The sequence below is a fragment of the Corynebacterium lubricantis DSM 45231 genome (genome assembly GCF_000379425.1).
GTDB lineage: Bacteria > Actinomycetota > Actinomycetes > Mycobacteriales > Mycobacteriaceae > Corynebacterium > Corynebacterium lubricantis.
The window spans coordinates 114,799-172,469 of the sequence record NZ_KB902182.1; the positions used below are offsets into that span (position 1 = coordinate 114,799).

General features: G+C 57.4%; 49 protein-coding genes, 1 tRNA gene, 1 pseudogene and 1 other annotated feature (2 of these 52 only partly in view). Of the genes and pseudogenes, 28 read left to right on the forward strand and 23 right to left on the reverse strand.

What is annotated here, in order from left to right:
* From narH to A37O_RS14415, 6 genes are all read left to right on the forward strand, one after another.
* A protein-coding gene (gene narH / locus A37O_RS0101900; RefSeq protein WP_018295798.1) for a nitrate reductase subunit beta crosses the window boundary here: on the forward strand, positions 1 to 59 show its final stretch. It extends 1,540 nt beyond the left edge of the window; the window shows 59 of its 1,599 coding nt (coding positions 1,541-1,599); its start codon lies off the left edge, out of view; the stop codon is at positions 57 to 59.
* A 2-nt stretch (positions 60 to 61) separates the two neighbouring features.
* Positions 62 to 754 (forward strand): nitrate reductase molybdenum cofactor assembly chaperone, encoded by a 693-nt coding sequence (gene narJ, locus A37O_RS0101905; RefSeq protein WP_018295799.1) that lies wholly within the window; start codon positions 62 to 64, stop codon positions 752 to 754.
* A 9-nt stretch (positions 755 to 763) separates the two neighbouring features.
* Positions 764 to 1,546 carry a respiratory nitrate reductase subunit gamma gene (narI, locus tag A37O_RS0101910; RefSeq protein ID WP_018295800.1) on the forward strand — a complete coding sequence of 261 codons (783 nt, stop codon included), beginning with the start codon at positions 764 to 766 and terminating at the stop codon, positions 1,544 to 1,546.
* 131 nt (positions 1,547 to 1,677) lie between these two features.
* Positions 1,678 to 2,442, forward strand: coding sequence for a molybdate ABC transporter substrate-binding protein (gene modA, locus A37O_RS0101915; RefSeq protein ID WP_018295801.1), 765 nt, complete (start codon positions 1,678 to 1,680; stop codon positions 2,440 to 2,442).
* A gap of 9 nt (positions 2,443 to 2,451) precedes the next feature.
* A complete protein-coding gene (locus A37O_RS0101920) occupies positions 2,452 to 4,437 on the forward strand; it encodes an ATP-binding cassette domain-containing protein (protein WP_018295802.1) in 1,986 nt (661 codons plus the stop codon).
* A gap of 19 nt (positions 4,438 to 4,456) precedes the next feature.
* Positions 4,457 to 5,209, forward strand: coding sequence for a helix-turn-helix transcriptional regulator (locus A37O_RS14415; protein WP_018295803.1), 753 nt, complete (start codon positions 4,457 to 4,459; stop codon positions 5,207 to 5,209).
* On the opposite strand, the gene thrB is transcribed toward A37O_RS14415, so the two are convergent.
* From thrB to argS, 4 genes are all read right to left on the reverse strand, one after another.
* Positions 5,196 to 6,125, reverse strand: coding sequence for a homoserine kinase (gene thrB, locus A37O_RS0101930; protein WP_018295804.1), 930 nt, complete (start codon positions 6,123 to 6,125; stop codon positions 5,196 to 5,198). The genes A37O_RS14415 and thrB overlap by 14 nt on opposite strands.
* 20 nt (positions 6,126 to 6,145) lie before the next feature.
* A complete protein-coding gene (locus A37O_RS0101935; protein ID WP_018295805.1) occupies positions 6,146 to 7,483 on the reverse strand; it encodes a homoserine dehydrogenase in 1,338 nt (445 codons plus the stop codon).
* 125 nt (positions 7,484 to 7,608) lie between these two features.
* Positions 7,609 to 8,973 (reverse strand): diaminopimelate decarboxylase, encoded by a 1,365-nt coding sequence (gene lysA / locus A37O_RS0101940; protein ID WP_018295806.1) that lies wholly within the window; start codon positions 8,971 to 8,973, stop codon positions 7,609 to 7,611.
* Between the two features lie 9 nt (positions 8,974 to 8,982).
* Positions 8,983 to 10,635: an arginine--tRNA ligase gene (argS, locus tag A37O_RS0101945; protein WP_018295807.1), complete on the reverse strand. Its 1,653-nt coding sequence runs from the start codon at positions 10,633 to 10,635 to the stop codon at positions 8,983 to 8,985.
* A 258-nt stretch (positions 10,636 to 10,893) separates the two neighbouring features.
* On the opposite strand from argS, the gene A37O_RS0101950 reads away from it, so the two are divergent.
* Together A37O_RS0101950 and A37O_RS0101955 are read left to right on the forward strand one after the other, a co-directional pair.
* Positions 10,894 to 12,543: an alpha/beta fold hydrolase gene (locus A37O_RS0101950; RefSeq protein ID WP_018295808.1), complete on the forward strand. Its 1,650-nt coding sequence runs from the start codon at positions 10,894 to 10,896 to the stop codon at positions 12,541 to 12,543.
* Between the two features lie 127 nt (positions 12,544 to 12,670).
* Positions 12,671 to 12,744 (forward strand) — tRNA-Arg (locus tag A37O_RS0101955).
* A 231-nt stretch (positions 12,745 to 12,975) separates the two neighbouring features.
* Here A37O_RS0101955 and A37O_RS0101960 read toward each other — a convergent pair.
* Entirely contained in the window at positions 12,976 to 13,464 is a 489-nt protein-coding gene (locus A37O_RS0101960) for a VOC family protein (protein WP_018295809.1), read from the reverse strand.
* Between the two features lie 50 nt (positions 13,465 to 13,514).
* Here A37O_RS0101960 and A37O_RS0101965 point away from each other — a divergent pair, with 50 nt between their 5' ends.
* Both A37O_RS0101965 and A37O_RS0101970 read left to right on the forward strand, forming a co-directional pair.
* Positions 13,515 to 14,303 (forward strand): helix-turn-helix transcriptional regulator, encoded by a 789-nt coding sequence (locus A37O_RS0101965; protein WP_018295810.1) that lies wholly within the window; start codon positions 13,515 to 13,517, stop codon positions 14,301 to 14,303.
* Between the two features lie 23 nt (positions 14,304 to 14,326).
* Positions 14,327 to 14,617: a muconolactone Delta-isomerase gene (locus A37O_RS0101970; protein ID WP_018295811.1), complete on the forward strand. Its 291-nt coding sequence runs from the start codon at positions 14,327 to 14,329 to the stop codon at positions 14,615 to 14,617.
* A 61-nt stretch (positions 14,618 to 14,678) separates the two neighbouring features.
* Here A37O_RS0101970 and A37O_RS0101975 read toward each other — a convergent pair whose 3' ends face one another.
* Positions 14,679 to 14,888 carry a PspC domain-containing protein gene (locus A37O_RS0101975; protein WP_018295812.1) on the reverse strand — a complete coding sequence of 70 codons (210 nt, stop codon included), beginning with the start codon at positions 14,886 to 14,888 and terminating at the stop codon, positions 14,679 to 14,681.
* 106 nt (positions 14,889 to 14,994) lie between these two features.
* Entirely contained in the window at positions 14,995 to 15,495 is a 501-nt protein-coding gene (locus tag A37O_RS0101980; RefSeq protein ID WP_018295813.1) for a MarR family winged helix-turn-helix transcriptional regulator, read from the reverse strand.
* Between the two features lie 199 nt (positions 15,496 to 15,694).
* Here A37O_RS0101980 and A37O_RS0101985 point away from each other — a divergent pair, with 199 nt between their 5' ends.
* Positions 15,695 to 16,240 (forward strand): YceI family protein, encoded by a 546-nt coding sequence (locus tag A37O_RS0101985; RefSeq protein ID WP_018295814.1) that lies wholly within the window; start codon positions 15,695 to 15,697, stop codon positions 16,238 to 16,240.
* Positions 16,241 to 16,304: 64 nt separating this feature from the next.
* Here the strand turns inward: A37O_RS0101985 and A37O_RS14420 are convergent, their stop codons facing one another.
* From A37O_RS14420 to A37O_RS0102005, 4 genes are all read right to left on the reverse strand, one after another.
* A complete protein-coding gene (locus A37O_RS14420) occupies positions 16,305 to 18,926 on the reverse strand; it encodes an AAA family ATPase (protein ID WP_018295815.1) in 2,622 nt (873 codons plus the stop codon).
* Positions 18,927 to 18,930: 4 nt separating this feature from the next.
* Positions 18,931 to 20,103: a metallophosphoesterase family protein gene (locus tag A37O_RS0101995; RefSeq protein WP_018295816.1), complete on the reverse strand. Its 1,173-nt coding sequence runs from the start codon at positions 20,101 to 20,103 to the stop codon at positions 18,931 to 18,933.
* A 73-nt stretch (positions 20,104 to 20,176) separates the two neighbouring features.
* Positions 20,177 to 20,980 (reverse strand): SWIM zinc finger family protein, encoded by an 804-nt coding sequence (locus A37O_RS0102000; RefSeq protein ID WP_018295817.1) that lies wholly within the window; start codon positions 20,978 to 20,980, stop codon positions 20,177 to 20,179.
* 22 nt (positions 20,981 to 21,002) lie between these two features.
* Positions 21,003 to 24,089 (reverse strand): DEAD/DEAH box helicase, encoded by a 3,087-nt coding sequence (locus A37O_RS0102005; RefSeq protein WP_018295818.1) that lies wholly within the window; start codon positions 24,087 to 24,089, stop codon positions 21,003 to 21,005.
* Positions 24,090 to 24,216: 127 nt separating this feature from the next.
* Between A37O_RS0102005 and putP the strand changes: the two genes are divergently transcribed.
* Positions 24,217 to 25,809: a sodium/proline symporter PutP gene (putP, locus tag A37O_RS0102010; RefSeq protein WP_018295819.1), complete on the forward strand. Its 1,593-nt coding sequence runs from the start codon at positions 24,217 to 24,219 to the stop codon at positions 25,807 to 25,809.
* A gap of 6 nt (positions 25,810 to 25,815) precedes the next feature.
* Positions 25,816 to 26,460, forward strand: coding sequence for an HNH endonuclease family protein (locus A37O_RS15990; RefSeq protein ID WP_083912562.1), 645 nt, complete (start codon positions 25,816 to 25,818; stop codon positions 26,458 to 26,460).
* Here A37O_RS15990 and A37O_RS0102020 read toward each other — a convergent pair.
* A complete protein-coding gene (locus tag A37O_RS0102020; RefSeq protein WP_018295820.1) occupies positions 26,411 to 27,211 on the reverse strand; it encodes a CPBP family intramembrane glutamic endopeptidase in 801 nt (266 codons plus the stop codon). The genes A37O_RS15990 and A37O_RS0102020 overlap by 50 nt on opposite strands.
* Positions 27,212 to 27,368: 157 nt before the next feature.
* Here A37O_RS0102020 and A37O_RS0102025 point away from each other — a divergent pair, with 157 nt between their 5' ends.
* The gene (locus A37O_RS0102025; RefSeq protein ID WP_018295821.1) at positions 27,369 to 27,854 is read left to right on the forward strand and encodes a hypothetical protein; all 486 of its coding nucleotides are present in this window, start codon (positions 27,369 to 27,371) and stop codon (positions 27,852 to 27,854) included.
* 109 nt (positions 27,855 to 27,963) lie between these two features.
* On the forward strand, positions 27,964 to 28,932 hold the full coding sequence (locus A37O_RS0102030; protein ID WP_018295822.1) for an alpha/beta hydrolase: 969 nt from the start codon (positions 27,964 to 27,966) through the stop codon (positions 28,930 to 28,932).
* An 80-nt stretch (positions 28,933 to 29,012) separates the two neighbouring features.
* Here the strand turns inward: A37O_RS0102030 and A37O_RS0102035 are convergent, their stop codons facing one another.
* Positions 29,013 to 31,235: a DEAD/DEAH box helicase gene (locus tag A37O_RS0102035; RefSeq protein WP_018295823.1), complete on the reverse strand. Its 2,223-nt coding sequence runs from the start codon at positions 31,233 to 31,235 to the stop codon at positions 29,013 to 29,015.
* Between the two features lie 140 nt (positions 31,236 to 31,375).
* Between A37O_RS0102035 and A37O_RS0102040 the strand changes: the two genes are divergently transcribed.
* The 10 genes and pseudogenes from A37O_RS0102040 to A37O_RS0102090 all read left to right on the forward strand — a co-directional run bounded on the left by A37O_RS0102040 (position 31,376) and on the right by A37O_RS0102090 (position 43,557).
* Positions 31,376 to 31,729: a hypothetical protein gene (locus A37O_RS0102040; RefSeq protein WP_018295824.1), complete on the forward strand. Its 354-nt coding sequence runs from the start codon at positions 31,376 to 31,378 to the stop codon at positions 31,727 to 31,729.
* A 185-nt stretch (positions 31,730 to 31,914) separates the two neighbouring features.
* Positions 31,915 to 33,267 carry an amino acid permease gene (locus A37O_RS0102045; RefSeq protein ID WP_051077937.1) on the forward strand — a complete coding sequence of 451 codons (1,353 nt, stop codon included), beginning with the start codon at positions 31,915 to 31,917 and terminating at the stop codon, positions 33,265 to 33,267.
* Positions 33,268 to 33,472: 205 nt separating this feature from the next.
* On the forward strand, positions 33,473 to 36,193 hold the full coding sequence (locus A37O_RS14425; RefSeq protein ID WP_018295826.1) for a Z1 domain-containing protein: 2,721 nt from the start codon (positions 33,473 to 33,475) through the stop codon (positions 36,191 to 36,193).
* The gene (locus tag A37O_RS15770; RefSeq protein ID WP_018295827.1) at positions 36,177 to 37,151 is read left to right on the forward strand and encodes a PD-(D/E)XK motif protein; all 975 of its coding nucleotides are present in this window, start codon (positions 36,177 to 36,179) and stop codon (positions 37,149 to 37,151) included. The genes A37O_RS14425 and A37O_RS15770 overlap by 17 nt, the downstream gene beginning before the upstream one ends.
* Positions 37,148 to 38,137: a hypothetical protein gene (locus A37O_RS16365; protein ID WP_156802460.1), complete on the forward strand. Its 990-nt coding sequence runs from the start codon at positions 37,148 to 37,150 to the stop codon at positions 38,135 to 38,137. The genes A37O_RS15770 and A37O_RS16365 overlap by 4 nt, the downstream gene beginning before the upstream one ends.
* Positions 38,138 to 38,187: 50 nt before the next feature.
* Positions 38,188 to 39,452: pseudogene (locus A37O_RS15995) on the forward strand (IS3 family transposase).
* Positions 38,466 to 38,594 (forward strand) — a sequence feature (AL1L pseudoknot). (Overlaps the previous pseudogene by 129 nt.)
* A gap of 48 nt (positions 39,453 to 39,500) precedes the next feature.
* Positions 39,501 to 40,508: a hypothetical protein gene (locus A37O_RS0102075; protein WP_156802461.1), complete on the forward strand. Its 1,008-nt coding sequence runs from the start codon at positions 39,501 to 39,503 to the stop codon at positions 40,506 to 40,508.
* A complete protein-coding gene (locus A37O_RS16370; RefSeq protein WP_156802462.1) occupies positions 40,508 to 41,434 on the forward strand; it encodes a hypothetical protein in 927 nt (308 codons plus the stop codon). The genes A37O_RS0102075 and A37O_RS16370 overlap by 1 nt, the downstream gene beginning before the upstream one ends.
* 49 nt (positions 41,435 to 41,483) lie before the next feature.
* The gene (locus tag A37O_RS0102085; RefSeq protein ID WP_018295833.1) at positions 41,484 to 42,215 is read left to right on the forward strand and encodes a DUF6339 family protein; all 732 of its coding nucleotides are present in this window, start codon (positions 41,484 to 41,486) and stop codon (positions 42,213 to 42,215) included.
* 55 nt (positions 42,216 to 42,270) lie between these two features.
* Complete coding sequence (locus A37O_RS0102090) at positions 42,271 to 43,557, forward strand: ATP-binding protein (protein WP_018295834.1); 1,287 nt, start codon at positions 42,271 to 42,273, stop codon at positions 43,555 to 43,557.
* Here the strand turns inward: A37O_RS0102090 and A37O_RS0102095 are convergent.
* The 8 genes from A37O_RS0102095 to A37O_RS0102130 all read right to left on the reverse strand — a co-directional run bounded on the left by A37O_RS0102095 (position 43,554) and on the right by A37O_RS0102130 (position 52,501).
* Positions 43,554 to 45,524, reverse strand: coding sequence for a DNA cytosine methyltransferase (locus A37O_RS0102095; protein WP_033377678.1), 1,971 nt, complete (start codon positions 45,522 to 45,524; stop codon positions 43,554 to 43,556). The genes A37O_RS0102090 and A37O_RS0102095 overlap by 4 nt on opposite strands.
* Positions 45,525 to 45,636: 112 nt before the next feature.
* Entirely contained in the window at positions 45,637 to 46,797 is a 1,161-nt protein-coding gene (locus tag A37O_RS0102100; RefSeq protein WP_018295836.1) for an ATP-binding cassette domain-containing protein, read from the reverse strand.
* The gene (locus tag A37O_RS0102105) at positions 46,788 to 47,351 is read right to left on the reverse strand and encodes an energy-coupling factor transporter transmembrane component T family protein (RefSeq protein ID WP_342661946.1); all 564 of its coding nucleotides are present in this window, start codon (positions 47,349 to 47,351) and stop codon (positions 46,788 to 46,790) included. Before A37O_RS0102105 ends, A37O_RS0102100 begins: the two co-directional genes overlap by 10 nt.
* 114 nt (positions 47,352 to 47,465) lie before the next feature.
* Positions 47,466 to 48,215: a hypothetical protein gene (locus A37O_RS0102110; protein ID WP_026196050.1), complete on the reverse strand. Its 750-nt coding sequence runs from the start codon at positions 48,213 to 48,215 to the stop codon at positions 47,466 to 47,468.
* A gap of 105 nt (positions 48,216 to 48,320) precedes the next feature.
* Positions 48,321 to 49,286: a nucleoside hydrolase gene (locus tag A37O_RS0102115; RefSeq protein ID WP_018295839.1), complete on the reverse strand. Its 966-nt coding sequence runs from the start codon at positions 49,284 to 49,286 to the stop codon at positions 48,321 to 48,323.
* 1 nt (position 49,287) lies between these two features.
* Positions 49,288 to 49,863, reverse strand: a complete 576-nt coding sequence (locus A37O_RS0102120; RefSeq protein WP_018295840.1) for a histidine phosphatase family protein — start codon at positions 49,861 to 49,863, stop codon at positions 49,288 to 49,290.
* A 42-nt stretch (positions 49,864 to 49,905) separates the two neighbouring features.
* Positions 49,906 to 51,258: a DHA2 family efflux MFS transporter permease subunit gene (locus A37O_RS0102125; protein WP_026196051.1), complete on the reverse strand. Its 1,353-nt coding sequence runs from the start codon at positions 51,256 to 51,258 to the stop codon at positions 49,906 to 49,908.
* Complete coding sequence (locus A37O_RS0102130) at positions 51,251 to 52,501, reverse strand: MFS transporter (protein ID WP_018295842.1); 1,251 nt, start codon at positions 52,499 to 52,501, stop codon at positions 51,251 to 51,253. Before A37O_RS0102130 ends, A37O_RS0102125 begins: the two co-directional genes overlap by 8 nt.
* A 110-nt stretch (positions 52,502 to 52,611) precedes the next feature.
* Here A37O_RS0102130 and A37O_RS0102135 point away from each other — a divergent pair, with 110 nt between their 5' ends.
* Positions 52,612 to 53,139 (forward strand): hypothetical protein, encoded by a 528-nt coding sequence (locus tag A37O_RS0102135; RefSeq protein ID WP_018295843.1) that lies wholly within the window; start codon positions 52,612 to 52,614, stop codon positions 53,137 to 53,139.
* 52 nt (positions 53,140 to 53,191) lie between these two features.
* Here the strand turns inward: A37O_RS0102135 and A37O_RS0102140 are convergent, their stop codons facing one another.
* Entirely contained in the window at positions 53,192 to 54,040 is an 849-nt protein-coding gene (locus A37O_RS0102140) for a hypothetical protein (protein ID WP_018295844.1), read from the reverse strand.
* Positions 54,041 to 54,184: 144 nt separating this feature from the next.
* Positions 54,185 to 55,873: a carboxylesterase/lipase family protein gene (locus A37O_RS0102145; RefSeq protein ID WP_083912564.1), complete on the reverse strand. Its 1,689-nt coding sequence runs from the start codon at positions 55,871 to 55,873 to the stop codon at positions 54,185 to 54,187.
* 223 nt (positions 55,874 to 56,096) lie between these two features.
* Here A37O_RS0102145 and A37O_RS14435 point away from each other — a divergent pair, with 223 nt between their 5' ends.
* Positions 56,097 to 57,005, forward strand: coding sequence for a hypothetical protein (locus A37O_RS14435; RefSeq protein ID WP_018295846.1), 909 nt, complete (start codon positions 56,097 to 56,099; stop codon positions 57,003 to 57,005).
* Between the two features lie 5 nt (positions 57,006 to 57,010).
* On the forward strand, positions 57,011 to 57,671 hold the 5' portion of the coding sequence (locus tag A37O_RS0102155) for an ABC transporter ATP-binding protein (protein ID WP_018295847.1). It continues 3,020 nt past the right edge of the window; only the first 661 of its 3,681 coding nucleotides appear in the window; the start codon lies at positions 57,011 to 57,013; the stop codon falls past the right edge of the window.

Genomic DNA, 57,671 nt, shown 5'->3' on the forward strand with positions numbered 1-57,671 from the left:
TGCTGTCCTGGAGCGGTGATCGCCCGGATTCGATGTTCCCACCGAAGAAGGACGAATGAGTATGAACCGCACTCATACCGGCATCGTGCCTGAGAAACTTGTCAGCCCGGTGCGCTTAAGCGAACAGCAACGCAAGGTCGTCGCCATGATGGCCTCGCTGCTGCTGCGCTACCCGGGCGAGAACGCGGCGGAGATTATCGCCGCGGTCGAGGCCCAAGTGGACGACTTGCCGGGGCCGATCGCGGAGCAATTCCACACGTTCTTGGAGGCCGCTCGACTTATGGGGCTGCGCGGGATCGAAGAACACTATGTGGAAACCTTCGACCAGCGTCGCCGGTGCTCGCTGTTTCTGTCTTATTATGCCGTCGGTGATACCCGCCAGCGCGGGGCAGCAATCCTTGCGTTTCGCCAACAGCTCGAGGGCTTGGGCCTGGAGGAGATTTCCGACGAGCTGCCGGACCACCTGTGTGTGCTCCTCGAGGCGATGGCGATGACTGATGACGAGAGCCACCGTCACGCCGTCGAGATGGTCTCGAGCCATCGCGACGGAATCGAGGTGCTGCGCTCAGCACTGGTCAATGTCGAATCCCCATATCAGCATGTGATTACGGCGGTGTGCATGGCGTTGCCGCAGATCGATGAAGAGACCATCGACCGATATGTCGAGCTCATTCGCTCTGGCCCGCCGGCTGAGCTGGTGGGAATCGATGTCCAACAGCTTCCTTTTCCTACTGCTCAACCTGACCATCTTTAAGGATTAACAATGAACATTGAAGAATTCTTGTGGGTCGCTTTTCCGTGGCTTGCCATCGCTGCCTTTTTCATTGGTATTTTCTGGCGCTGGCGCACCGACCAGTTCGGTTGGACAACCCACTCCTCGCAGATTTATGAATCAAAACTGCTGCGCCTTTCCTCGCCGCTGTTTCACTGGGGCATGGTCTTCGTGGTTATCGGCCACCTGATGGGCTTGGCCATTCCGAAGTCCTGGACCCGCGCGATTGGCATCAGTGACACCGCGTATCACTGGATTGCCACGATCCCGGGCACGATCGCCGGAATCATGGTCGTCCTCGGCCTCGCCGGCCTGCTCTACCGCAGGATTGTCAACCGCTCCGTGTTCTTGTCCACGTCGCGCTCGGACAAGGTGATGTACCTCTTCTTGGGTCTGGCCATCGTCTCGGGCTTCTTCGCCACAGTCTCGCTGCAGCTCTTCGGCGGCGGCCATGGCTACGACTACCGCGAGACTATCTCTCCGTGGTTGCGCCAGCTGCTCATCTTCAACCCGCAGCCGGAGCTCATGCTGGATGTGCCGTGGGAGTTCAAGGTCCACGTCATCGCCGGTTTCACCTTGATTGCAATCTGGCCGTTTACCCGCCTGGTGCACGCGTTCTCCGCACCGATCGGTTACGTTGGTCGCCCGTACGTGGTCTACCGCTCCCGCGATACCCGCACCACGCCACGTCGTCGCCACGACGCATGGGAGCCAATCCGTTCCAACACGGAACAGCTCGACGGGAATAACCAAACACCGTCACGCGGCGCCTAGTTCGCGAACTCGCCCCAACGCCCCCTTTGATTCCGCTCATACGGAATTAGAGGGGGTTATCTTCAAGATTTGCCGAACGCGATTCGCTACGATGGAATTTGTCCAGAATTTTCCGAAGAAGAGGATCTTCCATGTTGCGTCGTTTCACATCGGTTCTTGCCATTGCTGCCAGCTGCGCCCTCGTCCTTGCCGGTTGCAGCTCCGAGGAGTCCACGGGGGCTTCGTCGACAAGCGACGAATCCGCCACGCTCACGGTGTTGGGGGCCGCGTCGACGCGCGTGCTTAACGACGATTTGGTGCAGAAATCGGGGATGGACCTCGAATTCGTCAACGCGGGCTCGTCGACACTTGTCCAACAACTAGCCGACGGCGCACCAGCCGATATCTTGATCACCGCCGATCAGGAAAACATGGACAAGGCGCTGGACAATGAGTCCGTCACAGACCCCGAGGTGGTGGCGACCAACTCGATGGTGATGGTCGTTCCAGCAGGAAATCCTGCCGGCATAGAGTCCGTGGAAGACCTGCAAGGCGACGTTAACCTGGTCCTGTGCGACCCGCAGGTGCCGTGTGGCACCGTGTCCGAGCGTCTCATCGAGGCTAATAATCTCGTGGTCAACCCCGTTTCGCTGGAGCATTCCGTCTCGGACACGCTCGGCAAGGTGACTTCCGGTGAAGCCGATGCTGGGTGGGTTTACCGCACGGATGCGGCCGCTGCAGGCGCCGAGGTAGAAGTCATTGAGATCCCTCAGGCAGAAGACTTCCCGAACTCTCTTGTGGTTGCCGTCACCACGAATTCTGAGAATCCTGAGCAGGCTCAAGAACTCTTCGACGTGATTATGGGCGATGAGATGGCTGGTGTGTGGGCTAATTACGGATTCACTCCTGTCGCTTAAGAACTACTGATGTCTCGCGCACCCCGTCTTGCCCCTGCACCCGCTCCCACCTTCGTGGCGATCGTGGGAGCGATCGCGTTGGTCTGGATCATCGGCCCTGTCCTAGCACTCGGGATCCGGGTGCCCTGGGCTAGCCTCGGGGAGATTCTCCGCAGCCCCGACACGCTCGAGCTGCTGCGAATCACTCTCAGCGCCGCCGTGCTCTCCACACTGGTAACTCTGGCGCTTGGCCTGCCGCTGGCAATGTGGGTGCAGCATTTGCGCCGCGGGGCCAGAGTCGTGCGGCTGCTCATCTTGTTGCCTTTGGCCATGCCTCCGGTCGTCGCCGGATTGGGGTTGACCGCCTTAATCGGCCGGCGCGGACTGCTCTCGCCTCTTCTCGACGCGCTCAACCTCCAATTCGCTTTCGCTTTTCCCGGTGTCGTCGCAGCACACGTCTTTATCGCGTTGCCCTTTGTTGTGGTCACTCTCGATTCGGCGCTACGCCAAATTGACCGGGAAATCCCCGCCTCTGCGGCGGGTATTGGGTTGACTCCCAATCAGATCGCTTGGCGGATCACCCTGCCTGCGATTGCGCCTTCCATCGCGACCGCAGCTGGCTTAGCCTTTGCCCGCTCGCTGGGCGAATTCGGCACCACGCTCACGTTCGCAGGCTCCATGCCTGGGGTGACACGCACCATGTCGCTGGGGATCTATCTCGAGCGCGAGACTGATCAGGCCGCTGCCTACGCACTCTCTGCCATTTTGATCGTCCTAGCAGTGCTCTCGCTGATTATTGCGTCCTTGCCCCCACTGTTTCGGAAGCAGCACTCCCCCGAAGCCCGCGAGATCGGAGAAATCGACACCGCAAAACTCAGAGAACTCACGCGCCCCGCTACAACCGGAGTCGGTGTCACCATCAATGGCACAGACATCCCCGCCGACCGCATCACCGCCATCATTGGACCCAACGGCTCAGGAAAGACAACACTGGTCGGCCAGATCGCCGGACGCCTCACGGGTGCAGAAGTCACGATCGGCGGTCGGGTCGTCGATAAGCATGATCAGAGGCCACTGCCTGCGCACAAGCGCGGCGTCGTGTTGCTGACCCAGCGGCCCGGTCTGCCCCGGACCACCACCGTGGTCGGTGCCATTGCCATGGTGACGCAAAACGAGAACGAGGCACGCGCGTTGCTTGGCGCGGCAGGGTTGGCAGAGCTCGCCGATACTCCCGTGGCTGCGCTGTCGGGCGGGCAGGCAGCCCAGGTCGCGTTGGTGCGGGCGCTGTCTGCGCGTCCTGCGGTACTTATTCTCGACGAGCCCCTCGCCGCGGTCGACGTTGCTTCGGCCCGAGCCTGGCGCCACGTGCTACGCGCGATCGCTCCCGACCGCACCACCATTTTGATCACGCACAATCCACTCGACATCGCCGGACTGTCCGAGCATCTCATTGTGATGGAGCGCGGACAAGTGGTCAGCGCTGGCGACACGAAACGTCAATTGGAGGTTCCTGCAACAAGTTTTGTGGCCGGAATTTCTGGTTTAAACCGCCTTATGGGTATTATCGTTTCTGTAAATGATGGCATTGTTAGCTTTAATGCGTCTGGTATCTCCATGCGTGGCAAGTTAATCGATCGAAGCGTCTCACCCGATGCCCTTGGTCAGGGAAAGCCCATCGTAGCCACCTTCCCACCATCAGCCACCACTCTTCGACTGCCCTCGGAGTTAGCTTCGGGCACTCGTGCCCCACAAGAGTCAGCGCGTAACGTCTGGCGGGGTGTCATCGAAAGTATGGACACAACTCCAGCGCAGCCAGCAGTGACTGTGTTCGTGAGTATCGGCGACTCAGATGGTCGAGATCCGCAGAAAATTTCGGTCCCTGTGACACGAGAATCAGCGCTCGAACTTGGGCTAGAGGCCGGGGTCACCGTAGAGTGCGTAACAAAAGCATTGAATATTTCGGTTCACCCTCAGCGCCTTCACACGGGTGTTGAAGTCAACCAGAGTACTTCTTAGTTGAAAGGTGCTGCCTGCCATGACGCAGCAGAGTGTTCCTCGCCCCGCGACCGAGCTCTTCCCCGAGTCGCTCCGCCTCAGCCCGAAGCAGGCTGAAGTTTTAAGCACGCTGCAGGAATTCGATAATGGCGCCCGCGCCTCCGATGTTGCCGCGGAACTGGGCATGCACGTCAACACCGCCCGCGGCCACCTCGACGAGCTCGTGCTCAAGGGCGCAGTCCAAGTCACCACCGCCCCCGCGGAGGGCCGGGGTCGCCCCTCGTTGGTGTTCCACGTCCGCGTCCCGGACAATCAGACCATCGCTGATGAATACATCAACCTCATCGAGGTGCTTGTTTCGCTTCTCGACGAAGGCACTCAGGCCAGCGACGATGCTGGTCACAGCAGCCGACAGCTCTCCGAGAAGTCGTTCGAACAGGCCCAGGCGATTGGCAAAAAGTGGGCACAGAAGATGGGATCAAGCGATCACGAGTGGGATTCGGTCTCCGATGCCTTGCCGCTGCTTTTCCACCGGTTGCGCGACATGGGCTTCGACCCGGCGGTGGAATCAGACACGAAGAAAGACTCCGCTGAGCTTTCTTTGAATGCCTGCCCCTTCGTCTCCGAGCCGGGCAAGAAACCGTCGGCGTTTGTGTGCGCCGTGCACAGCGGCTTCCTCCAGGAAACCGCGCAGGGTTCCTCAACAGGTTCTCACCGCGTCAACGTGAAGCTGCTGCCGTTTAAGAACGCGCAGCAATGCGCCGTTGAGGTTAACCAGCTTAAAGGCCAGTAACCTCAACGCGCATCGGGCCGGCCACGTCGAGTTCCAGGACGCGAAGTCCGTCTTCGCGTGCCTGGTCGAGGATCCGCGGATCAACTTCTTCGGTGCTCAGGAGCATCACGGTTGGACCCGCGCCCGACAGATACGCCGCATAACCACGGTTGCGCAGCCGGTTGACCCACTCTGCTGTCACCGGTAGTACATCCGCGCGGTACGGCTGGTGCAGGCGATCTCGGGTGCCTTCCCACAGCAGCTCGGGGTGGTGCTGCAGCGCCACCGTCATCACGGCGACGCGGGAAACATTGAAACGCGCATCAAGGTGCGTCACATGGTCGGGCAGAACACGGCGCACAGCGACAGTGGAGGCATGGAAATCAGGAACTAAAGCAATTGCTTTGATGTCCTTGTGCACGTCGATGCCCACGGCGCGGTACGTCGGTTGAGACTTACCGTCGACGGGGATATCGGTCCACGACACGACGGCATTGCCCAAGATCGAGGCAGCGGCGTTATCGGGGTGGCCCTCAAAAGCCGAGGCCAACTGCACGATCTGATCGGTATCCAAGGGGCTACCGGCAAGAGCGTTAGCCGCCACCACACCGGAGGCCGCCGCAGCCGCCGAAGAGCCCAGGCCACGGGACTGAGGAATATTATTCGTACAAGTCACTTTCAGCCCAGGCACGGTTACACCCGCAGCAGTTAATCCAGACCGGATGGCTTTGACGACCAGGTGGCTTGAATCTCGCGGGAGGTCATCTTCGCCTTCACCATGAATCTCTACGACAAGACCGGACTCAGTCACCTCTACCTCGACCGTGTCGTAGATGCCTACTGCCAGACCCAAGGTGTCAAAGCCAGGGCCCAGGTTCGCGGAGGAACCAGGCATGGTCACGGTGGCTTTTAGACCAACCTTTAGTTCATTGCTCACGGATTACCCCTTAAAAATCACTAAACATCAAGGCGAATGACGGAACGAACTTCCAGGACATCTTCGGTGCCCTCGAGCTCAGTGACAATCGCGCGCAGATCCTTCTCCAGGGCCTCGTGGGTGACCACGATCAGGCGTGCGACGGTCTCGTCCTCGGCTTCTTCCTGGCGCACCGTGCGCAGGGAGATACCGGCCTTCGCAAAGTGATCCGCGATCAAGGAAAGCACACCCAGGCGATCCACCACATTCATGTCGATGTGGTAGCGGGTGGTGACCTCACCGAAATCAGCGATTGGGTGATTTGCGTAAGGGTTCTCCCCTGGCGCACGGCCACCGTGGACCTTGTTGCGTGCAGCGCCGATAACGTCGCCGAGCACGGCAGAAGCGGTAGGAGCGCCACCGGCGCCGTTGCCATAAAACATCAGACGACCAGCTGCCTCTGCTTCGACGAAAATAGCGTTGTAGGACTTATCCACCGTGGCCAGTGGGTGCTCGTTAGGAACCAGCGTGGGGTGAACGCGCGCGTTGACCGACTTGTTGCCGTTCTCGTCGACAAGCTTCTCGCAAATGGCAAGCAACTTGATGGTGTAGCCGGCCTCGCTCGCAGCGGCGATGTCTTCCGCGGTGATATTCGTGATGCCTTCGCAGTGCACGTCATCGAAGGTGACGCGGGTGTGGAAGCCCAGGGAGGCCAAGATGGCTGCCTTGGATGCGGCATCGTGGCCCTCGACGTCCGCGGTCGGATCAGCCTCGGCGTAGCCCAAACGGGTGGCCTCTGCCAGCGCATCCTCGTAAGTAGCACCGGTGGTGGCCATCGCGTCGAGGATGAAGTTCGTGGTGCCGTTGACAATACCGGAGATGCGCTGAATTTGATCACCCGCAAGGGAGCGACGCAGCATGCCGACGACTGGGATCGCCGCTGCCACAGCAGCCTCGAAGTAGAGGTCAACACCAGCCTTGTCTGCGGCCTCGCCGAGCTCGCTTGCGTGAGCAGCTACAAGTGCCTTGTTCGCGGTGACAACGGATTTGCCTGCCTGAAGTGCCTGCAGGATGAGCTTGCGCGGGTACTCGATGCCACCGATGACCTCGACAACAATGTCGACGTCATCGCGGTTGATCAGGGCCTCAGCATCATCGGTGAGCAGTGCTGGGTCTACTCCCGGGCGTGGCTTGGACAAGTCCGAGACTGCAACACCCTTGAGCTCAATTCGGCCTCCGATTCGGTTGGCGTAGGCGTTCGGGTTCTCGGCGATAAGGCGCAGGACCTCAGTACCGACGGTACCCATGCCGAGCACGGCCACTCCGACAGATTTGTCGAACACCTTACCGTTGCTGGATGGGGCTGTAGTCGCAGTCATGATTCTCCTGTAGTTGTCTCGAGCATAAAGGTGGGCGCAAGGCACACTTGTCACAGTGTACCGAGTGCAGTATCGAGGTGTTCAGTGCGGTGTGAAATTATATTCAGTTAGGAAACTTCCGGCACTTAAGCCTCAAAAGACTCCCGCGCGAGAAAATCGTCGATAGTTTCGCGCTTCAACATCGGCGTCACCTGACCCGAACGCACGCTGACCACGGCGGGGCGACCGAACAGGTTGTAGTTGGAGCTCATGGCGTAGCAGTATGCGCCTGTTGCGGCGACACCCATAAAGTCGCCGGTGGCCACGTCCGATGGGTACTGCGCGTTGTTGATAATAATGTCACCGGACTCGCAGTGTGAACCCACAACGCGAGAGGTGATCGGCTCCTCGTCGGTAAAGCGACTGACTACTCGGGCGTCGTATTCCGAGCCGTAGAGAGCTGGGCGGATGTTATCGCTCATGCCGCCATCGACGGAGATGTAGCGGCGGGTGGTCTCGTCGTCGACATGCACGTCTTTGATGGTGCCTACCTCATAGACCGTCACGGTGGATGGGCCGGCGATTGCGCGACCGGGTTCGACCACGACGGTGGGCGCCTCGATGCCGAGTTCGGCGGCCATCTTGCCCACGGAGGTGAGCAAGTCCTGCGCCACTGCGTTCACGTCGAGGGGCTGCTCGTCTTCGGTATACGCGATGCCATAGCCGCCGCCCAAGTCTAGGTACGGCAGGCTAATGCCCAGTTCCGCATGGATGCGCGAGTAGAGCTCGAGCACGCGCTCGGCGGCGAGCTTGAAACCGTCGGCGTCGAAAACCTGCGAGCCGACGTGGCAATGCAGGCCGGAGAGCTCAAGGTTTTCCGCATTTTGGGCGGCTACTGCTGCTGCCCATGCAGAGCCGGAGGCCAGGGAGAAGCCGAACTTCTGGTCCTCGTGGCTGGTGGCAATGAACTCGTGGGTGTGCGCCTCGACACCCGGCTTAACGCGGATCCAGACTTCCTGGGTGGCGTTCTCGCTGCGCGCGATCATGTCCAGCAGTTCAAGCTCCTGGGCGGAATCGATGACAACGTGGCCCACTCCGGCAGTGACACACAGCCGCAAAAAGGACGCAGTCTTGTTGTTTCCGTGCGCGGTGATCCGCGCTGCCGGGAAGTTAGCGGCGAGCGCGAGACGCAGCTCGTTCTCGCTGGCGACGTCGAGCGAGAGGCCTTCTTCGTCCACCCAGCGGGCAATGCGACGGGTTAAAAACGCCTTCGATGCGTAGTGCACGTTGGATGGCCCACCAAAGGCTTCGGCCATGTCGCGGCAGCGGGAACGGAAGTCGTCCTCGTCGACGACGAATACAGGTGTGCCGTACTCCTCGGCGATTTCTGGCAGCGGCACGCCGGCGATAGTAACGACGCCGTCTTCCTGGCGGCACGCATTACGCGGCCACACATGCGAAGGCAGTTCGTTGAAGCCTTCGTTGGACAGTTTCGATAGAGATTCAGTCATCGGTGTCCTTTACATTCTTTCCGGAGCAGTCACGCCTACAAGACCCAGCGCGTTCGCAAGGACTTGACGGCTTGCTGCTGCCAAAGCCAGGCGAGCAGAGTGGATTGGTTGAGCTTCCTCCCCTGCCTTGGGCAGGATCTGGCATGCATCATAGAAGCGGTGGAACACACCCGCCAGTTCTTCCGCGTAACGAGCAATCCGGTGTGGCTCACGCAGCGTCGCCGCAGCCTCGACGACCTCGGGGAATTCACCCAGAGTGCGAATCAGGTCGCCCTCCTTTTCATGGGTAAGCAAGGAAAGGTCAGCGCCCTCGCGCGAGACGCCAAGCTCGTCGGCCTTGCGCTTGATCGAGCACAGGCGCGCATGGCCGTATTGCACGTAGTACACCGGGTTGTCGCTGGACTGCGATGCCCACAGGCTCAGGTCAATATCTAGGGAAGAGTCCACGCTCGAGCGCACCAGGGAGTAACGCGCAGCATCGACACCAATGGCGTCCACCAGGTCATCGAGTGTGATCACGGTACCTGCACGCTTCGACATCTTCACTGCCTTGCCGTCGCGCAGCAGGTTGACCATCTGACCAATGAGGACCTCGACCTGCTCCGGGTTATAGCCCAGTGCCGCCGCGGCAGCCTTCAGGCGCGCGATATAGCCGTGGTGATCGGCGCCGAGCATGTAGATCGCCAGATCATGGCCACGGTCAAACTTGTCAGCCACGTACGCAATATCGCCGGCGATGTAGGCGTGGTTGCCGTCCGACTTAATCACCACGCGGTCCTTGTCGTCGCCAAAGTTGCTCGAGCGCAACCACCACGCACCATCAGCTTCATAGAGATTGCCGTTATCCTTCAGGCGCTCAATCGCCTTATCCACCGCACCCGACTCGAACAGCGAGTTCTCGTGGAAGAAGACATCAAAGTCGGTCCCGAAATCATGCAAGGAGGTCTTGATGTGCTCAAACATCATCTCCACACCCTCAGCGCGGAAGGTCTCCTCAACGGTTGCGGCCTCGCCCTCAAGAGCATCAGGACGCTTTGCGACGACCGCCTCTGCAATCTCAGTGATGTAGTCCCCTCCGTAACCATCTTCTGGGGTGGGCTCCCCCTTGGCAGCTGCTACCAGGGAACGAGCGAAGCGGTTGATCTGCTCGCCGTGATCGTTGAAGTAGTACTCGCGGGTCACCTCAGCGCCCGCAGCTTCGAGGACGCGTCCGAGGGAGTCACCCACAGCTGCCCAACGGGTGCCACCGAGGTGGATCGGGCCGGTCGGGTTCGCCGAGACAAACTCCAGGTTGATCTTCTGATCAGCGTAGATCGCGGAGTTACCGAAGCTTTCTGCCTGCTCCAAGACCTCGGAGACGATCGAGCCCTGCGCGGCTGCAGCGAGGCGCAGGTTAATAAAGCCGGGTCCAGCTACTTCTGCCGAATCGATCTCAGGGGAGGAGGCGAGCTCGTCGCAAAGCCATCCCGCGAGCTCACGCGGATTCGTACCTGCCTTCTTGGCCACCTGGAGCGCAATATTGGTGGCGTAATCGCCATGCTCCGGGTTGCGTGGGCGCTCAACGGTCACGGTTTCGGGGACAACCGAGGAATCCAAGTCGTGCGACTCAAGCACGCGCACGGCAGTGTCTTTAATATGTGCAGCCAAATCAGCAGGGGTCATGAGGCATGAGTTTAATTTACTCAGGTCTCTTTTACCGAAGCAGGGTCCCTCCCGCCCGTTCAGGGGGAGGTTTCGGCCGGTGACGGGGCGGACTAAAAAGGTGTAACTAATATGATTTATACACAAAACCACCGGTTGCCGACCTATTCCACTAGGTAGGTACAACCGGTGACTTTGCTGTCATTGTTTCCCGTGCCGCGTATCACGCGCGCAGGTCCTATTATGAGGTGCGTCCCTGAATTTTCCCTGGAAGGTCCCATGCGAAATCCCGCCAAGTCAATAAGGAAACGCGCAACGCGCTCGGCCGGTGGCGCACTTGCCACTGCATTACTCGCTGTTGGGCTGATCGCGCCCGCCGCCGACGCTCAGACCGAGGCAGGAACTTCCCCGATTACGTGGGAAGCGTGTCCCGCTGAAGTCACCGATGCCTCCGCTGAATGTGGACGCATCGACGTGCCACGCGACTACGCCGATCCTGCAGGGCCGACCATTTCCGTCGGATTTGTGCGCAACCCAGCCGACAATCCCGCTGCGCGCCGAGGCAGCCTGTTCGTCAATCCTGGCGGTCCTGGTGGCAGCGTGTACCCGATGGCTGCGAGCCCCGAGGCGTACCCGTTGCCTGCCGGCATCTCAGAAGAGTGGGATGTCATCGGCGTGCAGCCTCGTGGTCTCGCCGGCTCCACCCAGATCCGCTGCGAGGGCATTGAGGGCTCCCCACAGGACATGTTGGACAACTTCGTCGCTCCAACATCGATGTTCCTGCGCGCCTGCGAGAAATCCGACCCTGGCTACGTGCGTACGCTGACCACTGCGAACACCGCAGAGGACTGGGAGATGGTGCGCCGCGCACTCGATCTTGAGTCCATCTCCATCCTGGGTCTGTCTTATGGCACGTATCTCGGCTCGGTCTACGCAACGCGCCACCCGGATCGCGTCGACCGCCTAGTCCTCGACTCGGCGATGAACCCGGAGACCAAGTGGAACGAGCTCGTGCTCAACCAGCGTCCTGCCATGCAGCGCTCGCTGTACCAATTCTTCGGCTACGCCGCGAACAACAATGACCTTTATGGCATGGGCGATACCCCGTTGAAGGTGTACAACACCTGGGGCAAGCGAGTCCTTGCCGAATCGGGCACTACTCCTACCCTGCTTCCGCCTCAGGCTCAGGTTGGCGATCTTCCTGCCGATGTCGCATGGGCTGGCGAAGCGGGCGCCGACGCGATGACCGCACTGAACGTGCCAAGTTCGCAGGCAGAGAGCCTGGCGAACACCACCATGAACGGCAGCGATGGCGAAGCCACCTCCATTACCTGGCAAGCCACCGTCCAGCTGATGGCGGCACCGAGCATGTGGCACGAGCTGGCCAATCACATCGCGGGCATCGAGTCCCTACCAGGTACTACCGAGGCTGAAATGAACGAGGCCTACGGTCAGTACAGCCAGGAAGAGCTCGATGCAATGGCCATCTCGCAGCTCAACTCCGTGGCGTTTATGTACCTGCAGACTTGCAACGAGAACGTCACTCCCCCGAACTACGCGCTGATTCCTGAGTACGTGTGGGGCACCTACGTGATGAAGAATGGTCGCATTCCTTATAACTTGGGCTACGGTGCTGGTGTCACCTGCAACGGCTACGCACCAGTGACCGGAGTGCAGCCTCTCGACGGTTCCCAGCTTGAGACTCGTCCGCTGCAGATCTCGGGCACCGACGATGCCCAGACGATTTACAGCGAGCGCCACTACATGGCCAACAAGATGGGCGCTCATGTGCTCACCGTGCACGGTCCAGGCCACGGCCACGTCGCGGCAGGCAACCCAGTTGTCGACGACATCGTGGTCAACTACCTGCGCACCGGCGATACCGGCCCGTCCGATGCCCCGGGCTACTGGTCTTCGCAGCGCGGATAGGTTTTCGGGGTCTGCTTGGGGTGTGACCGGGGTGTGATTTAAGCCCTGCACCACCCCGTGCTAAAGTCATATCCGTCGTGAGAACTACCAGCGTGCGGTTAGCGTGTTGCTTCTTCCGGCGGATTTTGTCTCCGTAGCTCAGCGGATTAGAGCATCGGTTTCCGGTACCGAAGGTCGCAGGTTCGATCCCTGTCGGGGACACAAATAAAGTGTGCGTTTTCAAACATTAAACGTTTGAAACCGCACATTTTTTGCTTGAAAGTTTAAAAAGGTGCACTTTGCAAGATATTACCTTTGTGCGACCTGCGGTTTTATATTTCGTCGTGCGTTAGGTCCGGGCCGAGCGTACCTAACGCACGACGAAAACCAAAAGCCCAGGTCAAGTAATGATAATATCTTGCGTACTGCACCTAGTTTTGGCTACAAAAGTACTTAGAGGCCGTGAAACTCGTTCACCTTCGCCCCCGATTCGGCGTCGCTGTAGTCCTCGACGCGGGTCATGATGCTCCAGCGCACTCCGAAGGGATCAACGAGGCTGCAGTACCTATCTCCACTGGCAAAATAGGCAACGGGCTCGCGCACTCGAGCGCCCCGGGCTTCGGCAAGTTCCGCAACCTCGTCGACGTTGGGGCAATAGTGGGTCAGCGAGAAGGTGACGGGCGATCCGTCCGGGGCGGCCATTTCGGTCTCTGCAGAAGGCGCGCCCAACTGCAGTCGACCCGAGGGGAAGTCGATTTCTGCGTGGACGATGACGCCATCAAAGGCGGTAGTGGAGGCGGTTGTGGCGCCAAAGACTTCTTCATAAAACTTAATAGCACCCGCCGGGTCTGCTAGGGCAAGAAAAGGCGTGATCGAGGTGTATTCGTTGGGGGTTCCGTTGGTTGTGTATTGGCCGGTGACGGCCTGTTGTGGCTGGTTCATACTTCTAAAGTTATCGGGCGCAGACCATGTGAGTCTTGTAGATTTGTGCCATGAGTGAGCACACCCGCGGGCGGCTCTACCCAGAAGAGCAACCTCCGACATTTCGGCGCATTACCCCGCACGAGTGCGTCAAGGACCTCGTGCGTTGGTGGTGGGTGTCCGCATGGGAGGTGTCTCTCGGTTCCACATCGCAGCAGCATATTTTGGCGTATCCAGATTCGAAGCTCTCCATCGAACCGGACGCAATCAAAATTACCTGCCCGACCACGCAGGCCTATGCGCACGAGCTCGCAGGAACGAGTTGGGTGGTAGGCGCCAGGCTACAGCCTGCGGGTATTGCACTTTTCACCGAGGACCCGGCGTCGCTCGCGGATCGATTTCTTCCGCTCCACGACCCGCATCTGCACGAGAGCACGAAAAACGCCGTGGATGCACAGGGGCTGGAGGCGGGCGTGGGTGTCGTCGAGAAGCGACTACGTGACTCTCCTCCCCCGTCGGAGCTCGCTCTGCTGGCCAATGCAATGGTGGCGCTGATCGAGGTGTCGGACAAGATCACGAAGATTGAGGAGATTGCGGAGGCGCTGAATGTCTCGGTGGGCACGGTGCATCGACTGGCGGAGAGATATATCGGCGTCACTCCGTACAAGATCATTCAGCGCAGGCGCCTGCATACCGCGGCGGAGCAACTGCGGCACTCGCCCAAGAGCTTGGCGGAGATCGCCCTGGCGAACGGTTTTAGCGATCAGGCTCATTTTGCGAAGGAGTTTAAGAAGGTGGTCGGGCTACCACCGAGTCAGTACCGCGAGTCGGCCACGCACGGGTATCCTCGAGGAAAGTAATAGTCGCAAAAGAAAGGTTTCACATGCTGTTTCTTGCCCGTATGGACGTTGATTTCCCCGATAACTTGACCCCTGAGCAGGTCGCTGATTTTCAGAAGCGCGAGAAGGAATACTCCGGTTCGCTGCAGGCTTCGGGCAAGATGAAGGGCATCTGGCGCGTCGTCGGCGAGTACTCCAACTACTCCATCTATGACGCTGCGGACAACGATGAGCTGCATGACATCTTCCAGAATTTCCCGATGTACAAGTACATGAACATTCACGTCACGCCGCTGGCGAAGCACCCGAACTGGACGGATGCCTGCGCATACTAGGCAACAATAAATTCGGCCACCTACCCAGAATGGGGAAGGTGGCCGATGTGTTTACCGGGGTTTAAATCGGAGCTTCTGGCATGAGGATCCATGCGACGATGTAAAGCAGCACGCCTGCGAATCCGGCCAGGGTGGCTACGACGAACAAGAGACGAACGAGAGTTGCGTTGATTCCGTAGGTCTCTGCGATGCCTCCACACACACCGGCGATGTAGCGGTCGTTCCTGGAGCGTTGCAATTTGTTGGAGAGCGGGTTGTTGCTCATGGTCATAGCCTTTCTTGATGTTTGTTCCTGTTAGTTCATATTTAACTCGCTAACAAGCACAAATACATCGGGGCCAACCCTGATTTTTACCCTGATCCAGACGTCACAGCGCCTATGCCTTGGCGTTCACTGCTCCGTTGAAGCCTGCCGTTCCCGGCACATTATTGACCTGTGCTACACCGTCCATCCAGCGGCGAAGGTGCTCAACATCCTCCGGATGCATGTGATCAAACACGAGGCGACGCACACTTTCTACGTGCGCCGGCGCGGCTTGCTCAAGTCGGCGCATGCCCTCCTCCGTCAAAGAGACGACGACTCCGCGGCCATCGCCAGGGCTTTTTCGCTTTTCGACGAGCCCACGGCGCTCCATGCGAGTGATCTGGTGTGAGGTGCGTGAGCGATCCCAATCGAGGTCTGTACACAAATCCCGAAGGCGCATCTCACAATCCTCTGATTCAGACAGAGACACGAGGACTGAAAATTCAGAAGTGGAAAGATCTGTGCCCGCTTGCAGGGTTTCATCCATCGCACGATTGATCTTCCTCGTCGTCGCGAGCATCGCGCGCCATAGGTCTTGTTCCTCTTCATTGAGCCATCGTGCGTCCGTAGCCATATCAGCAACCCTACTATCGGTTAGTATCTTTTGAAAAACTTTATCAAGTTGACCTGTGATTTATAACCCAAACCAAAATTACTTTAAATTTAGAGTTGACATGTCACCAACTTCATCTTATCGTAGTCCGTATCGCGCTGCACTGGCGCAGGCAACATCTGTAAGAATGAACAAAGCATAAACTTAGGAGTATATTTTCATGGCTAACTTGACCGGCACCTACGATCTGGACCCAGCACACACCAAGATTTCTTTCACCGCTCGCCACGCAATGGTGACCAAGGTTCGCGGCCACTTCGACGATTGGTCGTCTGATGTCGTTATCGACCAGGAGAACCCAGAGAACAGCAACATCAACGTTGTTATCCAGGCAGCTTCCGTGAACACCGGCAGCTCCGACCGCGACGCACACGTCCACGGCGATGACTTCTTTGCAGTTGACAAGTACCCAGAGATCAAGTTCTCCTCCACCAAGTTCAACCTGGACGAGAATGGCAACGGCACCATCGATGGTGAGCTGACCATCCGCGACACCACCAAGCCAGTTACCCTGGATGTTGAAGTCTTCGGTGTTGAGGAAGATCCTTTCGGCAACGTCCGCGCTGGTTTCGAGGCTTCCACCAAGATCAATCGCAAGGACTTCGGTGTTGACTTCCAGGCTCCAATGAAGACCGGTGGCGTTCTGGTTTCTGAGCAGGTCGGCATCGAGATCGAGGGCTCCGGCATCAAGCGCGCTGAGGCATAAGTTCTTCAGCCTTTAAGGCACATCTAAAGTTCCACCACCTGCCACTCTCGGGTGGTGGAATTTTTTATGCCTGCTTTAGATCTTCGATGGAGTAGCGAGCTGCATTTGCCACCATGTCATAGCGCTGCGGGAAACACGTCAGCACAATCACCTGGTTGTCCTTACCCACCTGGGTAAAGAGGGTATTCATCAGTTCCAGACGAGCCGGATCTGTCGAACCTAGAGCGTCATCGACAATGACAGGTGCCTGCAGCTGGCCATCGCTGCCCTGTGCTGCAAGTTCCGCGATGGCGAACCTGGTGACAACCGCGAGCTGCTCCTGCGCGCCACCGGACAGGCTATCGAACGACACCGTAGTCCGATTGATGGTGCGGGCCTCGACCTGCAATTTTTCATCCAACTCGAAGCTCACCTCGGGGCCAAAGACTACCGAGGCGTACTTTTTCAACGCTTCGGAGAACGGCGCAGAATACTTTCGGCGCGCCTCGTCCCTGTGTGCATGCATGGTAGAGCGCAATAGATCGACCGCTGCGGCGCGACGCTGCGTCCGATCGTGGTCGAGCTGGAGCTTTTCTGCCTCAGCGCTCAAGATGTCCACGCGCTCGGCAATGCCTTCCGCCTGCCCGATATAGCCCTTCAACTCCGCGACTCGGTTTTCTGCATCGCGGATCCGCTGATTAAGGTTTGCCACCTTCGCCTGCGCACCAAGAAGCAGACTTTGTGCTACCTCAGGCTGCGCCTTGGCAAGTTCTTCCTTCGCTGCACGCCACTTTTCTTGCGCCTGCGCGTCTTCGTGCTGCGCTTGCGCCAAGCGCTCGTCGAGGTCCGCTTCCGGTGTGTCATCTTCAGCGGCCGCCAACTCTTTCTCGGCCTGGTCTTCGGTGCGCTGCGCTACCTCAATGCGCGCGTTGACCACCTGCAACTCCTGGGCTGCCTTGGCTTCGGCCCACGGTTTCAGCTCCGCCTCGGCGCGGGCCAGAGCGGCCACAGCAGCGTCGGCGTCTTCTTGTGCCTGATCGGTGAGGCGCTGTGCTTCATCCACATCCAGCTCGGGCACGTCAGTGCCCTCGGTGCGCAAGCGAAGACGCTCAGCTTCGGCTTTCAGATCATCAATATTGCGCGAACCAAGAATCGCATCCCGGCGCGAGACTGCCTGCGCCACGGAGTCGGCGTGGGTGCGGTGCTCGTCGCGAAGCGCACGTAATTCCTCGAGGGAAGCACAGTCTCGCTCGGCCAGTAATTCCGCCAGGAATGTTCGAGCTTTCTCCAAGGCCTGCGAACCGTCCTCGCTTCCCCGCGCGGGACGATACGTTGCCTCGAACTCCCCCACGGCAAGGCTCGTGCCCTCGTGGATATCAATCTCGGAGCCCTGATCGAGTTCTTGTTCTACGCCGTCGATGACAACGGGGGTGCTACCAGGAGAAACAACAACCAGCTTAGCCGCCGCTGATTCCCTGAGACGTTCCTGAATAACCACGTCGTTGGCCGCGGCCTCGACAATGCGGACATCTTCATCACTAATGGTGCGCTCAGGAGTATTTTCGCGCAACGCGTCCAATGCGGCGCTCGCCTCGGAAAGTGACTCCAGCAGCTCGTTGACCTCGGCAAGGCGCGAGGCATCGCGGACCACACCCAGAATCGCATTCGCGTCCTTGAGATTTTTCCGGCTCGCGGCTTCCTTCGCCGTCGCCTCGTCGCGCAGTGCCTTGAGCCGCGTTACCGTGTTTTCCTCTTCCTCAGCGCGAGCTTGTGCGTCGGTGAGCTGTTCGCTGAGCTCCTCCTTGGCTGAGGTGGCGTCTTGGACGCGCTGCTTCAACACGGTGCGCTGCTGCAGTTCCGCTTCGACGCGCTCGACAGCGGCGTGGGTATGAGTGGCACGCTCCGCGGCAGTGTGCTCACGATCTGTGGCCTGGTTAGCTGCCTCGGCGAGCGCGGATTTCTCCTCCGCATCCGCTTCTGCCTGTGGCAGTTCTGCTGTGGCCTGAGTGATCTCCTTCGAGCGACGCGCCACCTCATCGACGTGGCTACTTAGCCGTGTGGCTTCCGCCTGCTTTTCTTCAAGGTCGTGCAGCACCGCATCCAACCGGGATTGCAGGTCGGTGACGGACTTGACCGGCCGCCCTGACTTGGTGAAGTATTCCAGATACTCCGCCTCGATGCGCTGCATAAGTTCGGTGTCCTCTGTTCCCGTCTCACCTTCTTCAACTCCCGCATCCAACGCCCTGGTCATGCTCGGAATTCCCACGGCCTCGATGCCGTTAGGAAGTTCATCTTGACGCATAAAAAGCGTGTCGACGAGGGCCTGGTCCAAGTGCTCCGCGACGATAGCCGCGAGCTTCTCGTCGGCCTCGCGACCCGTGAAGTTTTCCGAGCGCGGAGAAGTAATGCTCAACTCAGACTTAGGCTTGTTGAACCAGCGCTTAAAAATTTCAAACTCATAAGGCCCAATGGTCGCGCGGAGCCTCACCTCGGGGCCTTCATCTTTATGCACCGGCTTCAGCGGGCGCGTGACCTTGTTCTTGGCTTTATGAGTTTCGGTGAGCACAGCGTGCAGCGCATCCAAAATGGTGGACTTGCCTGCTTCATTATCGCCGTAAATAACCGAGACTCCGGTCTCGGGCACATCGGCCAGCTCGAAGTGGTCCACGGCGCGGACGTTGCTAAACGATAGTGAATGAATGCGCATCAGACTATCCCTCCTGGCTCAAACGAAATAACAAGTTCACTGCGTCCCTAGCCGTGGGGTCCTGCTGGCCCGCCGACTGTGCAAGCTCGGACATTGCCGAGCGCGCAAACCCCGTCAACGGCAAGGCTGTTAGCTCGTCCTCGCCGGGTTCAAGGTGCAAATCCATCAACCGCGTACGTTCATACAGCGCAGCGAAAACGGGCTCCAGTTTGTCGAGGCCCTCCTCTAAGCGACGCGTAGCCTCCAAGCCGAGCGTGCCGGAGAGGGCGTATTTGATCACCGTGCGCGACTTATTCTCGTAGGCTTCAAGCTCTGCTAGGAGACGCTCGACATCGTCCATGTCCGTGACTTGCCAATACAGCGCATCAAAAACCCAGGTGCCCACGGGGACGGGCTCCACATTGATGGATTCTTTGTTCAACGTGACCACCAACGTGTTACCCGAATCCGTCTCTCCGCCAGCAGTGCCGGGAGTGTGGTCTTGGAAATCCGTGGTCTCGGGCGCCCCGGAGAACCACACGCGACCACTACTTCCCAAGCTTGCGGTGGAGTGGGTGTCCCCCAGCGCTAAGTAGTCAATCGTGCCATCGGCCAGGTGTGCCTCCACATTGGGCAGATCGATCAGGTCAGCGGAGCGCTCGCTGGAATAGGCCTCGACTTGCCCGTGGCCGACCATGATCCGAATATTGTCCGTCGGTGCAACATTGCGCAAAGCCTTGGCCACCAAGTCTTCAGTGGCATACTTAGCCACCAGCGGAGCCCCCAACAGCTCCACCCCCTCGCGCACCTGCACAGGCTCGAAGGAATCCAGCACGGTGACATTGTCTAAGCGCACCGTGCGCTGAAAAATAGAATCCGCCACCAACGGATCATGATTGCCCGGCAGGAGGTAGACGGGAACCGGAAGTTTGGCGAAGGCCTCCAACGCCCTGCCCGTGGTGCGCCGATCGAGCGAATTGTGCTCGAACACGTCTCCCGCCACGACTATAAACTCGGCGTCACGCTCGCGCGCAAGCTCCCCAAGACGCTGAACTGAGCGGATGCGTGCATCGTCGAAGCGCGACTGCGCATCGGCATCGAGGAAGGCGCGTTTCATGCCTAATTGGAGGTCCGAGGAATGGATGAAGGTTACCTGGTGTGCAGATGAGCCCTGTGCTGAGCTCGCGCTTGAGTTCATAGTCTAAATTCCTATCACGCCCACTAGACATGGCTTCGAAATTGCGTTCCAAACACTATCTGACCTGCAATTATTAGCGGGTTAGCTCGTCGTACATATCCTCGATATCGGCTACTGCGCGCAGCTGATCAATGTTGGTAAAGGAGATGGTCTGCATTGCCTTGTGCAGCAAGTCCATGTCCGAATCATCGAGCATCGGGGCGACCTTCGGCTGGGGCAAATCGGGCAGCCCGCGACCACTCCAGAAGTACTCAGAACCTTCCTCGGCGTTCTCTTTCGCCACCGACGCCGCGGTCGCACGCACGCGGCGCTCGATGGAGGTCAGACTCAGCCCGCGCAGCTGGAAAAGCAGCGTCGGGTCCGAGTCAATTTTCACGGCCGCCTTTTCTGCAACCGCCACGGCGTGCTTGCAGGCCGGGCTGTTATCGGGGCAATCGCAGCTGAACCAGATGTCGTCGCTACGCTCGGCGAGCAATATGCCCAGGATCTCCTCGCTCATTTCGCCCTTGCGCGCCCTGGTAATGCCATTCGGGGTCTCCGAGAGGATCCGGATCACCCCGCCCAGGTCCTCGTCGGAGCGGTAGGGCAGGCGCATCGTAACCACGAAGGGTTCGTTTTGGGAGCCCACAACCTGACCCACGATCGCACCTGGGCGAAACTGCAGGTCGATGACATGCCCATTCGCCGCGTACTGGCGCCCGCGCTTCACCCGGCCCTGATCGGTTTTCTGCACCGCCGCGTTGAACACCCGGGTCGCGGCTGGGGACCAAGACATGCCCGTAGGGCGCGGCGGAACGTGCACCTCGCTCGCGTCGGTGACGCGTTTCTTCGCACCGAAGTTGGCGTAAATGACGTTGTCTTCGCGTGGTCGTGCCATGTGCGTGCTTCCTTTCTTGCTACTAATCCGTGTTCGCCCGGTAACTCATCAGCTGATGCAGCTCGTCCGGGTTGAGCTCGGTGATCCAGCCTTCGCCTTCGCCCACGACGGTGCCTGCCAAGTGCATCTTGCCGTCGAGCACGTCCTGGATCGACTCCTCCATCGTGCCCTTCGTGATCATCTTGTACACATCGACGTTTTTGTCCTGGCCAATGCGATACGCACGGTCCGTGGCCTGATTCTCCACGGCAGGATTCCACCAGCGATCCATGTGGATCACCATCGACGCGGCTGTCAGGTTCAAACCGGTGCCACCCGCCTTGAGCGAAAGAATCATTGCGCGTGGACCCTCGTCGCGCTGGAAATCCTCGACCATTCTATCGCGCTGGCTCTTGCTTAAGCCGCCGTGCAGAAATGGGATCTGCTCGCCGAGGCGATCCGACAAATAGGGCTGCAAAATATCGCCGAACGCCTTGTACTGCGAGAAAATCAGCACGCGCCGATCCTCCTCGACCGCCTGGCGCAGCAGCTCCATGAGCTTTTTCACCTTGCCCGAGCGGTGCTGACCATTGAGCGTTACCGGAGAACCATCGCCCAGGTAGTGCGCTGGGTGGTTACAGATCTGCTTGATGCGCGTGATCGTGGCCAGCACGAGTCCCTTGCGTGCCATGCCCTCGCGTTCCTCCAGCGCCTTTTGCATCGCCTCGGTCAGGGCCGTGTACATGGCTGCCTGCTCAGTTGTCATGTCCACGACGACAATCTGTTCAGCCTTCTCCGGCAAATCGTCGATGATCGCCGGATCCGTTTTCAGCCTGCGCAGAATAAATGGGGCGGTGAGCTTACGCAGCCGCTCCCCCATATCGTGCGCGAGCTCCTCGTCCTGCGCGCCCTCGATGGCCTTGGCGAAGTGATTACGGAAGAAACTCGCCCCGCCGAGCATGCCTGGGTTGACAAAGTCGAGCAGCGAACGCATCTCTGACAGCCGGTTTTCCACGGGAGTACCGGTCAGCGCGATGCGGTGACGTGCGGGAATGCTGCGAACACTGCGGGACGCGCGTGTCGACGAGTTCTTGATCGCCTGTGCTTCGTCGAGGACGACGTGGTCCCAAGAGAACTCAGACAGCTCCGCGAAATCGCGCCCCACCACACCATAGGAGGTGACCAAGACATCGAGGCCGTTGATCTCGCGGGTCAGGTCCTCCCCGTGCAGGCGATGGGAGCCGTGGTGCACGGCGACACGCATGCCTGGGACGAACTTGCGGGCCTCGTTGGCCCAGTTGCCCACCACCGAGGTGGGTGCCACCACAAGCGTCGGGCCGGTGGACTCGCCGCGCTCAGCTTCCACGGCCAGCAGCGTGAGCAGCTGCAGGGTCTTGCCCAGACCCATGTCGTCGGCAAGCACTGCACCTAAGTTATTGCGCGACATGTAATACAGCCAGTCCACGCCGCGACGCTGATAGTCGCGCAGCGTGACCGTGACGGTATCGGGGATGTCCACGCGCTCGGGCGCGGGGCGATCCTGCCCGCCGATCAGGGAGGTAAACCACGGCGAGCCCGTAAATTCGATGGGTTCGCTGGCCATGGATTCCAGCGCCAGCTCGCGCAGCTCGGCTGCAGTGACAGTGCCGCTTTCCTCATCCGGGTCCGCGTTATATTCCTCGCGTAGGCGCTCAACCTCGGCGGCGAGTGCTGGGTAATCGGGGTCGTTGTTCGCCTTAGCTATCTCGGCGCGGGTCGCAGCTTTCTCCAGCTCGCGCTTGACGCGCGCTTTGTCGCGTTTGGCCAGCTGCTTCATGTAGTCGTTGACGCGAGAGAGCGAAGACGTATCCGCTAAGACCCACTGGCCACGCAGCTTGATCAGACCGGACTTGGATTTGACCAGCTCCTGCATTTCCTCATCGGTCAGTTCGGTGTCACCAATGGACAGGCGCCAGTCGTAGCTGACCAACTGATCAAAGCCAAGGTGCGAGACCGTGCTGGCATCCGCACCGGAATCCGGGTCGGTCACGCGCAGCTTGGAGCTGACCTCTGCGGTGGACCACGCACGGGGCAGCATGACAGTAAAGCCGTGAGCCTTGAGCTTGGTCACATCCTTTTGCATAAATTCCACGATGTCATCGGTGGAAAGGTAAGCATCCCAGTCGCCGACGTTGCGATCGTCGTCAGCATAGGTCAGGCGCGGGTGGCGCACCCCGTCGACGCGGGAGGTCACGTCGATTGCCCGGCGTAACGACGATTTCAGGCGCTCCGTAGTCTGCGGGTCCAGCTCCCCCAACCGAATCGGCTGAGGCGCATCCGTACCACTGCGCACTTGCAGGCGCACTGGCCACTGCGTCGTCACCGGGTCAACGTCCTCTTCACTCGGCTGCTCCACGATGAAGACCAGCTGCACGTTAACTTCGGTGATCGACCCATTCCACGCGTTGATGTACTTCATCAACTGGGGGTTCCCGCGGCGCAACGGCTGGGAGAGCAAGAGCGACTCGGCGAAGTCGTGCAGCGGGTAGGGTCTCGCGCGCTCCAGCATTGGACGCAACCGAGCCGTGGCGATCCAGTGCACAAACATCTGCGCGATGGACTCCGACAAGTTGACGTTGTTGACCGCCACCACCCCGGGGGCCGCGGCGACCATCTCGGCGAGCCAGCCGCGCTCCTCTAATCCGGAGCCGAGTTGCCATTCTGGCAACCAATCCTGGCCCTCGTAGCGCACGCGGATGGTGACGCGACCGGCGCGCACAAACTTCGTCAGACCCAGATACAGCCGAATCATCCAGTAAAGGTCCGGCGCGATCGAGTCGCGCTGCGCCTGAGTGGCGGCCGGCGAGGCGTCGTCGAGAAACGCGATTTGATCTAAGAAGGCGACCTGTTCCTCGGGAGAAAAGGCTGCGGCTGGGACGCGCAGATCCATCTGGCGTCCCTTCGGCGTTTGCAGCTTGATGGCTGGGCGGCGCCGAAAATTAAAATCATTCAGGCGCGCCTCGATGACCGGCGGAAATGTGCCCGCTGGCACCTGGGAAGGGAGAACAATCTTATGGCCTTCTATTTGCTCCACCCAGAGGTTGAGCCCGGACGATGGCAGCCATAGTCCATGCAGAAGGTACTTACCCATATGCGTTACTGTCCACCTTCGATAACTATTGAGAATTAGGTCACACGAAGCGAACTTCGTACACTAATGTCGAAACCACGATTATACCCGTGTCGTATGTCTCCGCTCTAGTGAAAGGACAAACGCTATGTCCGACAATGTTTGGATGATCCTTGCGATCGTCCTTTATTTCGGCGTGATGCTGGCCATCGGCTGGTATTCCTACCGCAAAACCAACAAGTACGACGACTATGTCCTCGGCGATCGCGGCCTCCACCCGTTTGTGGCGGCACTGTCGGCGGGTGCTTCAGATATGTCCGGCTGGCTGCTGATGGGCCTGCCGGGCGCTCTGTTCGTCTCCGGTATGAGTGAGCTGTGGATCGTCATCGGTCTGCTCATTGGTACCTGGGCGAACTGGAAGTTCGTCGCGCCGCGTCTGCGCACCTACTCCGAGGTAGCAAACAACTCGATTACCCTGCCCAGCTTCTTTGAAAATCGCGTCCACGATACGTCGCGCGTTTTGCGTCTGCTGGCAGCAGCGATCATCATCTTCTTCTTTACTTTCTACGTCTCCTCCGGCATGGTCGCCGGCGGCCGCTACTTCGAGTCAACCTTCCAGGGTGATTACCTTACCGGCATGCTCATCGTCGGTGGCATCACGGTGCTCTACACCTTCGTCGGTGGCTTCCTCGCCGTCTCCTACACTGACGTGGTCCAGGGCAGCCTGATGTTCTTGGCACTGCTCATCGTGCCGATTATGGCGCTGGTCTCGCTGGATAACCCAGCCGACATTTTCTCTTTCGCCACAGAGAACGCCTACGGCCCACACAACGAGCCCAATGACACCTACTTCAATCTGATTGCAGGCGTCTCGGCGGTGACCATCATCGGTAACTTGGCGTGGGGCCTCGGCTACTTCGGCCAGCCGCACATTATTACCCGCTTTATGGCGCTGCGTTCTCCTTCCGAGGCGAAGTCCGCTCGTCGATACGGCGTGTTCTGGGTGACCTTGTGCTTCATCGGCGCGATCGCCACCGCGATGATCTCCACCGTCTATTTCGTACAAAAAGACCAGCCGATCACCGATACCACCAGCTACGAGACGATCTTCCTGGACCTGACCCGCATCATGTTCCACCCCTTGATCGCAGGCATTATCCTCACCGCGGTGCTCGCGGCGATTATGTCCACGATGTCCTCGCAGCTGCTCATCACGTCGTCCGCACTCGTCGAGGATGTCTACCGCGTTTTCGGCAAGAAGAACGCCTCGGGCAAGACCCTGCTCTTGGCCTCGCGCATCATGGTGATTGTGGTTGCAGTTGTTGCGATCTTGTTGGCCATCAACCCGTCCGATTCGATTCTGAACCTCGTGGGCTTCGCCTGGGCGGGCTTCGGTTCCGCCTTCGGCCCGATCGTCCTGGCGTCGCTGTACTGGAAGCGCCTGACCGCTTCCGGTGCGATCTTCGGCATGGCAACGGGTGCCGTTGTCTCCTTCGTATGGGGCAACATCGACGCCGATTGGGCCTCGATGTACGAAATTGTCCCAGGCTTTATTTCCGCAACCGTGGTCATGATCGTTGTCTCCCTGGCGACCAAGCCGGCCCCAGCCATCGCCGCCGAGTTCGACGAGGCGCAGGCCGTGGCCAAGTTCTCCGAGTCCCACCCGAAGCTCAGCTTCCAGGAATCCCGCGACGCAATCAAAATGCACGAGGGAACCACCAAGGGGTCCGGCGCAGTCTAAGAAGGCATGAGCCTTCGCACCTGCTACCTTCTCCTACTTTCCTTGCTCACTCTGGCCACCATTAGTTTTCCAGTTGGCCAGCGTGAGCTTTTTTCGCTTGTCAACGACGCCCCTGCCCAACCTCAGCGCCTCACAGTTTTAGGCTACGAGCGTGAAGAATTCGGGGCGGGGTGGTCGACTGGGCGCTCCGGCTGCACCACCCGCGACGAACTACTCGCTCAGGCGTATGGCGCGGCCCTGTGTAGCTCGGTGACCGACGCGGAGGCAGAATTCGCTTCTGTGGTTGACCCCTATACCGGAGAGCCGCTTGAGCTTGCGGATGTGGAAATCGACCATGTCTTTCCGCTGTCCGCCGCCTGGGATCTCGGCGCCCATAGATGGGATGCTGCTTCCCGGGAAGAGTTTGCCAACGATCCCCGCAATCTCATTGTCACATCCCGGCAGGCGAATCAATCCAAATCGGATCAACTGCCGTCACAGTGGTTGCCACCCGATCCCAGCTACCGGTGCGAGTACATCACGCATCTCGCGCGGGTGGCAGCGCATTATAAACTCGCCTTACCTGAAGCGGATAGACAGGCAATGAGAAAACACTGCAGGGTCAGCTTGGTTGGTTTTCTTTCGGAGCGATTACCGCTGCAACGACAATAAGCACGGCAATAGTTACTGCAGTGAGTCCGTAGAGGTGCCCGGGAGAAAGTCCTTCCGGATTCTCCACCAGATTCAGGACCGAAAAAGGCACTGCATGCGCAAATGCCGCGGGCCACACACTGCCGAAACGCACGGTAACGGCGCTGAGGAACAGGCCTAAACCGAAAAGGACAACTGTGGTAGCGACACCGATATGCGGGTCCAAAGCGCCCTGCAACACCATGGTGCCGTGTAGAGGAATGTGGAATATCACCCACACCACTGAGATCACTATTGACGCAGGCCAGAATCCCCAGGGGCTGAAAGCCTTTTGCAAAAATCCACGCCATGCAGCCTCTTCACCGATATTGCTCACCACAAAAGCCACGGACATGGGAATACCCAGCAATAGGGCTTGTCCAATAGCCGCCCAGGGCTTTAGCTCGGCTCCTGGGTAGCCAACTGCCACTGCGACGTAGACCGCCATCAACACAACGACGCTGATTAAGGAGCCTCCGATACTCCTTCCGAAACCCCGTGGGCGCAGCTGTAGCCACTCAAGCACGCCTCCAGGGAGCTTGTAGGCAACGATCACCGCCAGCGCCACGAGCGCTGGGATCCACCGACCGGCCACCACAAACCAATTGGGAATCTCTATGCCAGCAATGAGAAAAACCGCGCAGACCACGCTAATCAGTACTAGCACGGAGACGGTGAATACGAGTGCGGCGCGATGAGCCGTTGGTTCGAGCGCATTGCGCCGCTTTGTCATGCCCAGATCCTAATTTGTGCGCGCCCGGTTGTCGCGCCGACCGCGCTTGTTACTGCGTAGTCCGCCGGATCTCGCCGTGGTGGCATTATGGTATTGAAATTCGTTGCCTTGAGTTCCACTTGCCCATAACATGGGCATTCACCGTAGACTAAGGATCATGCTTACACTCTTAATCGTTCTACACGTTGCATCTGCCGTGATCTTCATTGGTCCGGCAATGGTCGCATCCTCCGCCTTCCCAAAGCAGGCAGAGGCCGCACGCCAGGGTGACGCGCAGGCGGCAGGTCGCGCGCAGCTGCTTCACCGCAACACTTCGCTCTATGGTCTTCTGTCGGCGCTGACTCCCCTGTTGGGTGCAGCTGCCATGTTCGCTGGCTGGGAATTCTTCAAGTCCTCCGGCCAGTACCACGCCTCAATCCTGCTCGCTGTGATCGCGTGGGGTGTACTCATCGGTCTGGTTGTCCCACAGCAAAAGAAGATGTTGGGCACGCTTAACCTTTTGCCTGCTTCCGATGCAGATCCAGAAAAGGATCAGGTCCAGGACTGGGACAAGTCAAAGAAAATGACCACGATCGGTGCGGGAATCTTCAACCTGCTCTGGATTATTATCCTGATCTTGATGTTCGTGAATAACTTCGGATAGTCACTGTAAATCTTTTCCACTCGGGCCCGAGCTCCTTTATTGGACTCGGGCCCGAAGGTTTTTGGCCGTTCAGTAAGCACGAGCCGCGAATTTAGTAGATGATCTCATTATGAATCGTCGCTCATCCCTAAAAGTAGCGCTGGCAACTCTCCTGAGCGCATCGTTGCTGGCCTCGTGTGGCACTAACAGCGGCACTAATACCCAGGCAACACAGGCTGAATCGACCACAGTGTCGTCGTCAAGCAAACCTGCCCTGACCCAGCCTCCCGCAACCAACCCTGCCGACGCGACGGTGCAGCGACTGAACTACCCTGTCTCGGGCGGCGACCCGAATCAAAACTGGGCGGACCTCTATCTTCCGCCGGGGCAACACGACGCGGCGACGCTTCCGCTGTTGGTGTTTATTCATGGTGGCGCGTGGATGAATACCTCGGGTGCAGAAGGCGCCGACCGGATCGCTCGCGATCTGACGGCGCGCGGCATTGCCGTGTACAACGTGGAATATCGCCGGGTGCATTCCGGTGGCGGATGGCCGACGACCTTTACCGATGTAGCGGCGGCGATCGACCACGTGCCCACCCTCTCCCAGCAGTACCCAGAGCTGAACCTTGATGCGTCCATAGTGGCCGGGCATAGCGCCGGAGCTCAATTGGCGGTCTGGGGAGCCACGCGCAATAACAACACGGGTGATCTGCTCGGCGGGCATCCGCAGTTCAAGCCTTCGGAGATTATTTCGCTCTCGGGCCCACTCGATCTCTCGTGGGCGGCGAACCACGGTGACACGCGCATTGAATACGCCATCGGCGGGACACCAGAGCAATATCCGGATCGTTTTGAAAGCGTCGACCCTATTTTGAACATGGATCCCACAATCCCCGTCGTGGCGGTGCACGGTGATGCCGACGACCTTGTGCCGAAGGAAAACTCGATTCACTACGTGGATGCGCTCAACGCCGATAATGGCAAGGGCGAACTCGTGCTGCTGATGAATGAGAATCACACCTCCTACCTGAAGGCCGATAGCCCGTCCTATCCGAAGGTGATCGATCTGATCACGCAGACGGCGTACAGGCACTAGAAACGTGTGAACACAACAAAAGCGCGACACCGGAAGAGTTTCCTTCCGGTGTCGCGCTCTAAGTTGGTATTCGGCGAGAACTAGTCGCGCCAGCCTCCGCGTCCGCCACCACGACGATCATCGCGTCCGCCTCGGCGGTCATCGCGATCGCCGCGTCCACCGCGGTAGCCACCACGGTCTCCGCGATCATCACGGTCGCCGCGGTATCCGCCACGTCCGCCACCACGACGGTCATCGCGATCTCCGCGTCCGCCACGGTAGCCGCCGCGATCTCCGCGTCCGCCGCCACGACGGTCTTCATAACCGCCGCTACGGTGGTGTCCGCCACCGTCGCGATCCTTCTCAATGTTGATCAGCTGGCCCGAGATACGGGTGTCACTGAGGCGATCGAGAACGGAGCTGTCCATGTTCTTTGGCAACTCAACCAGGGTGTGATCCACAGCAATGGTGATGCGACCGAAGTCCTTGGAGCTCAAGCCACCTTCGTTTGCCAGGGCACCAACAATGGCACCTGGGCGAATGTGCTGACGCTTACCCACAGCCAAGCGGTAGGTATCAAAGTCACCGTCGCGCTCGAAGCGGTCACGGCCACCACGGTCGCGATCGCGTCCACCGCGGTCACGGTCGCGGTCACGTCCACCACGATCGCGGTCACGGCGATCATCACGATCCCACTGCTCGCGGTCACGGCGGTCGCGCTTCTGCTTTGGCTGCTCCTTCATCAAGAACTCGTCGCCAGCCTGCGCCTGGGTAGCAAGTGCCGCAGCAACGTCTTCCATAGGAACGTCGTTTGCCTCGGAGTACTGCTTGAGCAGGTTACGGAAGACGTCGATTTCCTTCGCTTCCAAAGACTTGGTGATCGAATCAGCGAATTTCGCCTTGCGGGACTCGTTGACCTCGTCAACCGTAGGCAGTTCCATCTCGTCGATGGTTGCGTTGGTCACGCGCTCGATGGAACGCAGCATGCGGCGCTCACGAGGGGTGACGAACAGGATTGCCTCACCGGTACGGCCTGCACGGCCGGTACGGCCGATGCGGTGCACGTAAGACTCGGTGTCGTTCGGGATGTCGTAGTTCAGCACGTGCGAGATGCGCTCCACGTCCAAGCCACGAGCTGCCACGTCGGTAGCAACCAGGATGTCCAGGCGGCCGTCGCGCAGCTGGTCAATGGTGCGCTCACGCTGCTGCTGAGCGATATCGCCGTTGATGGCCGCTGCGGAGAATCCGCGTGCGCGCAGCTTCTCGGCCAGTTCCTCGGTTTCGTGCTTGGTGCGCACGAAGACGATCATGGCCTCGAACTCGGTCACCTCGAGGATGCGGGTAATGGCATCCAACTTGTTGCGGTGCGCTGTAAACAGGTACCGCTGGGTGATGTTGGTGTTCGTGCGAGTCTCAGACTTGACGCTGACCTCAGCAGGATTATCCAGGTACTTCTTGGAAATCTTGCGGATGCCGTTAGGCATGGTCGCCGAGAACAGTGCAACCTGCTTCTGATCTGGAGTGTCCTCGAGGATGCGCTCCACGTCTTCCTGGAAGCCCATGTTCAGCATCTCGTCGGCCTCATCGAGCACGAGGAAGCGCAGCTTGGAAATATCCAGCGAGCCCTTCTCCAAGTGGTCGATAACACGGCCTGGGGTACCCACAATGATCTGCGCACCACGACGCAGGCCGGACAGCTGAACGCCGTATGCCTGACCACCGTAGATTGGCAGGACCTGAATCTTGCCCAGGTGATCCGCAAACGACTGGAAGGAATCCGCCACCTGCAGAGCAAGCTCACGCGTAGGTGCCAAGACCAGTGCCTGTGGGTAACGCTCGTTTGGATCAATCTTCGACAGGATCGGAAGCGCGAATGCCGCGGTCTTACCGGTACCTGTCTGTGCAAGGCCGACTACGTCGCGGCCTTCCATCAAAAGGGGAATGGTTTCTGCCTGAATTGCAGATGGCGTTTCGAACCCAACGCGCTTGACCGCGTCTACGACCTTGCTAGGCAGGCCAAGGTTGTCAAAACCATTGCCCTTTTCTGCCTTTTCTTCGGCCTCTTCAGAATCTTCTTCAGGTTCTTCAACTGCAGCCTCTGGTGCTGCTTCTGTGGTTTCAGGGACTTCGTTGGTTGCTACCTCTTCGGTTGCAACGCCGGTGTCCTCAGAGTCCCCCGCATCCCTGGTGTCTTTCTCTGCAGCATCTTCTACTGCTTCAGCAGTGTTATCCACTGCGACATCCTGCGGGTTATCCTGATTTTCCGACTCAATAAAATTATCCGGCTCGTTTACGTCGCCGGTGACGTTTTCGGAAGTGCTCATTGATCGCAACAATACGCCATTCGTTGATAATTCACCATTCACGCACTGACACCTTGTTCTTATCAGAGCAAAACCATTTCGCTTTTCGACGATTGCTCCCGCCTCGGAACCGACAACCAATCCGCGCAGTCTAATCAGGTATGAGACAACGAAATGCAAACTACAAAGACCTAGTCAACACCTATCTGCCTACTTTGCTCACCCTGTTATACGAACAGCGCCGCCACCACGAATTGCTAGACATCCTCTTTGACTGGGCCGAAAATGTGCCTTACCTGCAGCTAGAGGCCATTCAGCGCTGCGATGGGCACCAAGAATTAGTCGCTTTGCTCGACGGTTCCAGGGTGTTTTCCCTCTGTTTCTCGTCCACCGAATTCTGCCATTACAACATTCACCAGCGTCTTCACTCCATTCAGCTCACCTCGTTGCCTTTTGGGATGAGTTTCTCCGACGATGCCTATTCAACTGCGACAGAAACGGAAGCGCCTTTCTAAAGGTGTTTTCGCACACATTGCAAGTCTTTCGGGGGAATTCACATGAAATAGCCCGGTCATTGTACGATTATCCGGTCTTATACACCTTTCCTTTTATTTAGAAGGGTTCTCCCGTGAGTTCTTCTGCCCCATCGCCAAAACAAACCGCTGCTAATGCGGGGACAACTGTCGTCCGCCGACCCGGGCTGAAGCACCGCCACATCAGCTTCATTGCGCTCGGCTCCGCCATCGGCACCGGCCTGTTCTACGGCTCCGCCGGCGCCATCCAGGCCGCCGGCCCGTCCGTGCTCTTGGTCTACCTGCTGGCCGGCGCCGTGGTCTACTTCATGCTGCGTGCTCTCGGCGAGATGGCAGTCCACCACCCCGTGCGCGGTTCCTTTGCCGTATACACCCGCGAGCACTTAGGTGGCTGGGGCGGCTACATCACCGGCTGGATGTTCGCCTTCGAGATGATGATCGTCTGTCTTGCCGACCTCACCGCCATCGGCATCTACATGAAGTTCTGGTTCCCTGAATCCCCTGCGTGGATCTGGATTGCCTCGGCTCTGCTCATCATCGGCGCGGCGAACTTGGCCTCGGTGCGGTGGTTCGGCGAGATGGAATTCTGGTTCACTATTATTAAGGTCACCGCAGTCGTGGCCATGATCATCGGTGGCGCCGCCATTCTTGCCTTCGGCCTGGGCACCGACTCCTCCCAGACTGGTTTCGACAACCTGTGGAACGACGGCGGCTTCTTCCCCAACGGCATCGAGGGCATGATTGCGTCCTTCATTCTCGTGCTCTTCGCCTTCGGTGGCACCGAGATCATCGGTGTGGCAGGTTCCGAAGCCGAGGACCCAGACCGCTCTATCCCGCAGGCTGTGAACACCGTGCCGGTGCGCATTCTGTTGTTCTACGTGTTGGCTATCCTGGTCATCCTGGCTCTGAACCCTTGGCGCACGATTACCGGCGAAGAGTCTCCTTTCGTGCAGATCTTCTCCACCCTCGGAGTGAACTGGGCTGCAGGCCTGCTCAACTTCGTGGTTATCACTGCTGCTCTCTCAGCTATCAACGCCGACATCTTCGGAACCGGCCGCGTCCTCCACGGCCTAGCCAAGGAGAAGTTGGCGCCGAAGTTCATGGCCACCACCGTCCGCGACGTCCCAGTCATGACCATCGTTTCCCTCTTGATCGTGCTGGTCATCGGTGTCATCCTCAACGCGATGTACCCGGACATCTTCACCACCATCGCAGCCCTGGCCACCTTTGCCACCGTCTACGTCTGGCTGATGATCCTGCTTGCCCAGATCGCCTCCCGCAGGCACATGAGCGCCGAAGAAGCCAAGTCCCTGAAGTTCCCCGTCCCCTTCTGGCCTTATGGCCAGTGGTTCGCGGTAATCTTCATCCTGTTCACCTTCGTGATTATGGTCTGGCTCCCCCAGTACCACACGGCGCTGCTTGTCGGCGTAGCCTTCCTGGCAATCATGACGGTCATGTACTTCGTCACCGGCCGCCCGCAAGCGATTGCCGAACACGATGTCGAACACGAAGTGAAATAGCGTTTCGCTTCACGACGATTTGTCGCGCCGGTCCCCTATCCTGGTCTCTATGGCTAAATGGATTGAGGTGACCGGCGCTGTTTTTGTGTCTGCCCGAAATAATTTCAGACAATTTACTTGAACTGTCCATAATTTTGTTCACAAGGTCTCAGCGGTTCGTTAAGGTTGAAAGTCTAGGCAAAAATCGGTGTAAAGGAGCTATTAGGTGAGTCACGAAAACCTAGATGAAGAAATCATCGTTGATTATCTAGAAGAATTTCAGGATGCTGCTCGCCTAGGTAAAGACTTAGAAGCGGCCGCAAGAAAGTGGTCTCGGCGCGTGCCTCATGAGGCGAGCGAAATCGAGGAGGCGCTTAATCGCGTCATCAAAGCACATACACCAGTAGATTCGGGCCGCCGAGACGCTGCTTACCGGCGCAAGGATCACAACTGGTACCGGCCCTTCCCCGATCGAGATCACTTTTGGCCAGCATTCAAGAAAGTTATCGAAAAGGACCTTGGCCCTGCTGTCAAGGACATTGATGAATCCTCCACGCAAGTTCTCAATGGGTTCAGGCCAAGCACTGAAGAACAAAACTCCAAGGGACTCGTTCTTGGCTATGTTCAAAGTGGTAAAACCACCAATTTCATGTCCGTAATTGCAAAAGCCGCCGACGCAGGGTTTCGACTGATTATTGTCTTAACAGGCATCACTGAAAACCTCCGTCAACAAACCCAGGATCGACTTGAAGACCAACTAATCAATCCTCAGGCACACCTTTGGCTGCGTCTTACAGACCATGACAATGACTTTTCGGGGGATATTAATGGAGCTCGCCTTGGCAACGTAAATGACCGTTTTATTGCCGTGGTCAAGAAGAATCCGCATCGCCTTCGCCGTCTGAATGAGTGGCTAATTGATAATGCGGACGTCGCAGAGAACTGCCCGATTTTGGTTATTGACGACGAAGCCGATCAAGCGAGCATTAACGTCTCTAATCACTCGAAAGCTGAAAGATCTGCAATCAATCGTCAAATTGCACAGCTCTTGGATCGGAAACGAACCGTCTACACCGCGTACACTGCAACCCCGTTCGCAAATATTTTGATCGACCCGAACGAGGGTGATGATCTCTATCCACGCGATTTCATCGTCACTCTGCCCGAGCCCAAGGGTTACTTCGGCTCTAGAGCATTGTTCGGAAGAGCACCGCTTAATGGTGAGTCAAGAGACGAGCTCGAGTATGAACTCGACGGGTTCGATATGATCCGTACGATACCTGAAGACGAAGTCGATGGTATTCGTCCGGGTAAAGGCGACGAAAAAGGAAAACCCGTGGTCGGCGGAGATCAACTCAAGTCGTCCATTCGCTGGTTTATTCTTGCTTCAGCCGCACGCCGTGCGCGCGGGCAAGAAAACAAGCATTCATCAATGCTCGTACACACTTCTATGCTTACGGCTGATCATGAGGACCTTCGATTCCAAGTTGAAGTTGAGCTAAGCAAAATTCGGAAGGAGTATGAAGACGGGTCCGATCGTTCGGAATGGGAGGCTCAGTGGGTCGATGAAACAGCCCGAGTTCCAGCGGAACAATTTGGACTGACGCCGCTATCTTTCAGCGAAATCGAGCCCAGGATCACTGAAACACTGCAAGCAGTCCAAGTGGTTGTCGACAACGGCGCTTCTGCAAATCGATTGAACTATGACAATGGTGTCGCCACTGTCATTGCAATTGGCGGAAATACGCTTTCACGTGGCTTGACTCTGGAAGGACTTGTCTCATCCTATTTCGTCCGTCGAGCTTCTGCATATGACACCTTGCTTCAAATGGGCCGCTGGTTTGGCTTCCGCAATGGTTACCAAGACCTACCCCGAATCTGGATGCCAGATGAGCTTAGAAGGTGGTTTTACGATCTTGCGACGATCGAAGCCGAGCTGCGTGAAACTCTCAACGTCTACATGCAGTATGGAGAAAGTCCCCTCGATATCCAGGCACATATTCGTCTACATCCCGATATGCAGGTCACTAGCAAGGCAAAGATGCAAGACCAACGCCCTGCTTCAATGAGCTTCAGTGAAAATAAGGAACAAACAATCCAATTCAAGGAAAAGGATCGGGTTTGGCTCACTAGAAATCTGGATGCTGCGAAAGATCTTGTCTCTGGAATCCACAAACGAGGAATCCCCGAGGAAGTTGGTCTCTTTCAAAACCCAGTGTTTAGAAAAGTACCAAATCAGCTCATTCAGGATTTCCTTGATGCCTACCAAATTCACGAGCAGCCACGTCTTGGTCAAGACAATGCACGATTGCTTAAAAGCTACATAAGGAAAGAAGCAACGGCAGGGCGGATGCTCTACTGGAATGTTTCGTTCGTTACCCAGGAGCAATTCCAAGATAATGAGGAGGTCGATCTTGGCCTTAACCACCCGATTCGTACGCTCACTCGTACAAAGCTAAAAACCTTCCCAGGCGCGGACATCAGCATCAAGGCATTAGTGTCTGCAGAGGACCGACTCAACGACGTCGTCTTTCAATCTGAAGCGGATCGGACTGCTTTCCGGAGCTACGTTAGGAAACAGGTCAAAGAAAATGACAAAGAAACCGAAGTTCGCAAACTGCATGAGAATAACGTCGGACCTGGTATCGGACATCTAGCGATTTATCCGATCCGCAAAGACTCGAAACCTAGGAATTGGGACAGCCTTTCAGACGAGAAAAAGTTGGGACTGCAACGTGTACCTCTCGATGCTGCTGAAACGGTGATTGGTATTGGCATGTTCTTCCCGAAGTCGACAAGTGCAGAATCTCGCGTCGACTATGTCTCTGCGCCAGAAGCCAATGAAGAAATTCGCGAGGCCTATCTCCGCTACGACGAAGAAGTTGACGATATCAACGAGAACGATGAACGGGTGCTGGAGGGTTCTGTTGATGACAACACGCAGTAGCGAAATTTACGCTGCACTCGGCCTTCAGATCGCGTCCCAAGGATTCGAAAATGACTATGGAATCCGCCGCGAACTCGAATTTGAGAATTCGAATGGGTCGGTTGAAGCCTTCTTTGATGCGCCCGGATCAATGGGTCTTTTCGTACCTTTTGGTTCTGATGAAAAGTTGCGTTTTACCGCAGATCTACAAAGTCGATACATAACGCTAAGTAAGATTCCGCGCAATGGTCGCGTAACAGCACAGCTGCGACTTGAGGACAGCTCGTTAAGCGAAGTATTTTTTATCTTTGTAGACACCTTCTTGAAAGAATTCGAAGAGGAACCAGAAAATGCAGTAAGTCTCCTATCTAACCAGCTAAAACAGTGGAGATCATTGTTCACTCCCAACTCAGTGTCCACCATGTCCGAAGTACAACAACTGGGCTTGATCTGCGAGCTTCAAGTTTTAGAACAGCTTTTGGAGACGGACGGTGAAAGTGCCTTTTACCGTTGGACAGGTCCAGACGCGTCCAAGCATGATTTCCAATTGGAAGATAGGGACATCGAGTGCAAAGCAACAAGCATTCAAAAAGGGCTTCAAATATCGATCAACGGTTTACACCAGCTCCATCCTGAGCCAAACAGAAAAATGATACTCGCCGTACGGAAATACGAAAAGACGCCAAACGGCGACATCTCGCTTTCCGAATTGGTAAACCGCCTAGCCAATCGCATTGAGATCCCAACTGATGAATTCCTAAAAACACTTCAGAAGATTGGCTATTCCCTAATAGAAAAGACTGCGAATAATGAGACGCGATACTCAAATATTGGTTCGTTCGTGTTTGAAGTCGATGACCGCTTTCCGCGTCTCAACACCGATGGATTTCCAGAAAGAATCGTTCGAGTCAATTACGAGGTTGACTTGCATCCTGCTGGTGAAATTCCTGGTTACAGATCGGAAGGTTCCCTCTCTTGATTAAGAATGAAATCTTCCACCATGCTGAAATGCTGCTAGAGTCTGGTGGAACTTACGGCAATTCCGCTACGTCGGCACTCGGAAGACCAAGCCTTGACAGCTGGGATCTCTTCACTCGTGAGACGCTCCAAAATAGTTGGGACGCAAGAGACAGAACCTCTACGGATGACGGAGTAACTTTCTCAATCGACTACGCCGAACTACGTGGACACAGAGCTGATACTCTGAGGGAATTTTTTGATTCTCGGATGGCTGGTGTTCCAAAACTCGCAGCTCTTCTCGATGATCCAGCTCGACCAAATATCCCGGTACTCAGAATTTGCGACACTGGAACCTCCGGATTACAAGGACCAACCTCTGCTGCCCAACAAACGGCTGGGCGTAATGACTTCGCGTCGTTCGTCAGAAATATCGGCCGCCCTTCCGATAAAGAAATGCGTGGAGGAACCTACGGTTTCGGTAAAGGTGTCTTTTTCGACATGAGCGACGTTGATACCATTTTGGTTTATACGAGAACTGTCGATGAGAGGGGCTTGCCAAGCAATCGGTTTATTGCAATGGCCAACAGCGAGAGTTTTAATCAGCATGAAAAGCTTTTTACAGGTCGCCACTGGTGGGGCGTTAAGTCTTTTGGCCGTACTGGTAATGAGTTCGCTGAGCCGATCACTGGTATCGAGGCAGATAGCTTGGCTCGGGCACTCCAGATGGATGAATATTTCACTGAAGAACGGCCAACTGGCACAACCATTACGTTATTGGCACCGCGCACAAACGATGGCGCTAATGACGGTGCTATTGATGATGTTCTGCGTACTATTGCGAATGCCTTAACGAAGTGGGCTTGGCCGCATATGACGGTTAAGACGAATCATCAAGATGAGATAGATTTTTCAGTCACGAATAACGGCGTTGAAGTTGAAATTCCTGATCCCAACAAGGATCCAATTCTGAGGCCTTTTGTGAGAGCTTACAAAACAAGTATCTGAGCTTTCCCGGGTTTGATGGAGGGTGGGAAGACACGGAAGGATAGAGCACCATGCCCGCCCCAAGGAAGTACTCCGATGAGGTCAAAGCCCGCGCAGTCCGGCTGACCATCGACGCCCTGGCCGACCCGGCCACCAAGCACGGCGCCTACAAACGCATCGCCGCCCAGCTCGATCTCAACACCGAAACCCTGCGCTCCTGGGTACGTCAGGCCCAGATCGATACCGGTGAGCGGCCCGGGACAACCACCTCGGAATCAGAACGGATCACCGAGCTGGAAAAGGAAGTCCGCGAGCTGCGCCGAGCCAACGAGATCTTGAAGTCTGCATCGGCTTTCTTCGCAGCGGAGCTCGACCGCCCCTCCCGGTAGTCATCGACTACATCTCTTCCCACAAGGACCGCTTCGGTGTCGAGCCGATCTGCCGGCAGCTGCACGCCGCCGGCATCAAGATCGCACCGAGTACCTACTACGCCCGCCTCAACCACACCCCCTCGCACAGGGAGAAACGAGACCGCGTGCTCATCAACTACCTCATCTGGCTGTTCGAGAAGAATTTCTACGTGTACGGCGCGAGGAAACTGCATGCCGTGATCAACCAGCCCGAGCACCTCGACGCCCACGACCAGGGCCCGGTCGCCCGCTGTACCGTCGAACGGCTGATGAAGATTGCACAGCTGAAAGGGCTGGTCAGGAGGAAGAACCCGAACACCACCTACTCCGCGCCGAAGGAGTCCTGTCCGCTGGATCTGGTGGACCGGAAGTTCAGCGCCGCGCATCCCAATAGCCTCTGGGTCGCTGATATTACCTACGTACGGACCCATGCCGGCTGGGTGTACACCGCGTTCGTGACCGATGTCTACTCCCGCAAGATCGTCGGCTGGAAGATCAGCGACAGCCTCTACGCTGAACTGGCGGTGGACGCCTTGTCGATGGCTATCAGCGCCCGGCAACGGGCCGGGCAGTCAGTGGCGGAGCTTGTACACCACTCGGATCGCGGGGTGCAGTATCGCTCCATTGCCTACGCCACGGCCCTGGAAGACAACGAGATCGTTGCCTCGGTCGGATCCCGTGGGGATTCCTACGACAATGCTCTGGCTGAGGCGCTCAACAGCCTCTACAAAGGCGAGGTGATCCATAACTCTGCGTGGCATCCGGATGCCTGGCAGGGCATCGATGATGTGGAGAAAGCCACCCTGGAGTGGGTCGGCTGGTACAACGCCGAGCGAGTTCACTCGAAGCTGGGTAACCGCAGCCCGAATGATTTCGAGGCGTTGTACTGGACTGATCACCAACCCGCCGCCGTTTCTGCGGCGTGACCTGAAACCAAGAAAAACAGACTAACTACTCTCTACAAAACCCGGGGCTTGACAATCACTAAGCCTGAACACCTAGATGCTTCAGAGTTCATTACCGATTTTCAGGTAGAAGGCAAACGAAAATGGGTCGATATAACGTCTCGACGCCCAATTGAATACCTAGGACGCCTATCTCTTATGAGAACTGGCGAGGACCAAATCCAACAGACTTCTGTTTTCGATACACCAATGAATCAGCACATTGCGTTGATGAGATCTCCACGAATGGTTGTAACGTATTGGGCCGGTCCGCGTCCTAGTAACAATGAAGCTTACTCAGGTGTGTTCCTGGCCGCAGAGCACCTTGACTCTGTCTTCGCTGGCAGCGAACCTCCGGCACACGACGAATGGAACCCTCAAACCGTAAACTTGAAAGACCCAAAGTTTAGGAATCCTAAAACTGATAAGCCGAGAGCTACTAATCCGGTTCGTATCGCGCTAAACCGTATGAAGGAACTCCTCAGCGCTTCAATGGACCAAACAGTCTTGGGGGAATCGGCTGAAGAAGTATCCACACTTACCACGATCTCAAACGAACTGGGAACGATATTTTCGGGTGCTACTGGGAAAAGTACACGAGTCGTTTCGCCAAAGGGCACGAAGGGTGCGAACAGAACAAAATCAAAGCGAAATGGAGTTACATCCTCCATTGAGTTGGAGTCCTTGGTCTCGACGCCGCACGGACCAATCAGTCTCTTCAAGGTTGAAGTGAGCTGTTCTCCAAAGGCTCTCGAGGAGAATGTAGCAATTCAGGTAAATACAGCAGTCATCGTTGATGGTAAACGAAAGACTGAATCCGAAGATGGACTCAAGATGCCCACTCACCTCGGTTGGATTCAACCTCAGTCCATTCCTAAGTCTTGGGAAGATCTGGTGAACGCTCCACCTGACGAAGCTGCGTTAATTAAGTATATGCGCGCCAGTCATTGGGAAGGTGTTTATGCGGTTCTTCAGCCCCAAGACACTGCGATTTCTGCAGAAGTAGTTGCTTTCCAAAGCGAAAGTGGGGAAAACTGATGGCAAGCACTAGCCTTGGGTATCTCGTTCCTTCGGGTAATGCAATTTCTCTCGATGACTATGATTTGGTGATTGATGGGAAATCAGTAGTTCACTCAGATGAAAATGCTCAAATTACTTGGACAGATAGGTCTGACCTCCAAGTTAGTTTTATCCTGACGCTTGATTTGAATGACGTGTTAAGTCAGTGTGGTTTTAACCCAATTAATTCCGCAAATCTCGGTCAGTTGGCCGCCACAGTCAATTGGAAATCCACAGGGTCAGGGCTGCATGGGGCATCTCCCCTACAGAGCTTGAGCGACGGCGAAAATGTTCTCTCGTTTACACTCGATAGCACCAAATTGGGTGGAGAATTAATCATTAAGCCGAGTATCGTACTTGAAAATAACCCCGATCCTGATTTATATCCATTGGCCCCACGCAGAACAGGATCAAGGCTTTGGAGTTCGTCTATTTCCGTGCGCCTCGAAGGAACAGGCTCCCAATTCCCCACTACTGCATTGGATTTCGCAAAAAACTATATCGAACCGCCGGATGCACTATGGCAAGTTCGAATTCCGGGCGATCTTAGCGGGCATTTCTCCTCAAGTGTGAGGCTTTATCTCAACACTGGGCACCCCCGCATCACCGACTATTTAAAAGATCCATCTGCAAAAGACCAGCTAGAATTGCACAATTTCGTTCGTGCAGATGTAATTATTCAGCTATTGACTTTTGCGTTCAATTCAGACCTTGAGCAGCTAAAATTGGATGCAGAGGAACCTGGAACGCTAGCTGAAGCACTTTTGGAAATACATTCAACCTATTTTCCGCAGACTACTATCGAGTCGAATAAGGACAACTTCTTGACCGACCCTGGATTCCTTTCCTCTGCGGTGATTGCGAAGACCTTCAGTCGGCGGTCTGGTAAGGAATCGAGGAAATAGAAAATTGGAAAGCTTCCTTTCTCATTATCGATTAGATCGAGGAAATGCCATGTCGATTGTCTCGGACATGTGCGACTTAACCGTGGAACAATGTGGGGGTTTAGCTTCAACTCACAACCAGATGGCATATCCGCCACCGGTCGCCGCAAAAATTCCTACTACAGCTCAGCTCCAAAACCTTCGAAATGGCATCATCGATATCGCCTCTGGGTATGGATTTCCAGTCCGGAAATCCATCAAAAGCAGCACCATGTCTGACTTTGATGTAGAACTTGGCAATTTCTTACTCGCAGAGCTATACATCACCCCTGCTGAAGCTGGCGTAGAAGAAGTCTGGAGTTTTTTGTCATTAGTCTTAGTTCCTGACGTTGTCGCTTGGAGATTTCCAAACAAAAGTAAGAACCCCGAGTTTGAGCGCTGGATTGGCCGACCTAGAAATGTCTTGAGAAAGGCTTGGTGGAGAGCTTATGTACTCGGCCCTGCACTCAACACCAAGATTGGCGAAGACGAAGGCGTCAACATTATGGAACGTCCGACATTTGGGATGAATCCTTTGTTGGCACGCATAATTGTTGAAATTCATATCAGCAAGTCAAATGAATTTGAGTTCGCAAAGTCAGAGGTTCTAAGACGAGTAATGGTTCAACTAGGCAAGTTTGTTTCATTTGTTGACCTCGATTGTCTTCCTGAAGAACAATTGCGTACCCTGGTCGAAGAGGCCTACGATATTGCACTTCAGCCTTTTATAGATGAACTTGAAAGCGAAAGAGTCTCAGTTTAATCGATAATCTGTGCCTTCCCACATAACTCAGCCTTAAAGGATCAATGCACTCCAAATGACCAATCGACTCTCCGTAGCGCCGTCCGCTCGACGCCTGACCAACTCACTTCGTGATATTGGCTATAGCTTCGAATCCGCCATCGCAGATCTAATCGATAATTCGATCGCCGCTCACGCGACGACAGTTGATATTGAGATCGTGTTTAAAGGCCGAAACTCGTATATCTCACTGACCGATAACGGTGAAGGTATGAGCTCAGAAACCCTCAATGAGGCAATGCGTTTTGGTTCAAGGCGGTCATACGACATTGGTGAACTAGGACGATACGGTCTTGGACTAAAGACGGCCTCTTTGTCTCAGTGCCGGCGAATTGAGGTTGTTACATCTCGCGAGAACGAGCCGATCCAAGCGCGTGCTCTCGATTTAAACTTCATCGAAGTAGTCGACGACTGGCTAATTACCGACATCTCAGACGAACCCGAAATCATTCAGCACGCGGGGACCTATCTTCCTCACACTGGTACTTCGGTTTTCTGGAAATCTCTGGATCGTCTATTGCCTGCCAAAGCACCTGAAGGTGGCTGGGCTCGACGACGAATTGAAAGCCTTCCGGTCAAACTCGAAAGTTATCTGGCAATGGTTTTTCATCGATTTCTGTCTGGCGAAACCGAAAACAACCTCGTTATTACTATCAATGGCAAGCCTGTAGATGCTTGGGATCCATTCGCACGAAGCGAACTCGCAACCCAAGAGCTCGGATCCGATGAGTTCGAAATCGAACATAAGTCAGGAGTCGGGAAAGTTCAGCTGCGACGATATTTGCTCCCTACCCGAGACAACTTCTCCACTTCTCAAGCTTACGATTCACTGTCCGGCATTGATAAGTGGAACAAGCAGCAGGGGCTTTACATTTATCGGTCCAATCGACTAGTTCAATGGAGCGGTTGGGCAGGAATCCGGACAATTGATGAGCACACTAAGTACGCACGCGCTTCCCTTGATTTCGATACGGACCTCGACAGCGCCTTCAACATCAATGTTGCAAAGATGCGAGTCACCGTACCGAGTGAACTTCGGAAAATGCTCAGCCGACCGATTAATGAGCTTTGTATCCAAGCCGATGCTGAATACCGCCGGAGCGAGCTCGCCAAAACCTCTAGCGGCGAACACGACCAAGACTCTTCTCCTAGCTTCGGAGGTCGCAAGGAGGACGGTGCAACTATCGGACTCACCCTCCGGGCGGCGGCTGCCCGGACAGGTCATCTAGAAGCACTCGACGAAATGATGAAACTGATCAAGTCCGAGATCCCCGACTTAGCTGAGCATTTAGGTTTCGACTAAAACAAGGTTTCAGGTTCAGGCGGTTGCTCAGCATCACCTCCGCGTCGCTGAGCAAAATCACACATCTGCGACAGGGGGCAGACGCCACAGTACGGCTTTTCGGAAACGCACAGCTGCCGCGCCACTTCAAAAAGCGCGAGGTGGCCTTCTCGAGAATTCTTATCAAGTCCCAAAAGTTTCCCGACACTAATCCGGCCATTCGATTGCTTATTTCGACTTTCCGTATCCACCCCGAGAAAGCGGCTCGTAACTCGGAGGACTCCCTTTGCGACAATTACAGGTTCTTCGCTTCGGCTGTCAGTACCGTCCGAAATGGGCGCTGAAAGCTCAAGAGTCCTAACCAAGACATCGTTTAGCACTGGGAGCTTCGCTCGATCAATGTGAGGTTCCCACAGCGCCTTAGGATTTTCTCGCATCTGCTCGACGAGGGTCTCAAACTGGGAAAAACGGATCTTGAACCTCTCACCAGCGAAGACTGAACGCAGAGTAGCAATGGTCTGATCACTCGGCAATGCTCCAATCTCAGGTTCCTCGAGATTATCGATCAGTTGCCACAAGAAACGCGTTTCAGTCCAAGACGAGCGCAAAAGAAAAATTTCAGCTACCACGATCTTCCAGCGAGACTTTGTTCGTAGCCAAGGTTGAAGTAACCCGCTATCTGGTTGCTGCCTATACCAATCAGCTAACGATTCGACTACGTCTTTAGAAACATAATGTTTGGTCTCGTTCCGCTCCCATGCATTTAGGATGCCATTTCCAAGAGCCTCTCCAAGGCGCACTGGGACCGCATTTCCGATTTGTTTGAATGCGGCGCTCGGTGGACCTGAGAAGCGAAAATCGTCTGGAAACGACTGTAGACGCGCTGCTTCACGAACGGTAATAGTTCGTGCCTGACGAGGGTGAATAAAGCTATAGCCATCTTTCGCAATATGGGCTGTAATAGTCCTTGACAGGTCATTCTCATCTAATCTTTTGTACTTATCGACGAAAATGTCGGACCGGTACCGCCGAAGATGCTCCGGAAGGTCAGAATATCGCGTGGCAGCCGTCATTTGCTCAAATGCCTGACGGTCATCCTCCCTTACAGGACGAGTAATGTGGTCATAGATTCGATCTTTATCCTCGTCTCGGACATTGGCGCGCATGGAAGTTTGATACTCCGTAAGTGGCCCGGAGTAATCCCAAAAACCATCCCCCCCACCATCGGGTCGATCGCCACCTTCAACCTCTGGCAAGTCTCCGATTGCATTCCAAACAGAAACCTTTTGGGATACTTCCTTAGGCCATTCGAACTTCACATTGTCGCGAAGGGCTACAAGAATAAAGCGCTGGCGGAACTGGGGAACCCCATATCGCCAAGTATCAATAACTTTGCATTCGACTGAGTACCCAATCTGCTCAAGCTCTGTAACCATGCTTCGGAGGATGAACATCTCATCGTCCAGAGCAATATCTGGAACATTCTCCATGATTACAGCCTTCGGGCTAGCAAGCTGTACTACTTCAAGATATGCCCGCCAAAGGTTTCTCCGCTGATCATCTGGATCCCGTTCGCCATTCTCTACAAGGTGACGGATACCAGACCTACCGGCTTTAGAGAATGGCTGGCAAGGTGGGCCCCCGGCCAACACCTCAATGCCGGCTTCCTTCATTAGGTCCGCTACGCGCGCAACATTGTCAGAAGTCGACAAATCCCAGTCAACTGACATTCCTGGAAAGCGCGCGGCATGTGTTTCGAGCGCATATTGGTAATGGTCGATTCCGAGCACTACTTCAATGCCTGCATTAACAAGCCCTTGGCTTAATCCACCTGCACCCGAGAACAAGTCTGCGCCAAGGATCGCACCTTGACTCCGCCTTTCTTCCGCGTACTCAATCAATTCCTGTTCCGTCGAACAGTGATTCGGGTGCAGTGACAGAGTTACATAAGGTCCGCGAACTTGCTTAACTGCGTACTGATCATGCATCGTCACGTATTTCCCTACTCATTTTCAAAAGAACGTTATCGATCAAATCTAGTCGAAGCACTAGACACGATATGAGATAGGCCAGCGAACAACCATCACCTCACACCGAATCCTAAACCCACACCTCGCTGACCTGCGCGTACTCCCCCACTTCGTCCATGAAGGATGTATCGTGGCAGGTCATCACCAGCGCTGCCCCGCCGCTTAAGCAGCGGGCCAGCATCTCGTGGGCCCGTGTGCGGCCGCAGGTGTCTAGGCCGACGTCGGGCTCGTCGAAAAGCATTAGGGTGCGGTTCTGCACATAAACGGACGCCATTTGCGCCAGCCGCAGGTTGGAGGCAGACAGATCCAAAGGGTGCTCCTCGGGGTCGAAGTCCAACTCCGAGATCAGCCCAGCATCCCCGATAAAGCCCGAGATCGTCGTATCCACCACTTGGTCGGCGGCGTGCTGGAAAGCCAAAGAAGTAGATACCGACACCCCGTCGTTCCCGTCGAGGCCAGCCATAGCGCGCAACAGTGTGGTCTTGCCGGAACCGTTGGCACCGCGCAGCCACACCACGGAAGAAGGCGAAACCACCAAAGGAAGCGGCCCGACAGCAAAGTCGGGCTGGGTGGAGGCCTTGAACTGCCACCACCGCCGACTAGCACCGCCGCGGGTAGCGCTGACAGAACCCAGGTCGATCGGAGCAGCAATAGAAGCAGCAACCGGAGCAGGCAGGCTCACTTCCTGGGGAGCCGGTACGTGGAGGGACAGTGAATCGTCGCGAAGCGATAAAACGCTCGAGCCCAACTCACGGTGCACCCGATTGCCCAGCACGACGATTTCGCTAGGCATCTCGCGGAACAGCGAGACGATAGCGCGGGAGGATTCCGGATCGAGGCCGGCGAAGGGGTTGTCTAGGACGAAGATCTGCGGTTCGAGGACGGCGACCGTGGCAATGGCGAGACGGCGTGTTTGGCCGCCGGAGAGTTGGGTGGGGTGCCTGTCGGCGAGGTCGGCAAGTCCGCACATCTCAAGTGTGCGCGTACACCGGCGCAGCATCTCCTCGCGCTCGACGCCGCGCTGCTCGAGACCGGTGGCGACTTCCTCGATAACCGTGTCGCGGAGCAGCGTAACGTGCGCCTCTGCGTCTTGGGTGACCACGCCAATATTGGGCAGGGTTTCGTGGAGCTCGCGGGCCATGCGGCTGAGTCCCTGTCCAGAATCGGCGACGACTTGGACGGTCTTGTTGCGCGAGGATGCCATCGCGGCGCGCAGCGGTGTCAGATCCATATGACCACCGCCAAACACACAATCGGCACGGTGTAGCGCAGGACGCGCTGCGCGGGGCTGTCGGCGACGGGGACCAGGACGGTGCGTTTACCCTGGATATCGTAGCCTGCGGTCTCGAGCGCTTGGCCGCGGGCGGCGCCTTGGGATAACACGCTGGTCATCACGGGCAGCGCCAGGTGAGGGATGACGGTGCGCAAGTTGATCTTGCGCCCGACGAGCGCGTTGGCGTCGCGGGCGCGCTGCACCGCTAGGCGGCCCTGGGGCAGAAACTGCAGCGCAGAGCCGACAATATAGGCGATACGGTTACCCAGCGGGCTGACCTGGAGGGCCTTGACCAGCTCGGGGATGGTCACGAAGGTCATGGCGGCGAGCAGGCAGGACATCAGTGCTGAAAACCGGAGAGTCAGCGCGCCTGCAAGTGCCAGCCCGTCGGAGGTGATCAAGGGCGCGATCTGATTGTCGCCATAAGGTGCATGAACGAGAACCATTGACAGCCCCAGCGGAATGGCCAGCACGAGCACCGCGAGCGGGACCGATAGGTTGCGCGTTTTCACGACAGCCAATCCAAGCGCGAGCAGGATCAGGATGGCCGAAGCTACCGGTAAATTCAGGCCAAGCGCCAAAATCCATCCGGACATCCCGATCGCCAGAGCCGTCAACGGGTTCATCTATTTGTCCTGCAGCTCGAGCGGTTGGAAACTGCGCAGGGTCTTCTTGGGCATGGACTTGATTGCCGCCCACACGATGATCATGACGATGACCTTATCCAGCGGATCCGAGATCAGCGACTGCACGAATACCGCCCCGATCAGCTCCATGTTGAGCTCGCGGAACAGAGTGACCAGCGCGCCGGTGCCCACACCCGCGGTGCCGCCGTAGACGAACGCCGCCACGGGAGCGGCCATCGCGGCGGTAGCCACACCGATGATGAGGCCTGCGATGATCACGCGGAAAAGATTCTTGAAGGCACCGAAGCGGTGGATGAACACGCCGGCGAGCCAACCGGTCAGAGCCTGGCTGGCAGCGAAAGGCAGGGCCGCCGGGTTGAGTAGGCCCCACACCACGGAGGCGAGCACACCGGTGGCCATACCCGAGATCGGGCCGGCGAGGGCTGCCATCAAGATGGTGCCCACCGCATCGATATACAGCGGGATACCCACAGAACCCACGACCTGGCCCAGCACCATGTTCAGCACAATGGCAACGGGGATCAGGGCGATAGTACGCGCAGGAAGCGAAGGCAGCGTGGCCGCCAGCAGCAACACAGCACCACCGATATACCCCACAAGAGTGATCAGCGATTCAGTGGATCCACCCACCGAATCCCAATCAGTAGGGCGCACCAGCACGAGATAGATCCAGGTAGCGGCAACAACGAGCACACCGGCGGCGGCCAGGGCCTTGCGGGCAGGTGTCATTGCGGTTTCAGTAGACATAGGTGGTCCTCGAAAAGTCGTCCAAAAACGGGCACGGGGAAATGGCACCCTATGTCACCTCGGGCTAAGCCACAACGACACTGGACTTTAGTCGGTGCGCGCGCGATCTGCCAACAGAGACGCCGCTCGGTCCAACTCCTCGTGGGCACCTGCGATATCAGCGCTCATCACCAGATGCGCATTCGCCGGTTTGCCCCAATGGTTACGCAGATCAGCCACCGACGTCCCCCGCATTAGCTCACTGTCCGCCTCGACCGCCACGGTGGTGGCCAGCTCCGTATCATCCACCGTCACAAGCGCGATCATGCAGGTCAGAAGGTCATGGATCTGCGCTTGGTACCCCTCGTCGTTGCCCTCATGGAATTCGAAATAGAACCGCAGGATGTCCTGCAGGTGCTGCGCGATCGGCACCGCACCAAGCTTATCGACGAGCGCTCCCGCACGCTCCGGATCCACGAGCATGCGCTCGGTGACCTCTAGAGAACACAGCGTGATCTCGCACGGCGCGTGCTCGAACACCTCGCTGGCCGCGTGCGGGTCGACCCAGAAATTCCACTCGGCCGTGGGTGTGGTGTTGCCGCGGTAGTTCACTGCCCCACCCATCACGGTGACGTGTGTGAGCTGCGCGTAGTGCTCCGGGTGATCCCGGCGGAACTGCGCCAGATTCGTCAGCGGGCCGGTGACAATTAGGTGCAGGTCGGTGCCATTTTTTTCAATGGCGTCGATCCACAGGTGCTGCCAATCGTCGTGAAGCGATGTGCTCGTTGCAGCGGTGACGTAGCCCAGCCCGGTCGGGCCGTGGGTCTCCGGGGTGATGGTGAGCGGCACCTTCAGCGGGACGGCGCACCCCGGCGCGACGGGGATGTCGGGCAGCCCGCACTGTGCGAGGACCCAGGCCGCGTTCGTGGCGGTGTTGGCCACCGTGGTGTTGCCTGCGGTGGTGGTCACGGCCTCGAATGAGATCTCGTCGCCGACGTGCAACCCGGCAAGGTAGATCAGGGCGAGGGTGTCATCGATGCCAGGGTCGCAGTCAATCACAACGGGTGTGCGCATATTAGAGACCGAGGTAGTTATATGCCTCGAGGCGCATGCGGTGTCCATCGAAGTCGACGATGGAGGCGCTCGCGTGGCGTGGGTTGACCATCTTCGAGGTGTCCAGGCCCAAACCGCGGGCCAAGTAACGACGAATCACGCCCCCGTGCGCCACCACGCACACAGTTTCGATGTTGTTGGCTCCAGCGTGGCTCATCGCGTCGAAGATCGCGGCGTTGATGCGGAGGAAGAACTCGCTCATGTCGTCGCCGCCCTCGGGAGCGTACTCGCCGTTGACCCAGTCGCCGTAGAGCTTCTGGTCGATGTCGTCGATGAGCTGGCCTTCCCAGACTCCGAGGTTGAACTCGTTGAGGCGCGGATCGCTCTTATCAATGCTCAATCCGGCGGCCTCAGCAGTCTGGATGGTGCGCTGCAACTGTGAGGTCACCACATAACCTGGTTCTAGGGTCTGCAGGAAGGGAGCGAGCCTGGCCGACTCTTCCCTACCCTGATCGCAAATGGCAATGTCGGTGCTGCCCTGCATGCGACGCTCAATGTTCCAGTCCGTGGATCCGTGACGGATTAGCACTAGTTTCATGTGGCTTACTTTAGCTGTGAGTTAGTACCCGTGCAGGCCGGTCTACGCCCGGAACTGGCGCACGGCGCCGAGACCCACCAGCAGGACCGCCACGGGGACGAACATGGCAATGCCCATACCGAAGCCCACGCCATAGGCCACACCGACCTGCATGACCGCGCCCATGGATGCGGAACCGATGACGGCACCCACCTGGCGCGAGGTGTTGTATACACCGGAACCCGCACCCATCGCGTCCGCAGGCAGGTCGCGCAATGCGATGGCGGAGTTCGGCGACCAGGCCAAGCCGTTGGCAATACCGAGCAGCGTGACCGGGATGAGCAGCCACCACATGGAGGCGCCGGAGATCATGAAGATGCCGAAGAGGAGCAGGGAAAGAATCATCGTACCGAAGCCGATGGTGGACACGGTTCCCGGCGCGATCCGGTCTGTGAGCCTGCCGGCCAGCGGTGCGACGAGGACGGACATGACACCCATCGGGATGAGTACGAGGCCGGCCGCGGCACTGCCCATGCCCAGCTCAACCTGGAGGTATTGCATCACGGGAAGCTGGACGGTGTATACCGCGAAGCCGAGGGTAAAGACGGCGATGATGCCGTACTTGAAGTTGTGCACGCTAAACAGCTTCAAAGGGATCAGGGCGTCGTCGCCACGCGATTTTTGCCTGCGATAAAGCGCGTAGAACCCGAAGATGCCGACGGCGAGTGCCGCCCACACGGCCCAACCCCACTCCCACTCTGGGCCTTGTTGGAATGCGACGGTCACGCCGGCGACCGCGATGAGCGACAGCAACGCCGATGGGATATCCACGGCTGAGGTGGTGCGCTCGAGCTGTGGGACATAGATTGCCACCGCGATCAGCGAGATGATGCCCACGGGGATGTAGATGGCGAAGACCCACCGCCACCCGCCGGCGGCGACAACAAGCCCACCGATGACGGGACCGAACATGCCCGCGGATCCGCCGACCGCACTCCAATAGCCCATGGCGGTGCCACGGTGTTCGCGCGGGAAGATGCGGTTGATCACGGCCATCGGCTGCGGGTTGAGCAGGGAGCCGCCGAAGCCTTGGATGGCGCGCAGCAAGATGAGCACCTCGATCGACGGCGCAAATGCGCACAAGCCGGCGGCGATCACGAAAATCGCCATGCCGATCATGTACATCCGGCGCTGCCCGAAGCGGTCGCCGAGCCTGCCGGTGATCAGCAGTGGAACGGCGAAGGTGAGCAGGTAAATCGCGACCACCCAGACGATCTGGTTCGTCGAGGCGTCGAGTTCCGCGGCGATGGCGGGCAGGGCGACGGCCACCATCGACTGATCAATCAGGGTGAGAAACAGGCCCACGCATAGTGCTGCCAGCGCCTTATATGACGATGCAAGGTCCGATTTATTCACTCTTCTCCCCCTTGATCGTCTTGAGCTCTGACTGCTTGGACGACAACGTTTCGCGGCCGGTGAGCCACACCCCTGCCGCGACTAGTGCGAGAACGCCACAGGCCATAAACGCTGTTTGGAAGCCGTAGGTCTCCGCTAAGGCACCGATGAGGATCGGGCCGAGGATTTGTCCAGCATCCATGCTCATCTGGAAGGTGGACAGGACCTTACCGCCGGAGCGATTATTGCCAATGATGTCCGCCAGCACCGCCTGCTGGCCTGGATTAAGCAGGCCACCGCCCACACCAGCCAGCGCCGAAGTAATAATCAAAGGCCAGAACGAGTCAGCGAAGCCCAGCGCACTGGTAAACACTGCCGTGCTCAACAGGCCAGCGAGAATCATCGGTTTGCGACCAAGTGTGTCCGCCAGCCTCCCCGAGAACTGCAAAGCAATCATGTTGCCCAGCGCGAATGCGGCAAGGGCAAAACCAGAGGCCGCCCCGCCGTGAGTAAACACTGCCGCGGCGAAGAGCGGCAGGACGGCCACGCGCACACCCATGTTGATCCAGCCGTGTGAGAAATTGGAGACCAACACCGCGCGGTACGCCGAGTCCTCCCACGCTTCGGAGAGCTGCATCGGTGGCAGCGTCTCCTTCTTTACATCAGCGTTGCTGCGAGGCATGGAAACCCAAACCACGAACGCGGCGAGCCCCACGCCGATCCCGTAAATAACGAACGGCCAGCGCATCCCCAAAAATGACAATCCGGCACCCACGACCGGCCCGATGACGTTGCCTAACAGGAATGCTGACCCATAGACCGACGACGCTCGTCCGCGAATCTCTGGCGGTGCGACCTTAACAATTAGTCCCATTGCCGAGATGGAGAACATGGTCGACCCCAGCCCCGCCAGCGTGCGCAGCACCAGGATTTGCCAGAACTCCTGTGTCGCAGCCACCAATGCGGTGGTCACCGCGACGATGATCAGCCCCGTCAGATATACCCTGCGGGTACCAAGCTTATCGACGAGACGCCCCGCCCACGGTGCCCCAAATAGTCGTGCGGCCGAGAACACCGACACGACGGCGCCCGCTGCCGCCATGGAAACGCCAAAACTGACGGCAAATTGCGGGATGATCGGTGCGATGAGCCCATAGCCGAGGGCAATAAGAAACGCAGCGGAGACAAGCACCCAAATCTGGCGAGGAATCTTAGGTGTTGGCTCAGATGCGTCATGTCCGGAATCTGAAGCTTGAGTGGTCATTGTCCCCTTAGGCTAGCCCTTAATCCAAGAAAGTACCTATCCAAGACTGTTTAGCACACTTGTTCTATAGTGGAATTGTCCCGTCGAACGCCAGTCCTAAAATTTGGATCATGATTAACGCATATTCCTACTCCACGTCCCAGAACCGCACGTCAGCTTCTGCCGCTTCTACCGCTTCTACCGCTTCTGCCGCCCGTCGCTCGCCTATCACCCACAAGCACGCCGAACTACTCTCCGAAATCTCATCCATCTTGCACCACCCGCGCTCGCTCGCGCGCCCCATTTCATCATGGCGCCCGCCCACAAAGACCCTCCCAGGAGTATTTGGCGGTGGCCCGCTGACTATGGCGATCAGCCGACACAGAGTGGGCCCCAGAGTTCAAGCCCGGCTGCAGGGCTACGGAGAAACCCGCACTCCGGCCTATCTGATCACCATCCGCATTACAGATCCTGCGGGGTTCCCCGCGCCGCGCTCCACTGCTGAAGAGTGGATCCGAGCCCTATTGCCCGAGAACATCGAAGGCGCGGTGCACGAGCTGTCGTCACACACAGCGGTGACCTATGTGTGGATCGTGGATTCAAAATTCCAACCATTGCAGTCGCCTGCCTCGATGTTCCAGGCCAGCGCTGCTGCATAAAACGCGAACGCCAGCCCAGAGTTCGGGCTGGCGTTACATCGCTGGTTGAGGATTAGCGTCCGTCGTCGAGGTCGTCTTCGTCCTCTTCATCAACGTCGTCATCAACGTCGTCAATGTCTTCCGAGTCACCCTCATGGAAGTCAACGTCATCATCGTCGCCATCGTCGGCGCCGAAAATGTCGTAGACCTCAGGCTCTTCGAATTCATCATCAACGACGGGAACCAGCTGACCTTCCCAGTCATCTGCTTGGTCCGCCGCGAGGGACAAAACGTCGAAGAGACGATCAAAATCGGTGAACGTACCCAGGGCGAGGACCTCACCATCAAGATCGGCCTCGAGTGCTAGGTCGTTGAACAGTCGCTCGCGGTCCTCGACCGACAGCTCTGCTTCCCCGTCCGACTCCCACAGCTCATCGATAGCCTGGTCCACCAACTCGTCGAAGTCATTGCCCATGGCAACAAACTCAACCACTGCGGAAGGCACCCCATCAAGTACTTCAACAAGCACCTGGAGCTCAGAGTTATCGCCCACTTCAGCCCGCACTAGATGAGGGTTGATCACATCCTGGAAGAAATCTAGATCTTCGATGCGCTCATCGGTGCTCTCTAGCAAGTCGCGCAAAACGGTAACAACCTGATCGGTGGCAATGTGGTCTGCCACGGTTTGTACAGCCGCGTCAACAGAAAACACAACTGACACCAAGACAGCCTCAAAGTCATCATCGTCCTCGTCGACATCGGCCGCCGCGATATACACGTTGGCCGCCGGCAGGTGTGGGTCGATCTCGACAAACTGGATTTCAATCTCAGCGGTGATCGGTACAAACATCACTTCGTCGTGCACCCGTGATTCCACCCCGTCGCGGTCGAGCGCCGCAGCAATATCCTCGAAAAAGCTCATGGTCAACAGTCCCTTTCCGGAAATTCGTCCCTTGAATCATGCGCACTCTGTTGGGGGATAAAATGGTGGCCGGTACCAGCCTAGTTCGCAGACTCGCTTCATGCCCGCTATTAGCGCTGTGAAATTGCCCCGAAAACAAAACTTCTATTCCGCAGCCTCAAACACCGTGCCCAAGAATTCCGCAACGCGCGCTTCCAAGTCGTGGCGGCCCTCTCCCCACTCGGTCATGGAGAAGGATGCCCAGGCCCGGCGCTTCTCGGCCTTGGGGTCATATTCAATATGAGATTCCTTATTAAACACGGCTGTCGCGCGACCCGGCTCCTCGTCGGCACGCATGCCATACGCAGGCCACTGCGGTCCCGGATTTCCGTAGTGGAAGAAGTGCCCCCAGTGGAACTGCATCCTCTCGCTGACCTCATCGAAACCTTCATTAGACAAGATATTGTCCAACCGGGCGGCGCGGGTTGTTCCCGGCGCGCCGAACACCGCTGTCAGGTCCGAGGAGTGGATTGCGCCGAGGCCAAGTCGCTGCATCGCGGTGCTGGCGTAGTCGTAGCGATACATCCACGTCGGTGCGGAGAATCGGTGATTAGAGGCAACCGAGACCGTTGGGGCCCAGAACAAGGCGTCTGCCAACAATTCTGCAAAATCGGAACGTGACTCGGCATTGTCATATGCCTGAAGAACACGCTGAGCGTTCGCCGAATCATAAACATCGAGGAGGCGCCGAGCCGCCTTTGTCCGCGCCTTGTTGCGCAGATACATCGCTTTGGCAAAGCTCGCCTCGTCAGAATTGGTACCCAAAATCAGTGGCACCTGGGCCTGATTGCCATCGGCAAACGCATCGAGAGGGTGTTGCATGACCGTCTCGCCATCCACAGACGGCATATATGCCGAGTTTAAGTACATCAATTCCCCGCCACGGATGACCATGGCTTGGCCTACGCGGACAAGCTCGGTGGCATCAACTTCGCGAAGCTCCTCAAGCGAGGACAGTCTGGACATCCCCATCGAGTCGAGCAGGCGCGTCGCCCACCAGGCGGCCTGCAAACGTGAATGCACTGCCCCGGTTGGCGGGGACTGCGCAATGGCCCGGTGGAAGAGCCCCCGGGCGGAAGGAGCCGTCATCAGCGAGATCACCGAAGCACCACCCGCTGACTCTCCCATGATGGTGACTGAGTCCGGGTCGCCGCCAAAGGCTGCTGCGTTGTCTTGGACCCACTGCAGCGCAAGGATCTGGTCCCTGAGCGCTGGGTTGGCTACGCAATCATCGCCAATCGAGCGCAGGTCAAGGTAGCCCAGCACGCCAAGCCGAAAGTTCACCGAGATGTAGACTACGTTGGTCGACAGCGAGAGATTGTGGCCCTGGAGCACCTTTTCGTAAGATGACCCCATCAAGAATGACCCTCCATGGAAATACACCACGACTGGCAGCACATCGTCTGTATCTGGTCGGACCACATCCAAGGTCAGACAATCCTCGGTGCCGATCACTTTGCTTGTCAGACCATATGTTCCCTGCAAGGCAGGGGGCGCGAAATCGGTGCATTCCCGGATGCCAATCCACGGCTCAGCCGGGCGTGGCGCTCTAAACCTGTGCTCACCGCTGGTGTCTGCCCCGTAAGGCACTCCCCTCCACGTGCGCACTCCCGACAAAGAATCAACGAACCCGCGTACCTTGCCTTGCGTGGTGGAAACAACAGGGCCGGCCCCCGGGCGATGCCCGAGATGATTCTGAGCAGAAACATTCTCCCCAGCGCTGGATCCTTGCTGTAGTCCAGTGCTGGGGCCAATATCAGGACCCTGGCCGGGTACTGCATCGGAAACACTCATACTGCCTAGGTTAGTAGGCGAATCTTAATATCTACTGGGAGTTTTTCTACACATGACGTGCAAAATCATGTTGGCCGACGCGAGACCTGCCAGATTCCACAGCGCACAAAAGTTACAAGTTGATCAAGATGGAAATAAAGCGAGGTTGAGCATCGCTATATAGTGCGTTGACTACCTAGGATAACAACACCTTTAATAATCCTTTCGTCTTAAGGAGGAACCCATGGCACGCAACACCACCAAGCTCACCTTCGACAACGATCGCACTGATCAAGTAGTTGTCGATGCCATCGGCTCAGATCCATCGACCATCGAGCACAATGCTGGCCCAATTGGTCGCGCATTGATCGGTGCCGTGGACAAGGCTGTCCACATCCAAGGGTCCACCATCAAGAGCTATGTCCATCGCCTGCGCCGGAATAACCCGGATGCCACACCTGCCGAGATTCAGAAGATTATGGATCGACACTTTCTCACGGTTGTGTCTGGCACCGGCGCGGGTGTCGGCGCCACCGCAGCTGTTCCTGGTGTCGGATTCTTCCTCGGCACCGCGGCCGTAGCTGGCGAATCGGCAGTCTTCCTCGACTTTGGCGCGGTGTATACCGTGGCCAGCGCCTACCTGCGCGGGGTGGATATCTCAGACCCAGAGCGTCGACGTACACTCGTGCTGATTACTTTGCTCGGATCGAAGGGCTCGGCCATCGTCGATACGCTCATGGGCGACATTGCCATTGGCGCTCCCACGGCGAAAACCCTCTCGCGTTTTTCGGGCCCGAAGCTTGCCGATGTCAACAACAAGCTGCTGTCTATGGCCGTGAAGCGGGCCACCAAGAAATTCACCACGGCATGGATTGCAAAGATCCTGCCACTGGGAATCGGTGCCATTGCTGGCACGGTGGTGAATCGTCGTCTAGCGAAATCCGTGATCTCGAACGTTTCCACTAACCTGGGTGCTACCCCGCAGCGCTTCCTCGTGGAGCTTCCGCAGACGCCGACTTCCACCGAGGACGACGCGGCCATCGCCGAGCTTGAAGCGCTGCTCACGGAGACACCTTCGGACTCCTCAAACACCGACAAGAACGGTCGCATCCAGCGCGCTTGGAACAAGCTGGTGGGCCGCTCGGATAAGTAGGACACATGAATCAAGCTTCGCACGCTAATCGCGGAGCTCGCCTCATTTGGCGGATCATTAAGCGGCGCCCCATTGTTGCGGTCGTCGCATTTTCTACGGCGATCGCTGCCACGCTGTTGCAGGTGACCGTCCCGGCGCTGACTGGCCAGGCCATCGATGTAGCCACAGGCCAACGGCTCGGTTCCATTTCGGCAATTGCTTGGACCATGGTGGCCATTGCGCTGGGGCAATACGTCATGCAGATCGCGCGGCGCTGGTCGGCGGGTTCCCTGTCGGTCGGTGCGCAGCATTCGCTACGCGTCGATGTCCTCGACGCGCTGCAGGCTCTCGACGGGCCTGGCCAGGACAAGATCGTCACCGGTCAGATCGTATCGCGCTCGATCAGCGACTTGAACCAGTTCCAATCGGTGCTGGCCATGGGCCCGCTGGCGCTCTCGCGATTACTTCAGCTAGTGGCCACTGTGGTGGTGATGCTGACTATGTCGGTGCCGCTGACGCTGCTGGCTCTGGCGTTTCTGCCGATCATCTTGTGGTTAGCGAATCGCTCGCGTAAGACCCTCTACGCCGCGACCTGGGAAAACCAGCAGGCCACGGCGGACCTCGCCGAGCACGTTGAGCAGACCGTCTCCGGTGTGCGCGTGGTCAAGGCCTTTGGCCGCGAGGAAC

What these genes read in the sequence shown, in the direction of transcription:
- putP (WP_018295819.1), top strand. Translation starts at nt 24,217, where the DNA reads ATGTCCGACAATGTTTGGATGATCCTTGCGATCGTCCTTTATTTCGGC.
- narJ (WP_018295799.1), top strand. Translation starts at nt 62, where the DNA reads ATGAACCGCACTCATACCGGCATCGTGCCTGAGAAACTTGTCAGCCCG.
- A37O_RS0101995 (WP_018295816.1), bottom strand. Translation starts at nt 20,103, where the DNA reads ATGAACTCAAGCGCGAGCTCAGCACAGGGCTCATCTGCACACCAGGTA.
- lysA (WP_018295806.1), bottom strand. Translation starts at nt 8,973, where the DNA reads ATGACTGAATCTCTATCGAAACTGTCCAACGAAGGCTTCAACGAACTG.
- argS (WP_018295807.1), bottom strand. Translation starts at nt 10,635, where the DNA reads ATGACCCCTGCTGATTTGGCTGCACATATTAAAGACACTGCCGTGCGC.
- modA (WP_018295801.1), top strand. Translation starts at nt 1,678, where the DNA reads ATGTTGCGTCGTTTCACATCGGTTCTTGCCATTGCTGCCAGCTGCGCC.
- A37O_RS14420 (WP_018295815.1), bottom strand. Translation starts at nt 18,926, where the DNA reads ATGCGCATTCATTCACTATCGTTTAGCAACGTCCGCGCCGTGGACCAC.
- A37O_RS14435 (WP_018295846.1), top strand. Translation starts at nt 56,097, where the DNA reads ATGGCACGCAACACCACCAAGCTCACCTTCGACAACGATCGCACTGAT.
- A37O_RS0102120 (WP_018295840.1), bottom strand. Translation starts at nt 49,863, where the DNA reads ATGAAACTAGTGCTAATCCGTCACGGATCCACGGACTGGAACATTGAG.
- A37O_RS14415 (WP_018295803.1), top strand. Translation starts at nt 4,457, where the DNA reads ATGACGCAGCAGAGTGTTCCTCGCCCCGCGACCGAGCTCTTCCCCGAG.
- A37O_RS16370 (WP_156802462.1), top strand. Translation starts at nt 40,508, where the DNA reads ATGGCAAGCACTAGCCTTGGGTATCTCGTTCCTTCGGGTAATGCAATT.
- A37O_RS0101960 (WP_018295809.1), bottom strand. Translation starts at nt 13,464, where the DNA reads ATGAACCAGCCACAACAGGCCGTCACCGGCCAATACACAACCAACGGA.
- A37O_RS0101970 (WP_018295811.1), top strand. Translation starts at nt 14,327, where the DNA reads ATGCTGTTTCTTGCCCGTATGGACGTTGATTTCCCCGATAACTTGACC.
- A37O_RS0102025 (WP_018295821.1), top strand. Translation starts at nt 27,369, where the DNA reads ATGCTTACACTCTTAATCGTTCTACACGTTGCATCTGCCGTGATCTTC.
- A37O_RS0102005 (WP_018295818.1), bottom strand. Translation starts at nt 24,089, where the DNA reads ATGGGTAAGTACCTTCTGCATGGACTATGGCTGCCATCGTCCGGGCTC.
- A37O_RS0102085 (WP_018295833.1), top strand. Translation starts at nt 41,484, where the DNA reads ATGTCGATTGTCTCGGACATGTGCGACTTAACCGTGGAACAATGTGGG.
- A37O_RS0101975 (WP_018295812.1), bottom strand. Translation starts at nt 14,888, where the DNA reads ATGACCATGAGCAACAACCCGCTCTCCAACAAATTGCAACGCTCCAGG.
- narI (WP_018295800.1), top strand. Translation starts at nt 764, where the DNA reads ATGAACATTGAAGAATTCTTGTGGGTCGCTTTTCCGTGGCTTGCCATC.
- A37O_RS0102135 (WP_018295843.1), top strand. Translation starts at nt 52,612, where the DNA reads ATGATTAACGCATATTCCTACTCCACGTCCCAGAACCGCACGTCAGCT.
- A37O_RS0102100 (WP_018295836.1), bottom strand. Translation starts at nt 46,797, where the DNA reads ATGGATCTGACACCGCTGCGCGCCGCGATGGCATCCTCGCGCAACAAG.
- A37O_RS15770 (WP_018295827.1), top strand. Translation starts at nt 36,177, where the DNA reads ATGACAACACGCAGTAGCGAAATTTACGCTGCACTCGGCCTTCAGATC.
- A37O_RS0102145 (WP_083912564.1), bottom strand. Translation starts at nt 55,873, where the DNA reads ATGAGTGTTTCCGATGCAGTACCCGGCCAGGGTCCTGATATTGGCCCC.
- A37O_RS0101950 (WP_018295808.1), top strand. Translation starts at nt 10,894, where the DNA reads ATGCGAAATCCCGCCAAGTCAATAAGGAAACGCGCAACGCGCTCGGCC.
- A37O_RS0102140 (WP_018295844.1), bottom strand. Translation starts at nt 54,040, where the DNA reads ATGAGCTTTTTCGAGGATATTGCTGCGGCGCTCGACCGCGACGGGGTG.
- A37O_RS0101920 (WP_018295802.1), top strand. Translation starts at nt 2,452, where the DNA reads ATGTCTCGCGCACCCCGTCTTGCCCCTGCACCCGCTCCCACCTTCGTG.
- A37O_RS0102130 (WP_018295842.1), bottom strand. Translation starts at nt 52,501, where the DNA reads ATGACCACTCAAGCTTCAGATTCCGGACATGACGCATCTGAGCCAACA.
- A37O_RS0101980 (WP_018295813.1), bottom strand. Translation starts at nt 15,495, where the DNA reads ATGGCTACGGACGCACGATGGCTCAATGAAGAGGAACAAGACCTATGG.
- A37O_RS0102040 (WP_018295824.1), top strand. Translation starts at nt 31,376, where the DNA reads ATGAGACAACGAAATGCAAACTACAAAGACCTAGTCAACACCTATCTG.
- A37O_RS15990 (WP_083912562.1), top strand. Translation starts at nt 25,816, where the DNA reads ATGAGCCTTCGCACCTGCTACCTTCTCCTACTTTCCTTGCTCACTCTG.
- A37O_RS0101965 (WP_018295810.1), top strand. Translation starts at nt 13,515, where the DNA reads ATGAGTGAGCACACCCGCGGGCGGCTCTACCCAGAAGAGCAACCTCCG.
- A37O_RS0101985 (WP_018295814.1), top strand. Translation starts at nt 15,695, where the DNA reads ATGGCTAACTTGACCGGCACCTACGATCTGGACCCAGCACACACCAAG.
- A37O_RS0102000 (WP_018295817.1), bottom strand. Translation starts at nt 20,980, where the DNA reads ATGGCACGACCACGCGAAGACAACGTCATTTACGCCAACTTCGGTGCG.
- A37O_RS0102095 (WP_033377678.1), bottom strand. Translation starts at nt 45,524, where the DNA reads ATGCATGATCAGTACGCAGTTAAGCAAGTTCGCGGACCTTATGTAACT.
- A37O_RS0102115 (WP_018295839.1), bottom strand. Translation starts at nt 49,286, where the DNA reads ATGCGCACACCCGTTGTGATTGACTGCGACCCTGGCATCGATGACACC.
- A37O_RS0102035 (WP_018295823.1), bottom strand. Translation starts at nt 31,235, where the DNA reads ATGAGCACTTCCGAAAACGTCACCGGCGACGTAAACGAGCCGGATAAT.
- A37O_RS0102110 (WP_026196050.1), bottom strand. Translation starts at nt 48,215, where the DNA reads ATGACACCTGCCCGCAAGGCCCTGGCCGCCGCCGGTGTGCTCGTTGTT.
- A37O_RS0102030 (WP_018295822.1), top strand. Translation starts at nt 27,964, where the DNA reads ATGAATCGTCGCTCATCCCTAAAAGTAGCGCTGGCAACTCTCCTGAGC.
- A37O_RS0101935 (WP_018295805.1), bottom strand. Translation starts at nt 7,483, where the DNA reads ATGACTGCGACTACAGCCCCATCCAGCAACGGTAAGGTGTTCGACAAA.
- A37O_RS0102020 (WP_018295820.1), bottom strand. Translation starts at nt 27,211, where the DNA reads ATGACAAAGCGGCGCAATGCGCTCGAACCAACGGCTCATCGCGCCGCA.
- A37O_RS0102090 (WP_018295834.1), top strand. Translation starts at nt 42,271, where the DNA reads ATGACCAATCGACTCTCCGTAGCGCCGTCCGCTCGACGCCTGACCAAC.